The organism is Citrobacter sedlakii (assembly GCF_018128425.1).
Classification (GTDB): Bacteria; Pseudomonadota; Gammaproteobacteria; order Enterobacterales; family Enterobacteriaceae; genus Citrobacter_A; species Citrobacter_A sedlakii.
In genome coordinates, this window is record NZ_CP071070.1 from 1 (window position 1) to 56,818 (window position 56,818).

The following is a 56,818-nucleotide window of genomic DNA, read 5'->3' on the forward strand; positions in this document are numbered from 1 at the left end:
GTGTCACTTTCGCTTTGGCAGCAGTGTCTTGCCCGATTGCAGGATGAGTTACCAGCCACAGAATTCAGTATGTGGATACGCCCGTTGCAGGCGGAACTGAGCGATAACACGCTGGCTTTGTATGCGCCAAACCGTTTTGTGCTCGATTGGGTAAGAGACAAGTATCTCAATAATATCAATGGGCTGCTGAATAATTTTTGCGGCGCTGACGCCCCGCAGCTACGCTTTGAGGTCGGGACGAAGCCGGTCACCCAGACGCTGAAGACGCCGGTCAATAACAATGTTGCCGCGCCCGCTCAGGTGGCTCAGGTACAACCGCAGCGTCAGGAACCCGCGGCGGCGCGTCCCGGCTGGGACAACGTACCGGCGCCCGCTGAGCCTACCTACCGTTCTAACGTTAACGTGAAACACACGTTTGATAACTTCGTCGAAGGTAAATCTAACCAGCTGGCGCGCGCGGCGGCGCGTCAGGTGGCGGACAACCCTGGCGGCGCCTATAACCCGTTATTTCTGTATGGCGGCACCGGTCTGGGGAAAACCCACCTATTGCACGCGGTAGGAAACGGTATTATGGCGCGCAAGCCCAACGCGAAAGTCGTGTATATGCACTCCGAACGCTTTGTGCAGGACATGGTGAAGGCCCTGCAAAACAACGCGATCGAAGAGTTCAAACGCTACTACCGTTCCGTTGACGCGCTGCTGATCGATGACATTCAGTTCTTTGCCAATAAAGAACGATCCCAGGAAGAATTTTTCCACACCTTTAACGCCTTGCTCGAAGGTAATCAGCAGATCATTTTGACGTCGGATCGTTATCCTAAAGAGATCAACGGCGTCGAGGATCGTTTGAAATCCCGCTTTGGTTGGGGGTTGACGGTGGCGATCGAACCACCTGAACTGGAAACCCGCGTGGCGATCCTGATGAAAAAGGCTGATGAAAACGACATTCGTCTGCCTGGCGAAGTGGCGTTCTTTATCGCCAAGCGACTGCGCTCTAACGTGCGTGAGCTGGAAGGGGCGCTGAACCGCGTGATTGCTAACGCCAACTTTACCGGTCGGGCGATCACCATCGACTTCGTTCGCGAAGCGCTGCGCGATCTGCTGGCGTTGCAGGAAAAACTGGTCACTATCGACAATATTCAGAAGACAGTGGCGGAGTATTACAAAATCAAGATTGCGGATCTGCTGTCCAAGCGTCGTTCTCGCTCGGTAGCGCGTCCGCGTCAGATGGCGATGGCGCTGGCCAAAGAGCTTACCAACCACAGTCTGCCGGAAATTGGCGACGCGTTTGGCGGGCGTGACCACACCACCGTACTCCACGCCTGCCGCAAGATTGAGCAGTTGCGTGAAGAAAGCCATGATATTAAAGAAGATTTCTCCAATTTAATCAGAACATTATCTTCGTGACGCTATGAAATTTACCGTTGAACGTGAACATTTATTAAAACCGCTTCAGCAGGTCAGCGGCCCGCTGGGTGGTCGTCCTACGCTGCCGATTCTCGGTAACCTGTTGCTGCAGGTGGCTGACGGTACGCTTTCGCTGACCGGTACCGATCTTGAAATGGAAATGGTGGCGCGCGTTGCGTTGATTCAACCGCATGAGCCTGGCGCGACCACTGTCCCGGCACGCAAATTCTTTGATATTTGCCGTGGCCTGCCGGAAGGCGCTGAAATCGCCGTTCAACTGGAAGGCGATCGCATGCTGGTGCGCTCTGGTCGCAGCCGATTTTCGCTTTCCACCCTGCCTGCCGCCGACTTCCCGAATCTGGACGACTGGCAGAGCGAGGTCGAATTCACGTTGCCGCAGGCGACGATGAAACGTCTGATTGAGGCCACGCAATTCTCCATGGCGCATCAGGATGTGCGTTACTATTTAAACGGTATGCTGTTCGAAACCGAAGGTGAAGAGCTGCGTACGGTGGCGACCGATGGTCACCGTCTGGCGGTCTGCTCCATGCCGATCGGCCAGTCGCTGCCGAGTCATTCAGTGATCGTGCCGCGTAAAGGCGTGATTGAACTGATGCGTATGCTCGACGGCGGCGAAAACCCGCTGCATGTGCAGATCGGCAGCAACAACATCCGCGCTCATGTGGGCGACTTTATCTTTACGTCCAAGCTGGTGGATGGCCGCTTCCCGGACTACCGTCGCGTGTTGCCGAAAAATCCGGATAAACATCTGGAAGCCGGCTGCGATATTCTTAAGCAGGCGTTTGCCCGTGCGGCGATCCTCTCGAACGAAAAGTTCCGCGGCGTACGCCTGTACGTGAGTGAAAACCAGCTCAAAATTACCGCCAATAACCCGGAACAGGAAGAAGCAGAAGAAATTCTGGATGTGACTTATCCGGGAACGGAAATGGAGATCGGCTTTAACGTCAGCTACGTGCTGGATGTGCTGAATGCGCTGAAGTGTGAAACCGTGCGCATTATGCTGACCGACTCCGTCTCCAGCGTACAGATTGAAGATGCCGCATCACAAAGCGCGGCATACGTCGTCATGCCTATGAGACTTTAGTGAAAAATATCGGGCTATCTTGCTTGCCATTATCAACCTGGGCTGTGCTCGCCCCTGTCACGTACTTCGTGTACGCTTCAGGGTTTGCGCGCAGTCCGCGTTGAAACTGGCTGCGCCGATTACGCCCTGGCCCGAAGAAACCCTGATATGTCACTGACGCGCCTTTTAATCAAAGACTTCCGCAATATCGAAAGCGCGGATCTCGCTTTATCCCCCGGCTTTAACTTCCTGGTTGGCGCCAACGGCAGCGGCAAAACCAGCGTGCTCGAAGCCATCTATACGCTCGGCCATGGCCGGGCGTTTCGCAGTTTGCAGCCAGGCCGCGTGATTCGCCATGAACAGGACGCGTTTGTTCTGCATGGACGTTTGCAGGGCGCAGAGCGGGAAACCGCCATCGGCCTGACCAAAGACAAACAGGGCGACAGCAAAGTGCGCATCGATGGCACCGACGGTCACAAGGTCGCGGAGCTGGCGCACCTGATGCCAATGCAACTGATTACCCCCGAGGGGTTTACTTTGCTCAATGGCGGCCCCAAATACAGAAGAGCGTTCCTCGATTGGGGATGCTTTCACAACGAAACCGGATTCTTTACCGCCTGGAGCAACCTGAAGCGGCTGCTGAAACAGCGTAACGCCGCGCTGCGGCAGGTGAGTCGTTACGAACAACTGCGTCCGTGGGATAAAGAACTCATTCCGCTGGCGGAACAAATCAGCACCTGGCGCGCTGCGTACAGCGCCGGTATCGCGCAGGATATGGCGGACACCTGCCAGCAGTTCCTTCCTGAATTCACGCTCTCGTTCTCTTTCCAGCGCGGCTGGGAGAAAGAGACGGAGTATGCCGAGGTGCTGGAGCGCGGTTTCGAACGCGACCGCATGTTGACTTACACCGCGCACGGTCCGCACAAAGCGGATTTTCGCATTCGCGCCGATGGCGCGCCGGTGGAAGATACCTTGTCGCGTGGGCAGCTTAAGCTGCTAATGTGCGCCTTACGTCTGGCGCAAGGCGAATACCTCACCCGCGAGAGCGGGCGGCGGTGTTTGTACCTGATAGATGATTTTGCCTCTGAACTTGATGATGCGCGTCGCGGGCTGCTGGCCAGCCGCTTAAAAGCGACGCAATCGCAGGTCTTCGTCAGCGCAATCAGCGCTGAACACGTTCTGGACATGTCGGATGAAAATTCGAAGATGTTTACCGTGGAAAAGGGTAAAATAACGGATTAACCCAAGTTTAAATGAGCGAGAAACGTTGATGTCGAATTCTTATGACTCCTCCAGTATCAAAGTCCTGAAAGGACTCGATGCGGTGCGTAAGCGCCCGGGTATGTATATCGGCGACACGGATGACGGCACCGGTCTGCACCACATGGTATTTGAGGTGGTAGATAACGCTATCGACGAAGCGCTCGCGGGTCACTGTAAAGACATTATCGTCACGATCCATGCTGACAACTCCGTTTCCGTACAGGATGACGGGCGTGGCATCCCGACCGGTATCCATCCGGAAGAGGGCGTCTCGGCGGCGGAAGTGATCATGACCGTCCTGCACGCAGGCGGTAAATTCGATGATAACTCCTATAAAGTGTCCGGCGGTCTGCACGGCGTTGGTGTTTCCGTGGTAAACGCCCTGTCCCAGAAACTGGAACTGGTTATCCAGCGCGATAACAAAATCCACCGTCAGATTTATGAGCACGGCGTACCGCAGGCTCCGCTGGCGGTGACCGGCGACACCGATAAAACCGGTACGATGGTCCGTTTCTGGCCAAGCCTGGAAACCTTCACCAACGTCACTGAGTTCGAATACGAGATCCTGGCGAAACGTCTGCGTGAGCTGTCCTTCCTCAACTCTGGCGTCTCTATTCGATTGAAAGACAAGCGCGACGGTAAAGAAGACCACTTCCACTATGAAGGCGGCATCAAGGCGTTCGTTGAGTATCTGAACAAAAACAAAACGCCGATTCACCCGAATATCTTCTATTTTTCTACAGAAAAAGACGGTATCGGCGTGGAAGTGGCATTGCAGTGGAACGACGGTTTCCAGGAAAACATTTACTGCTTTACCAATAACATTCCACAGCGTGACGGCGGTACACACCTTGCTGGCTTCCGGGCGGCGATGACCCGTACCCTGAACGCCTACATGGATAAAGAAGGTTACAGCAAAAAAGCCAAAGTCAGCGCCACCGGCGACGACGCCCGTGAAGGCCTGATTGCCGTGGTGTCCGTGAAGGTGCCGGATCCGAAGTTCTCCTCCCAGACCAAAGACAAGCTGGTGTCGTCTGAGGTGAAATCGGCGGTGGAACAGCAGATGAACGAACTGCTGAGCGAATACCTGCTGGAAAATCCGTCTGACGCGAAAATCGTCGTCGGCAAGATTATCGACGCGGCGCGCGCCCGTGAAGCGGCGCGCCGCGCCCGTGAAATGACTCGCCGTAAAGGCGCGCTGGACTTAGCCGGTCTGCCGGGTAAGCTGGCGGACTGTCAGGAACGCGACCCGGCGCTGTCCGAACTGTACCTCGTGGAAGGGGACTCCGCGGGCGGCTCTGCGAAGCAGGGGCGTAACCGCAAGAACCAGGCGATTCTGCCGCTGAAGGGGAAAATTCTTAACGTCGAGAAAGCGCGTTTCGACAAGATGCTCTCTTCGCAGGAAGTGGCCACGCTTATCACCGCGCTGGGCTGCGGCATTGGTCGCGACGAGTACAACCCGGACAAACTGCGCTATCACAGCATCATCATCATGACCGATGCGGACGTCGACGGTTCGCACATCCGTACGCTGCTGTTGACCTTCTTCTACCGTCAGATGCCGGAAATCGTCGAGCGCGGGCACGTCTACATTGCTCAGCCGCCGCTGTACAAAGTGAAGAAAGGCAAGCAGGAACAGTACATTAAAGACGATGAGGCGATGGATCAGTACCAGATCTCCATCGCGCTGGACGGTGCGACGCTGCATGCCAACGCCAGCGCGCCGGCGCTGTCCGGTGAAGCGTTAGAAAAACTGGTGTCTGAGTACAATGCGACGCAAAAAATGATTGGTCGTATGGAGCGTCGTTTCCCGAAAGCACTGCTGAAAGAGCTGGTTTATCAGCCGACGCTGGTGGAAGCCGATCTTTCTGACGAGCAGAAAGTGACTCGTTGGGTGAACGCGCTGATCACCGAGCTGAACGAGAAAGAGCAGCACGGCAGCATGTGGAAGTTCGACATTCAGCACAATGCGGAACAGAACCTCTACGAGCCGATCGTCCGGGTACGTACTCACGGCGTGGATACCGACTATCCGCTGGATCACGAGTTTGTGACCGGTGCGGAATACCGTCGCATCTGCACGCTGGGCGAGAAACTGCGTGGCCTGATCGAAGACGACGCATTTATCGAACGTGGCGAACGTCGTCAGCCGGTCGCCAGCTTCGAGCAGGCGCTGGACTGGTTGGTGAAAGAGTCTCGTCGTGGCCTCGCTATTCAGCGTTATAAAGGTCTGGGCGAGATGAACCCGGAACAGCTGTGGGAAACCACCATGGACCCGGAAAGCCGTCGTATGCTGCGCGTTACCGTGAAAGATGCGATTGCCGCCGACCAGCTGTTTACCACGCTGATGGGCGATGCCGTCGAACCGCGTCGCGCCTTTATCGAAGAAAACGCCCTGAAAGCGGCGAACATCGATATTTAATCGGACCACAAAAGGGGAAATCCGTTTCCCCTTTCAATCCTCCTTTTGATAGCTGTTTTTTGAGCGGAATCGCGTTAGCATGAGTCAGGACTCATTTAATGCGGGGAATTCATGGCTATCAAACTCATTGCTATCGATATGGATGGCACCCTTCTGCTGCCCGATCACACCATTTCGCCTGCGGTAAAAAACGCGATTGCCGCTGCCCGGGAAAAGGGGGTCAACGTAGTGCTAACCACCGGTCGTCCCTATGCTGGTGTGCACAGCTACCTGAAAGAACTCCATATGGAACAGCCTGGCGACTACTGTATCACGTATAACGGCGCGCTGGTGCAGAAAGCAGGCGATGGCAGTACCGTTGCGCAAACAGCGCTAAGCTACGACGATTACCGTTACCTGGAAAAACTCTCCCGCGAAGTGGGTTCACACTTTCACGCCCTGGATCGCAACACGTTATATACCGCCAACCGTGACATAAGTTATTACACCGTGCATGAGTCCTACGTTGCGACCATTCCGCTGGTGTTCTGTGAAGCGGAAAAAATGGACCCGGCAACCCAGTTCCTGAAAGTGATGATGATTGACGAGCCCGCGATCCTCGATAAAGCCATTTCCCGCATTCCGGCAGAGGTGAAAGAGAAGTACACGGTACTGAAAAGTGCGCCGTACTTCCTCGAAATCCTGGATAAACGCGTCAATAAAGGCACCGGCGTGAAGTCGCTGGCCGATGCGCTGGAGATCAAGCCGGAAGAGATTATGGCGATTGGCGATCAGGAAAATGATATCGCCATGATTGAATACGCTGGTATGGGCGTGGCGATGGACAACGCTATACCGTCGGTGAAAGAGATCGCCAACTTTGTCACCAAATCCAATCTGGAAGACGGCGTGGCATACGCAATCGAAAAGTTTGTGCTGAATTAATGCCTGATCGTTAACACGCGAGCCGTTATTCGGCAAACAACCCCACCCGCATTTATTGCGGGTTTTTTTATGTCTTTCGTTTCTCTCTCATAACATTTTTATTACCGATTGTCGTTTTTGTGATCTAAATTGTAGTACAACATAATAGTATTGTACTACAGTGCGCGCATGGCAATGACGAATGACGTCACGTTAGTACTACAAAATTGAGGCGAATTTCAGCGGTAACGGTAAAGTAGAGCGGTACATTCAGAGCAGAAGGACTTTTCATGACTCTCAATAAAACCGATCGCATCGTTATCACGCTGGGCAAACAGATTGTTAGCGGTAAGTACGTACCTGGTTCAGCGCTTCCGGCAGAAGCGGAGCTGTGTGAGGAATTTGAAACCTCACGCAACATCATTCGCGAAGTGTTCCGTTCGCTGATGGCGAAACGCCTTATTGAAATGAAGCGTTATCGCGGGGCGTTTGTTACGCCACGTAATCAGTGGAATTACCTTGATACTGACGTCCTGCAATGGGTACTGGAAAACGACTACGACCCGCGCCTGATTAGCGCAATGAGTGAAGTGCGTAACCTGGTCGAACCGGCTATAGCACGCTGGGCAGCGGAACGCGCGACCTCAAGCGATCTGGCGGAAATCGAGTCGGCGCTCAATGACATGATCGCCAACAACCAGGATCGGGATGCCTTCAATGAAGCGGATATTCGCTACCACGAGGCGGTGTTGCAGTCGGTACATAACCCGGTTTTACAGCAGCTTAGCGTGGCGATTAGCTCGCTACAGCGGGCAGTTTTTGAACGGACCTGGATGGGCGATGAGGCCAATATGCCGAAAACGCTCCAGGAACATAAGGCGCTATTCGATGCAATACGGCATCAGGATAGCGATGCGGCAGAGCAGGCGGCCTTAACCATGATCGCCAGCTCGACACGAAGGCTCAAGGAAATCACATGACAGCACGCTACATCGCAATTGACTGGGGATCGACCAATCTGCGCGCCTGGCTATATCAGGGCGAGCAGTGCCTGGAGAGCAGGCAATCCGAAGCGGGCGTAACGCGTCTGAACGGTAAATCCCCGGAGGCGGTGTTAGCAGAAGTGACCGATGCCTGGCGCGACGGCGCTACGCCGGTAGTGATGGCGGGAATGATCGGCAGTAACGTGGGCTGGAAAATCGCCCCTTATTTACCGGTTCCTGCCTGTTTCTCGGCCATTGGCGAGCATGTAACGTCTGTTGGCGACAATATCTGGATTATTCCCGGGCTTAGCGTTTCGCGCGAGGATAATCATAACGTGATGCGTGGCGAAGAAACCCAACTGCTGGGCGCCCGTACGCTCTCTCCTTCCGCTGTCTATGTCATGCCCGGAACCCACTGCAAATGGGTGCAAACCGATGCTGAGCAAATCCACGATTTTCGCACTGTGATGACAGGAGAACTGCATCACCTGCTGCTGCGTCATTCGCTGGTGGGCGCAGGTTTGCCTGATCAGGTTCCGTCTCCGGAGGCGTTCAGCGCCGGTCTGGAGCGCGGTCTCAACTCGCCTGACGTTCTGCCAAAACTCTTTGAAGTTCGCGCTTCCCACGTGCTGGGAAGCCTGCCGCGAGAGCAGGTCAGCGAATTTTTATCCGGCCTGCTGATTGGCGCGGAAGTCGCCAGTATGGGCGATTTTATCCCAGGCGAGCAGGCCATCACCCTTGTTGCTGGCTCATCGCTGACCGTGCGCTATCAGCAGGCATTTCACGCTGTCGGGCACGAGGTGGCGACGGTAGCCGGCGATACGGCATTTCAGGCAGGCATAAGGAGCATCGCACATGCAGTGGCAAACTGATCTTCCGCTAATCGCAATTCTACGCGGCATTACGCCCGACGAAGCGCTGGCACACGTCGGCGCGGTCATCGACGCCGGTTTCGATGCGGTTGAAATTCCGCTTAATTCTCCGCAATGGGAAAAAAGCATTTCGACAGTCGTCGATGCGTTTGGTAACAGGGCGCTGATCGGGGCCGGAACGGTACTTAAACCCGAACAGGTAGACCAGCTCGCACAGTTGGGATGCAGGCTGATTGTTACGCCAAATATCAATCCAGACGTGATTCGCCGCGCGGTGGGCTACGGCATGACCGTCTGCCCGGGATGCGCTACGGCCACAGAAGCCTTTACCGCTCTCGATGCGGGCGCGCAGTCTCTCAAAATTTTCCCGTCGTCGGCCTTTGGCCCGGATTACATCAAAGCGCTGAAAGCGGTCTTACCTCCCAGCGTGCCGGTCTTTGCCGTGGGCGGCGTAACGCCGGAAAACCTGACGCAGTGGATAAACGCAGGCTGTGTGGGGGCGGGGCTGGGCAGCGATCTCTATCGTGCGGGTCAGTCAGTGGAACGTACCGCGCAGCAGGCGGCAGCATTTGTTAAAGCGTATCGAGAGGCAGTGAAATGAAGATAACGAAAATCACCACGTACCGTTTACCTCCGCGGTGGATGTTCCTGAAAATCGAAACCGATGAAGGCGTAGTTGGCTGGGGCGAACCGGTCATTGAAGGACGTGCGCGCACGGTGGAAGCGGCAGTCCATGAATTTGGCGATTACCTGATTGGTCAGGATCCAGCGCGTATCAACGATTTGTGGCAGGTCATGTACCGGGCCGGGTTTTACCGCGGCGGCCCGATCATGATGAGCGCCATCGCCGGTATTGACCAGGCGTTATGGGATATCAAAGGGAAAGTGCTGAACGCGCCGGTATGGCAACTGATGGGCGGTCTGGTGCGGGATAAAATCAAAGCCTACAGCTGGGTCGGCGGCGACCGTCCTGCAGAGGTGATTGATGGCATCAATAAGCTGCGTGGGATTGGTTTTGACACCTTCAAACTCAATGGCTGCGAAGAGCTGGGCGTTATCGACAATTCTCGGGCGATAGACCGCGCCGTCAATACCGTGGCGCAAATCCGTGAAGCCTTTGGCAGCGAAATTGAGTTTGGCCTGGACTTCCACGGGCGCGTCAGCGCGCCGATGGCAAAAGTGCTAATTAAAGAGCTGGAGCCGTATCGCCCGCTGTTTATTGAGGAGCCGGTACTGGCCGAGCAGGCGGAATACTATCCGAAACTGGCAGAACAGACGCACATTCCGATCGCGGCGGGTGAACGTATGTTCTCGCGCTTTGAGTTCAAACGCGTGCTGGAAGCCGGCGGCATTGCGATATTACAGCCCGATCTCTCCCACGCGGGCGGCATCACTGAATGCTACAAGATTGCCGGGATGGCGGAAGCGTACGATGTGGCCCTGGCGCCGCACTGCCCGCTTGGACCCATCGCACTGGCGGCCTGTCTGCATGTGGATTTTGTCTCCCGCAACGCGGTGTTCCAGGAGCAAAGCATGGGTATTCACTACAACCAGGGCGCGGAGCTGCTCGACTTTGTGAAGAATAAAGAAGACTTCAACATGGAAGGCGGTTTCTTCAGGCCATTAATGAAACCGGGTCTGGGCGTAGAAATTGATGAAGCGAAGGTCATCGAGCTGAGCAAAAATGCGCCGGACTGGCGTAATCCTTTATGGCGTCATGAAGACGGCAGCGTAGCGGAGTGGTAATACGCGCCATACTTCGCGCATTCCGGTTACGTTTTTAATTAAAAAAATTAAACACACCCTCTGTAAATTACAGGGCATGGTGAGCGGCTTCGCTATGCCCAAAATCTGGAGACAGATTGCGATGGATATTCCAGTTACTGCTACCAAAACCGGGCGTCGCCGCTACCTGACGCTAATCATGATCTTTATTACCGTGGTCATTTGCTATGTCGACCGCGCCAACCTTGCCGTGGCATCGGCCCATATTCAGGAAGAGTTTGGCATCACCAAAGCGGAAATGGGCTATGTTTTCTCGGCGTTTGCCTGGCTGTATACGCTGTGCCAAATCCCCGGCGGCTGGTTCCTTGACCGCGTGGGGTCGCGCCTGACTTACTTTATTGCCATTCTCGGCTGGTCGGTGGCGACCCTGTTCCAGGGATTCGCGACCGGATTGCTGTCGCTGATTGGCCTGCGTGCGATTACCGGGATTTTCGAAGCGCCCGCTTTCCCTACCAACAACCGGATGGTGACCAGTTGGTTCCCGGAGCATGAACGCGCTTCCGCTGTGGGTTTTTACACCTCAGGGCAGTTTGTCGGCCTGGCATTCCTCACTCCACTCCTTATCTGGATCCAGGAGCTGCTGAGCTGGCACTGGGTGTTTATCGTCACTGGCGGGATTGGCATTATCTGGTCGCTGATCTGGTTTAAGGTCTACCAGCCGCCGCGCCTGACCAAAAGTATCAGCAAAGCGGAACTGGACTATATTCGTGACGGCGGCGGCCTGGTGGACGGCGACGCGCCGGTGAAGAAAGAGGCGCGCCAGCCGCTGAGCAAAGCCGACTGGAAATTGGTGTTTCACCGCAAGCTGGTGGGCGTCTATCTGGGGCAGTTTGCGGTAACCTCGACGCTGTGGTTCTTTTTGACCTGGTTTCCGAACTACCTGACGCAGGAAAAAGGCATCACTGCCCTGAAAGCCGGTTTTATGACGACGGTGCCTTTCCTCGCCGCGTTCTTCGGTGTCCTGCTTTCCGGCTGGCTGGCAGACAAACTGGTGAAAAAAGGCTTCTCCCTCGGCGTGGCGCGTAAAACGCCGATTATCTGCGGCCTGTTAATCTCAACCTGTATTATGGGGGCGAACTACACCAACGATCCGGTCTGGATTATGACTCTGATGGCGCTGGCCTTCTTTGGCAATGGGTTTGCCTCTATCACCTGGTCGCTGGTTTCATCGCTTGCCCCGATGCGACTGATCGGCCTGACCGGCGGCGTGTTTAACTTTGTCGGTGGGCTCGGCGGGATCACCGTACCGCTGGTTATTGGTTACCTGGCGCAGGATTACGGCTTTGGCCCGGCGCTGGTCTATATTTCAGCCGTTGCCCTGGTGGGCGCCCTTTCTTATATCCTGCTGGTGGGGGATGTAAAACGCGTCGGTTAGGGCGTATTTACCAGCCTACCAGCGTTAACGGTGGGCTGGTCATCCTGCGTTACGGGAATATGCGCCACGCCGCTTTGCATGATCCACCTACGGGTCATCGCCGAGGTTAATACCCGACTCTTCAGGATTTTGCCATACAGCTTAAGGCGTAATTTGCGGGTCGCTTTTCGGTAAGCGCTATTTTTGTCCGCTGTTTTCTGCCCGAAAATACCGTGAAGGATCTCCGCGCTGTCCAGCGCATAGCTGATGCCTTCCAGCGAGCTGGCGCTGATAAATCCTGCCGCTTCGCCAATCAGAAAGGCATTCTCTTTACCGCAGACGAAGTCCGCCCAGCGCGACGGGAACAGAACCGTGCATTTCTCGCTTTTTACCGGTTTGCCGAAGCGGAACTGAAATGCCTCCATCCTGGCTTTTAATGCTTCAAATCGGGCTTGTCCGTCCTTCATCGGATACGCCCCGCCAAAGATAAAATAGCCATCCTTACTGATGCTCCAGGAATAACAGTCCGTGGCGGCGTTATCGAAAATGCAGGAATAAAACGGCACCGGATGGCTTTCCGCAAACCACTGCTGGATAGCGACGTATTTGCGAATCCGATGTTGTGGATAAAGAGCACGGCGTACCAGTGAGTTTGCGCCATCGGCACCGACCAGATAGCGGGCGCTAATCTGCTGCTCCCAGCCGTCGGCGCGAAAAATAACGTGCCATTTGTCCTCTTCCCGCCAGACTTTACGGCACAGGCTGTCGTGGTAAACCTGCACATCGTCAGGGATCAGCGACTTCATCCATAAATCAAAGGCATGGCGATTAATGTTGATGTAACTGCGCGGGTAGTTACGCGTGAGGGCTGCGTCGACGTCTACCGTTTTAACGCTGAATATTTGCGGATTAGCGATCACGTCCACCGGGAGCGTCATTCCGTCGCGAATAAATGAACGTTGTGCATCTGGCGCCAGCAGGCCGCCGCAAGGTTTAGTAAAGCCTTCGTTTCCGCACTGACGCTTTTTATCCAGCGCGATGACCCGCATCTTACCGCTTAACTTACGCGCCAGGGCTGCGCCCGCCGGGCCAAGGCCAATAATCGCAACGTCGAAATGTTCCATCTTTCTGTCCGCCAAAATAAAGATGACGCTACGCTAAAGCCTGAAAGTGAAGTCCTTGTGAAGTATGATGAGCAAAATCGTTTTGCAACGGGCTAACTCATGAAGCAAGTCACCTTTACGCCGCGTCATCATCAGCTGACCAATATCAATACCTGGACGCCGGACAGCAGCTGGCTGGTTTTTGATGTTCGCCCGTCCGGCGCGTCGTTTACGGGAGATACCATTGAGCGGGTCAATATACATACCGCTGAGCGGGAGGTGATTTACCGTGCCGATCGGGGGGCGCACGTTGGCGTCGTGACCGTTCATCCGCAGGTTGAAAAATATGTGTTCATTCACGGACCGGAGCATCCGGATGCGCACTGGCAGTACGATTTTCATCACCGTCGCGGAGTCATCGCTGAAGCGGGAAGCGTGTCGACTCTTGATGCGATGGACATCACCGCGCCCTGGACGCCTGGCGCGTTGCGTGGCGGCAGTCATGTCCATGTGTTTAGCCCGAACGGGAAATTTGTCAGCTTTACCTATAACGATCATGTGCTTCATGAGCGCGACCTGGCGCTGGATTTACGCAACGTTGGCGTCGCGACGCCGTATGGTCCGGTTACTGTTTCCGCAGAGCATCCCCGTGAGTACAGCGGCAGCCACTGGTGTGTGCTGGTCAGTCAGACCACGCCTTCGCCACAGCCGGGTAGCGATGAAATCAACCGCGCCTACGAAGAAGGCTGGGTGGGCAACGCTGCGCTGGCGTTTATTGGCGACACGCTTTCCGTGATGGGCGAAAAGGTGCCGGAACTGTTTCTGGTCGATCTCCCTCAGGATGAGGCGGGCTGGAAAACCCCCGGCGACGCGCCGCTGGAAGGAACGGCGTCAACCTTGCCCGCGCCGCCGCGCGGCGTGAATCAGCGTCGCCTGACGTTCACCCACTCGCGTCGTTTCCCGGGGCTGGTCAACGTGCCGCGCCACTGGGTACGTAGCAATCCACAGGGAAGCGAAATTGCCTTTTTGATGCGCGATGATAAAGGGATTGTGCAGCTCTGGCTTATTCCGGCGCAGGGTGGCGAACCGCGGCAGTTGACGCGCCATGCTACGGGCATACAGTCTGCGTTTAACTGGCATCCGTCGGGAAAATGGCTGGGATTTGTGCTGGATAACCGCATCGCCTGCTGCGATGCGCAAAACGGGGTGACGACGTTTCTGACCCAGCAACACGGGAATCCGCCGTCTGCGGATGCCGTCGTGTTCTCACCGGATGGCAAGTGGGTGGCATGGATGGAAGACGTTGACGGTTTCCGGCAGCTTTGGGTGACAGAAACCAGTCTGTAATTATTGTACGGGCATTCTGGCTGGCGGGATCACGGCATTGGTGGCCTGAGTGCTCTCCTCGCTTTTTTCAACGCGCGACCTGACCGAGCTGTCTTTGCGGAACAAATCCCACGGCAAAAGAATCGTGTCCATTACCGCGGTAAAAGGCATATCCAGAACCGCCAGCGATTTGGTGCCCCAGTTGGTTTCATCGTCGCCAATCATCGCGGCGCTGGCGCGCGTGCCTGGGTAAGTTCCCTCTTTACCGCCAGTATGTGACATTACGCTGGAGCAACCGCTCAGTAAAACCATCCCACTGCACATCATCAGCGTTAACAACACATTTCTTATCATGATTTATTCATCTATTGATTATGGGTGTTTGCCTGATGAGTTATAGCTGTCCCTTGCCAGAAAAACATCCTCATCATGTCGCTCTGTGGCGGTTATCGCACTTTACCATTACGTGCCTTACCCACCCAGTCTATGCAATAGACACCAAACTGCAAAAAAAAGTCCGCCGGACGCGCTTGAAAAGTTCGCAATCAGACCCATTTTGATGTTGTAGACGAATGAAGGACACGCCTGATGGGTGTTCTGACTACCAGACCTGTCCATGATGGAAGGTCATATATTCTCGCTGATTTCAGGAGCTATTGATTATGCGTAACTTTGATTTATCCCCGCTGTACCGTTCTGCAATTGGTTTTGACCGCCTGTTTAACCTGCTAGAGAACAACCAGAGCCAGAGCAATGGCGGCTACCCTCCGTATAACGTTGAGCTGGTAGACGAAAACCACTACCGCATTGCGATTGCCGTTGCCGGTTTCGCAGAAAGCGAACTGGAAATTACCGCGCAGGATAACCTGCTGGTGGTGAAAGGCGCTCACGCGGATGAGCAAAAAGAACGTACTTACCTTTACCAGGGCATTGCGGAACGCAACTTTGAGCGCAAGTTCCAGTTAGCCGAGAACATTCATGTTCGTGGCGCGAATCTGGTAAACGGACTGCTGTATATCGAGCTTGAGCGCGTGATTCCGGAAGCGAACAAACCGCGCCGTATCGAGATCAACTAATTCCGCGGGCCGCGCTGCGCGGCCTGTTAAACAGTGCTTGCCGTCAGGGAGCACAGGCGAATCTGCGGATTCGCAAGCTTAACTCGCTTCTTAGAAGGAGAAACAACGATGCGTAACTACGATTTATCCCCTCTGCTGCGTCAATGGATCGGTTTCGACAAACTGGCCAGCGCGTTGCAAAATGCCGGTGAAAGCCAGAGCTTCCCGCCCTATAACATCGAAAAAAGCGACGATAACCACTACCGCATTACCCTTGCGCTGGCCGGTTTTCGTCAGGAAGATCTGGACATTCAACTGGAAGGCACACGGTTAACGGTAAAAGGCACCCCCGTACAGCCTGAAAAAGAGACCAAATGGTTACATCAGGGGCTGGTCAGCCAGGCGTTCAGCCTGAGCTTCACTCTGGCTGAAAATATGGAAGTCTCCGGCGCCACTTTCGTTAACGGGTTGCTGCATATCGATTTAACCCGCAATGTGCCGGAAACCCTTGCTCCGCAACGTATCGCCATTAGCGAACGTCCCGCGTTAAACAGCTAATAAAATAGCTCCTTGCCATTGCCCCGCCAGAAATGACGGGGCTTTTTTGTGTGAAGCGTACAACACGCCCGTCTTAAGCGCCTTTCCGGGTTTTTGTAACATCATAATGTGCGCCAGTCTGCATATATGCCTGAACGATTCAGTCATAATCCTTATAAATTCAAATGTTATTCACAGGGAAAAAAAATGAGTGATATAGCATTGACGGTCAGCGTTCTGGCGTTGGTGGCAGTTGTCGGATTATGGATCGGCAATATCAAGGTGCGGGGTGTCGGCTTCGGCATTGGGGGCGTGCTGTTCGGCGGGATTATCGTCGGCCACTTTGTCGACCAGGCAGGCGTGACGCTGAGCGGCGATATGCTGCACTTCATCCAGGAGTTTGGCCTGATCCTCTTTGTCTACACCATTGGCATTCAGGTGGGGCCGGGCTTCTTCGCCTCGCTGCGCGTTTCAGGCTTACGCCTCAACCTGTTTGCGATTCTGATAGTCATCATGGGCGGCCTGGTCACCGCAATCCTGCATAAAATCTTCGCTATCCCGCTGCCGGTGGTGCTGGGGATATTTTCTGGCGCGGTGACCAATACCCCGGCGCTGGGGGCAGGGCAGCAAATTCTGCGCGATCTGGGTACGCCCATGGAGGTGGTGGATCAGATGGGGATGAGCTACGCGATGGCTTATCCGTTTGGTATTTGCGGCATTTTGCTGACCATGTGGCTGATGCGGCTGATTTTCCGCGTCAATGTCGATGCGGAAGCGCGACAGCATGAATCGACGCTCACTCATGGACATTCACTGATACAGACCATCAATATCCGCGTTGAAAACCCTAACCTCAACAATATGGCGATCCAGGATGTGCCCATCCTGAACAGTGACAAAATTATCTGCTCGCGTCTGAAGCGTGAGGAGACGCTAATGGTGCCGTCGCCGACCACCGTCATTCAGATTGGCGATCTGTTGCACCTGGTTGGGCAGCCCGGCGATTTGCATAACGCCCAGCTGGTTATCGGTCAGGAAGTGGATACCTCGCTTTCAACGCGGGGCACCGATCTGCGCGTTGAGCGGGTGGTGGTGACTAACGAAAAAGTGCTCGGCAAGCGCATCCGCGATCTGCATTTTAAGGAACGTTACGATGTGGTGATCTCCCGACTCAACCGCGCAGGCGTTGAGCTGGTCGCCAGTAGCGATGCCAGCTTGCAGTTTGGCGACATTCTCAATCTGGTGGGCCGTCCAGCCTCGATCGATGCCGTGGCCAATGTCGTTGGAAACGCCCAGCAGAAGCTGCAGCAGGTACAGATGTTGCCGGTATTTATTGGTATCGGTTTGGGGGTATTGCTGGGCTCCATTCCGCTGTTCATTCCTGGCTTCCCGGTGGCCTTAAAACTGGGGCTGGCGGGTGGGCCGCTGATTATGGCGTTGATCCTCGGTCGTATCGGCAGCGTCGGTAAGCTGTACTGGTTTATGCCTCCGAGCGCCAACCTGGCGTTGCGGGAACTGGGTATTGTGCTTTTCCTGGCGGTTGTCGGCCTGAAATCAGGCGGTGACTTTATCGATACCCTGACCCAGGGCGAAGGCTTAAGCTGGATTGGCTACGGCATATTTATCACCGCGATCCCGTTGATTACCGTTGGTCTGCTGGCGCGAATTTTCGCCAAAATGAACTACCTGACGCTGTGCGGAATGCTGGCCGGTTCAATGACCGATCCGCCCGCGCTGGCGTTTGCGAATAACCTGCATGCCACCAGCGGCGCGGCGGCGCTCTCTTATGCCACGGTGTATCCGCTTGTGATGTTCCTGCGAATTATCACGCCGCAACTGCTGGCGGTGATTTTTTGGGGGTTAGGATAACGTTGGCTGCCGGATAGCGCTGTGAATTGCGCTTATCCGGCATACTCATTTTTACGTTTCAGCACTGCCGATGGCGCATAGCCAAATTTCTGTTTAAACGCCTTGCTGAAGTGAAACGAATCAAAAAAGTTGAGCCTGTCCGCCACCTGCCCGACGGTATTTCCCTCTTGCTTTAACAGCGACAACGCCAGTTCCAGCCGGGCATCCAGTACATATTCCTTCGGCGTCTTGCCGGTATAGCGTAAAAAGAGCCGACGTAGCCAGGCTTCGCTACAGGGAAGCGTTGCCGCCATATCAGCGACGCTCCAGCGCTGTTGCAAACTGGCATGGAGAGTGGCAATAAGTTTTTCAATTTGCAGACGTTGCGGATCTTTTTTACCTTCTGCGTCAATAAGACAAATCCACTGATAAATTATTTTGGTGAGAAACGCGACGGCAAGGTTATTTTTGATCGGCTCTGGCGACGTGATTAATTGTGAGACATATTCCAGTTCATTATTATAATCCTCACCCTGATAAATAACGCTTTGTTGACGAACAGGAATATCCATAACGCTGGTGGGCGTAAACTCCATCCAGTATTGTTCCCACAGCAATCCGTCACAATGATAAGACTGAATATCCGTCGGTTTTAAAAAAATGATGCAATTGCCATTAAGTGTAATTTGTTCGCCGTCTTTTAAGCGTATTTTCCCGCACCCCTGAACGGTATACACAGCGACCCAGGCGTTGGCGATTAGCGGTTTTTTCTTATCGCGTGGCCAAATAACCCGATACTGTTCATCGGCGAAGGTGTGCCACAGCGATATCAATGAAATGCCGCTGGAGATCACATTTTCATTAATCAACAGCGGAATATTGTACGTCGTTTCGTTTTTTACATGCGAACTTTGCAAATTTCCATTCATTTTAATTTCTCGCCGGAGAATTATGCTCACAACCTGAACATAACAGAAAAGGATCCGTTCAGGGATATGACGTATGTACTTTAAGAAATCTGACTGCCTGAACCGGCCTGTTATTGCTCTTCCCTACACCGAGCGCGCCGGGACATAAACACTAAAAGGGCTAAGAGATGAATACGCTACAAATTATGAGCTTTGTCGGCTTTACGCTGTTGGTGGCGGCGATCACCTGGTGGAAAGTACGCAAAACGGATACCGGTTCGCAACAGGGATATTTTCTGGCGGGGCGTTCACTGAAAGCGCCGGTTATCGCCGCGTCGTTAATGCTGACCAACCTGTCCACCGAACAGTTGGTGGGCCTTTCTGGCCAGGCGTACAAGGGCGGGATGTCGGTCATGGGATGGGAAGTGACGTCCGCTGTTACCTTAATTTTCCTCGCGCTGATCTTCCTGCCGCGTTATCTCCAGCGCGGCATCGCGACCATTCCTGATTTTCTTGAAGAGCGCTATGACAAAACGACGCGCATTATTATTGACTTCTGTTTTCTGATTGCGACTGGCGTCTGTTTTCTGCCGATCGTGTTGTATTCCGGCGCGCTGGCGTTAAACAGCCTGTTTCATATCAGCGAATCGCTGCAAATATCCCACGGCGCGGCGATCTGGCTGTTGGTTATTTTACTCGGGCTGGCGGGGATTATTTACGCGGTTATCGGCGGTCTGCGGGCAATGGCGGTGGCCGACTCTATCAACGGTATCGGTCTGGTGATTGGCGGCCTGTTAGTGCCCATATTTGGCTTAATGGCCATGGGGAAAGGCAGTTTTTTACAGGGTATTGAACAGCTCACTACCGTGCATGCGGAAAAATTAAACTCCATTGGCGGGGCGAACGATCCGTTGCCCATTGGCGCGGCGTTTACCGGCCTGATTCTGGTAAACACTTTTTACTGGTGCACAAATCAGGGCATTGTGCAGCGCACGCTGGCGTCGAAAAGCCTGGCGGAAGGGCAAAAAGGGGCGCTATTAACCGCCGTACTGAAAATGCTCGACCCGCTGGTGCTGGTATTGCCGGGATTGATTGCGTTTCACCTGTATCAGGATTTACCTAAAGCGGATATGGCGTACCCGACGCTGGTGAATAATGTGTTGCCGGTTCCGCTGGTGGGCTTTTTTGGCGCGGTATTATTTGGTGCGGTGATCAGCACCTTCAACGGTTTTCTTAATAGCGCCAGCACGTTATTCAGCATGGGCATTTATCGCCGCATCATCAACCCGCAGGCGCAACCAGACCAGCTTGTGCGCGTCGGACGTAAATTCGGCTTCTTCATCGCCATTATTTCCGTTCTGGTGGCGCCGTGGATCGCCAACGCGCCGGAAGGGCTTTACAGCTGGATGAAACAGCTTAACGGCATCTATAACGTACCGCTGGTGACGATTATTATCATGGGCTTTTTCTTCCCGCGGATTCCTGCCCTGGCGGCAAAAGTGGCGATGGCGCTGGGAATTGTCAGTTATATCACCATCAACTATCTGGTGAAGTTTGATTTTCACTTCCTCTATGTCCTGGCCTGTACCTTCTGCATCAATGTTTTCGTCATGCTCATCATCGGCGCGATCAAACCGCGCGCCACGCCGTTCAGGTTTCAGGACGCGTTTGCGGTGGACATGCAGCCGTGGAAAAACGCGAAGATCGCCTCCGTTGGCATCCTGTCCGCCATGATTGGCGTCTATTCCGGCCTCGCGCAGTTTGGTGGTTATTCTACCCGCTGGCTGACCATTCTCAGTTACGGCATAACAGCGCTGGTCATTTTTTATTTGATCTACAGCAGTTGGCAGACCCGCCGTTCTGCCGCTGCGACCTGTGTCCCTGACGCTAAGGAAAACGCATGACCCGGCCTAACTTTCTGTTCATCATGACCGACACTCAGGCAACCAATATGGTTGGGTGTTACAGCGGTAAGCCGCTGAACACGCATCATATTGACCAGCTGGCCGCCGAAGGTATCCGCTTCAATTCCGCCTTTACCTGTTCGCCGGTGTGCACGCCCGCCCGCGCGGGACTGTTTACCGGCATCTACGCCAATCAGTCCGGACCGTGGACGAACAATGTCGCGCCGGGGAAAAATATCTCCACGATGGGGCGTTATTTTAAAGATGCGGGCTACCACACCTGTTATATCGGGAAATGGCACCTTGACGGGCACGACTATTTTGGGACTGGCGAATGCCCGCCGGAATGGGACGCTGACTACTGGTACGACGGGGCGAATTACCTGGCGGAACTGAGTGAGAAAGAGATCGCCTTGTGGCGTAACGGCCTGAACAGCATAGACGATTTACAGGCCAACAACATTGATGAGACGTTTACCTGGGCGTATCGCATCAGCAACCGGGCGGTGGATTTTCTTCACCAGCCCGCCCGCGCTGACGAGCCATTTTTGATGGTTGTCTCCTACGACGAACCGCACCATCCGTTTACCTGCCCGGTAGCGTATTTGCAGAAATATCAGGATTTTTATTACGAACTGGGGGCGAAAGCGCGCGATACGCTGGCAAACAAGCCTGAACATCATCGCTTGTGGTCCCAGGCGATGCCCTCGCCGGTGGGCGAAGACGGGCGCTATCATCATCCGCTCTATTTTGCCTGCAACGACTTTGTTGACGATCAGATCGGACGGGTCATTAATGCTTTAACGCCGGAGCAAAGGGAAAATACCTGGGTGATCTACACGTCCGATCATGGCGAAATGATGGGCGCGCATCGGCTGATCAGTAAAGGGGCGGCGATGTACGATGACATCACGCGCATACCGCTGATCATCCGTTCGCCACAGGGCGAGCGCCGCCAGGTGGATACGCCGGTCAGCCATATCGATCTGCTGCCGACCCTGATGGCGCTGGCGGGTATGGATAAGCCGGATATTCTGCCGGGTGAAAATATTCTGGCCGCGCATTCGCCGCGCGGCGTGATGGTGGAGTTCAACCGCTACGAAATTGAACACGACAGCTTTGGCGGGTTTATTCCGGTGCGCTGCTGGGTGACGGAGGAATACAAGCTGGTGCTTAACCTGTTCACTACTGATGAACTCTATGACCGGAAAAACGATGCGGATGAGTTAAATAACCTGATCGATGACCCCGGGTTCACCGAGGTTCGCAACACGATGCACGATGCGCTACTGGATTATATGGACAAAATCCGCGATCCGTTTCGAACGTACCAGTGGAGTCTGCGCCCGTGGCGCAAAGACGCGCAGCCGCGCTGGATGGGCGCTTTCCGCCCGCGTCCTGAAGACGGTTATTCGCCGGTTGTACGTGATTACGATACCGGTTTGCCCACTCAGGGCGTGAAAGTGGAGGAGAAAAAACAGAAGTTCTGACTACAATGTTTGCTTGCCCGGCCTGCGTTTCCGCATACCCGTAGGCCGAATAAGGCGTCAGCCGCCCCGGCGCCAGGCAATATTGATGAAAAGGAGTCCTGATGAAGATTTCCCGCCTTGGAGAAGCGCCGGACTACCGCTTCTCGCTGGCAAACGAGCGTACATTTCTGGCGTGGATCCGCACCGCGCTGGGTTTTCTGGCGGCAGGCGTCGGTCTCGACCAGCTCGCGCCGGATTTCGCCACGCCGGTGATTCGTGAACTGTTGGCGCTACTGCTGTGCCTGTTTTCGGGCGGTCTGGCGATTTACGGCTATCTTCGCTGGCTACGTAACGAAAAGGCGATGCGCCTGAAAGAAGATCTACCCTACACGCATAGCTTGCTGATTATCAGCCTGATTTTGATGGTTGTGGCGGCGATCGTCATCGCGCTGGTGCTGTATGCCGGATAGCCGGAAAGCGCGGCGGATTGCCGACCCCGGGTTACAGCCTGAACGCACGTCGCTGGCCTGGTTTCGGACACTGCTGGGCTATGGCGCGTTGATGGCGCTGGCGGTCAAACACAACTGGCATCAGGCCGGATTTCTGTTCTGGGTCTCCATCGTGGTGCTGGCGGTAGTCGCGATTATCCTCTGGCGCTACACCCTGAATCGTAACTTGATGGACGTGACGCACCCGGATTTTTCGCAATCCAGAGCATTGCGTGACAAATTTATGATCTCCCTCGCGGTGTTATCCCTCGCAATACTGTTTGCTGTTACGCACATTCGCCAACTTATTGCCTTTATCGGGAATTTCGCATGACAGGATGTCAGGTCATGGCCAAGCCGGCCAGTTCACGTTGTAACCTTGATTGTCGTTACTGTTTTTATATCGATAAACCCACCCAGCCAGTGATGGATGACGCCACGCTCACGGCGTTTATCCAGCAACATATTGCTGCGCAGCCGGGGCCGGAGGTGCTGTTTGCCTGGCAGGGCGGCGAACCGACCCTTTGTGGCCTGGATTTTTTCCACCGCGTCGTTGCCTTACAAAAACAGTACGGCGAGGGGAAACAGATCCGCAACGCCTTCCAGACAAATGGCATAGTACTTAATGACGACTGGTGTCGTTTTCTGCATGACAACGGCTGGCTGGTTGGACTGTCGCTGGATGGTCCGGCGGCGCTGCACGACGCGTATCGCGTGAGCCGAAGCGGGCGCCCAACCCATCATAACGTCATCAACGCACTGGAGAAGCTTGTCGCGCATCGCGTCGCGTTCAACCTGTTGGTGGTGGTCAATCGGCTGAACAGCCAGCAGCCGGAGGAAATGTATCGCTATCTTCGTCAGCTCGGCACGCCGTTTTTGCAGTTTATTCCGTTGATGGAATATGACGAAACCGGCGCGTTGAGCGCAGAGTCCGTCGAGCCGCGGGCGTGGGGGGATTTTTTGAGCCGCGTGTTTGACCTCTGGGTGCGGGAAGATATTGGCCGCGTCTATGTCCAGCTTTTCGATTCGACGCTGGGCGTATGGTGCGGCTACCCGTCACAGATGTGTGCGTTAAGTAAAACCTGCGGTCATGCGTTTGCGCTGGAGGCGAATGGCGATCTGTATCAGTGCGACCATTACGTTTATCCGCAGTATCTGTTAGGTAATATTCATCACACGTTATTGAAAGTCATCAATGAGATGCCGCAGGTGGAGGCATTTGGTCGCAGTAAAAACACCACCCTGACCGCAACCTGTCAGCGCTGCGTCTGGCTAAAATTCTGCCATGGCGACTGCCCTAAACATCGGGATGCCTCAGGAAAAAGCCCGCTGTGCGCGGGCTACAGAGCCTTTTTTTCCCATACTGCGCCATATATGCGGGTGATGCGCGACCTCATTAAAAGGCATCGCTCACCGATGGAACTGATGGCGATGCTGCGCTAAGTGGCGGCAGACCGGTTACGCACTGCGCCATCCGGCCTGTTTCAACAGGAAACTAACGCCCTTTCGCAAGGTATTGCGCCATTTCCGCTTCCGGCACCATGCCGCCGCCGGTTGCCCAGACCACATGCGTCGCGCTGGCGAGCTGAGACGGCGTAAAACGGTGCATTCGCGAGTAGTCCGCCGAGGCGCAAACGCGCTGCGGCCCGGCCATACCCGCCAGTGCTGACGGTTCCAGACGGATATTTTCTTCCTGCGCCAGCCAGCCCAGCATGTCGTACATGGTCTGATCGTCGAGGGTATATAGCCCGTCCAGCAGGCGCTCCATGGCCCGGCCAACAAATCCTGAGGCGCGTCCCACGGCCAGCCCGTCAGCGGCGGTCACGTTATCAATCCCAATGTCCTGCACCGAGAGCGCGTCATGCAGGCCGGTATACACGCCGAGCAGCATACACGGCGAATGGGTTGGTTCGGCGAAAAAGCAGTGAACATGGTCGCCGAAGGCCAGTTTAAGACCAAACGCCACCCCGCCAGGACCGCCGCCCACGCCGCACGGCAGATAGACAAACAGCGGATGCGCGGCGTCCACCACCCGCCCCTGTTTTTCAAACTGCGCCTTCAGACGCTGCCCGGCCACCGCATAGCCTAAAAACAGCGTGCGCGAGTTTTCATCGTCGATAAAGAAGCAGTTCGGGTCGGCCTCCGCCGCCTTGCGCCCCTGCTCCACCGCCACGCCGTAATCCTCTTCATACTCAACCACGGTAACGCCGTGGCTGCGCAGTTTAGCCTTTTTCCACGCGCGGGCGTCAGCGGACATATGCACGGTGACCTTAAAGCCGATGCGGGCGCTCATAATACCGATCGACAGCCCGAGATTGCCTGTTGAACCTACCGCAATACTGTACTGGCTGAAAAAGGCTTTGAACTCCGGACTGAGAAGCGCGCTGTAATCATCTTCGGTGGTCAACAGACCGGCTTCCAGCGCCAGTTTCTCTGCGTGAGTCAGCACTTCATAAATGCCGCCGCGGGCTTTAATGGAGCCGGAGATTGGCAGATGACTGTCTTTTTTGAGCAAGATTTCGCCGCTGATGGCCTGTCCATACTCTTTTTCCAGCCGTTGTTGCATTGCCGGAATTGCCACCACGTCAGATTCAATAATCCCGCCGCTAACAGCGGTTTCCGGAAAGGCTTTAGCGAGATACGGCGCAAAGCGGGCCAGCCGGGCGTGCGCACCTTTAACGTCGGCTTCCGTTAACCCCACGTAAGGTAAACCTTCTGCAAGAGAGGTCGTGGCAGGGTTAAACCAGGTGGTTTCTTTCAGCGCCACCAGATCCTCTACCAGGGGATAACGGGTCATGAGTTGTTGAATGTTTTCCATAGTACGTCTCTTTGCATTCAGATGATAAAGGAAAGCAGGAATGTGCAGGCCAGCGCAATGACCGAGGCGATAAATGTCGCGGTCGTATAGTATTTGAACGTTTCATTCAGCGTTGCGCCACAATACTGCTTCACCAGCCAGAAGAGGGAATCGGTCACGATCGTGCAGCCAATGGCGCCGGAACCGATGGCAATGGCGATGATCTCAGGACTTACGTTGGGATAGAGCGGCAGCATCGGGGCGACAATCGCCGTTGCCCCCATCATCGCGACGGTGGCGGAACCGACCGCGGCATGAAGAATCAACGCCACCAGCCAGGCCAGCAGGATCGGATGCATATCCATGTTCGAGAGGATCACCGCCAGCGTATCCGCCAGTCCGCTACTTTTAAGGATCGCGTTAAACGCGCCGCCAGCACCGATAATCAGCAGGATATTGGCAATCGAACCGAAGCCGTTTTCGGTGTGGGTCAACATCGTGCCCATGCTCATCTGCTGGCGCAGGCCAAGAATGTAATAAGCCACAAAGACGGCGATGAACATGGCGGTAATTGGGTTGCCGATAAACTCCAGCAGCGTATACAACGTGCTGCCTTTGGCCATGTTTAACTCTGCGACGGTTTTCAGCAGCATCAGGCCAATGGGCAGCAACACGGTAAACAGCGTTGCGCCTAAAGACGGCAGCGTACTTTCTTCGCGCACCTTAAGGTCGGAAAACTCGGCCGGTACTGCCTTAAACGGCAGGCGGTTGCCGAGAAACTTCAGGAACAGCGGCCCGCCAACCAGCGACGCCATCAACCCTACCAGCAGGCCGTAAACGATCACCGAACCGATATCCGCGCCCAGTTTATTCGCCACAAACAGGGCAGCCGGGTGCGGCGGCACCACGCAGTGGACGGCCATCAGCGCGGTACAAAGAGGAATGGCGAGCTTAAGCAGCGAGGTATTGGTTTTCTTCGCAATAGAGAACGCCAGCGGAATGAGCAGCACCACGCCCACTTCCACAAACAGGGTGATCCCGCAGATCAGCCCCACCAGCACCATAATGACGTCGGCGGAGAGCCAGCGGCAACGCTGGAGCGTCAACCCGATGCGTTCCGCCGCGCCGGAAACTTCCATCATTTTGCCAAGAATGGTGCCAAGCCCGATAACTGCGGCGAGGAAGCCCAGCGTACCGCCGATCCCGCTTTCAACGGCATTGACCATGTCCAGCGGTCCCATGCCCATCATGGTTCCCACGAAGAAGCTGGCGAGCAACAGCGCCAGAAACGGGTGGAATTTGAATTTCACGATGGTCAATACAATTAACACGATGCTTACCAGCAGCGTGCTCACAACCCAGATTTGAGAGTGCATATCTCACCTTGCCCTGTGATTTACCTGCTTCCATTGGACGAAAAAACAGCACGCGCTGACAAACGATATAAATACGCTTTCACATGAACCAGATTGAACCAAACAGGTGATATATGTCGAAAAAAGAGGCGTAATTGCGATCTGATTCACTGTAGTTCATCTTAGTGCTGAATTTTTGCGCGCGATTTTTTACACTTTGTCAGGGATTGTTTTTACTGAGGCATCGATGGAACCTGTTCGCGACGTACGCAACCAGCTACTGAACGGCTGGCAGCTCTCTAAACTCTACACTTTCGAAGTGGCGGCCCGGCATCAGTCGTTTGCCCTGGCGGCCGACGAACTCTCGCTCACGCCGAGCGCCATCAGCCATCGCATTAACCAACTGGAAGAGGAACTGGGGATTCAGCTGTTCGTGCGGTCGCACCGTAAGGTTGAGCTGACCCATGAAGGCAAGCGGGTATTCTGGGCGCTGAAGTCATCACTGGATACGCTGAACCAGGAAATACTCGATATTAAGAATCAGGAACTGTCCGGGACCCTTACCGTCTATTCGCGACCATCCATTGCGCAATGCTGGCTGGTACCTGCGCTGGGCGACTTTACCCGACGTTATCCCTCCATTTCCCTGACGATCCTGACCGGAAACGACAACGTCAATTTACAGCGGGCCGGGGTTGACCTGGCGATCTACTTCGACGACGCGCCGTCTGCACAGTTGGCGCACCATTTTTTAATGGATGAGGCCATTCTGCCGGTCTGCAGCCCGGACTATGCGCGCCGTTTCGCGTTGGAGGGACGGCTGGCAAATCTGCGTCACTGTACGTTGCTGCACGATCGTCAGGCGTGGAGCAACGATTCGGGAACCGACGAGTGGTACAGCTGGGCGCAGCATTTTGAGGTGAATTTACCGCAATCGTCAGGGATTGGCTTCGATCGTTCGGATTTAGCGGTGATTGCCGCAATGAATCATATTGGCGTGGCGATGGGGCGTAAGCGGCTGGTGCAGAAACGTCTGGAGAGTGGTGAGCTGGTCGCCCCATTCGGTGAAATGGCCTTAACCTGTCATCAACATTATTACATGACAACGCTGCCCGGCAGGCAGTGGCCGAAAATCGAGGCGTTTATCGGCTGGTTACACGAACAGGCCGGACGCTAAGCCCGGCCTGCCAGGGTTAAATGGCCTGTCCCTGATGCGACAGGCGGGACGCCAGCGGCAACCAGCAAAGTAAAATCAGCAGTCCCATCAAAGACATTAACAGACCGAGACTGCCCTGGCCGGTTTGCGGCAGCATCGCCGAAAGCCAGGCCAGCACGCCGGAGCCGATATTTTGCAGGCCGCCGACCAGCGCGCCCGCCGTCCCGGCGAGAAACGGAAACGGCTCCATTGCGCCGCTGGTCGCCAGCGGGAACAGCATTCCTGCGCCAAAGAAAAACAGCGCAGCGGGGATCAACAGCGTCCAGACATTCATCACGCCGAACCAGCCGGGGACCCACATCATCAGTCCCGCCAGCAGACAGCTAATCACTGACTGCCACATCAGTGTGGAAAAGCGCTTATTCGGCCGACCGGCAAACCAAGCGCCGAAAAACGCCGCCGGAATCGGCAGGATAAACAGAATGCTGACCACCATGCTGTTCAGGCCGAGTACGGCGCCCATCAGCACGCCGGAACAGGCTTCAAATACCGCAATCCCGGCCAGACCGCCAATCAGCATCAGCAGATAACAGTTAAATGCGCCGTTGCCGAACAGGGTTTTATAGCTGACGATAAGTCGCGTGCGTGGCGCACCCGCCGGGCGCGTTTCCGGCATCCAGCGCGCCATGCTGAAGGTGACGCCCGCGCAAAGCACCAGCAGGAAAACGTAACAGGCGCGCCAGTTCCACATTGTATCCAGCAGGCCGCCGAGCAGGGGAGCCAGCAGCGGGCTGACCAGAATCCCCATATTCAGCAGACTGTTGGCGTGGCGCAGTTGCGTGCCTTCGTACAGGTCACGCGGCAGGGTACGCGCCATCACGCCGCCGACGCCGGTACCCATCCCCTGTAGCGCGCTGGCGGCAATGAGTACCGTCAGGCTATGGGTGGTAATGGCAACAAGGGTGGCGAGCATAAAAATGGACATCCCGACGAGGATCACCGGGCGACGGCCCACACGGTCAGACAGGGGACCATAGATCAGTTGCGACACACCGTAAGTCAGAAGATAGGCCGCCATTACGCTCTGAACGGCCCCTTCCCGGACGTTCAGATCTCGCGCCATATCGGCGATGGCGGGGATATAAATGGTTTGCGCCATCTGACCTACCGCCACAAGTAGTACCAACATCAACAACAAATTGACGCTTCTCTGCCTTTTCATTTCGCTGATTACTTTTCAAAAAGAGAAAAAATAAGAATAAGGTGCTGTGCATTCCCATAAATGCGAGTGAAATCTACCACACAAAACGCAGAAGGCCAGTGAGCAGGCAGGAATGAAAAACAGCTGAACGGCAGGAAATGTAAACAAATAGCGGCAATAAATGTTGCCGGAATGCATCAGGTTACATCGCTGTCGGATAAGGCGTAAGCGCCGCCACGCGCCTGTCACGCCTCATGACAGGCGCAGTAAAATCGCCCCGGCGGCAATGCCTCCGGCGGCTACCAGTCGCAGTCCGGCGACTCGCTCTTTCAGCAGAAGCCAGGCGATCAGCGCGCCAAACAGAATGGAGGTTTCCCGCAGCGCGGCGACCACCGCCAGCGGCGCCTGGGTCATTGCCCACAGCGCCAGGCCATAGGAACCCATGGTGCCGATACCGCCAAAAATCCCTTTTTTCCAGTGCTGTGCCAGATAGCGCGACGCTTCGCGACGCCGGGCAAGCATTGCCCAGCCGAGCAGACACGAACCGTTGAGGAAAAAGGTCCACAGCGTATAGCCCAGCGCGGTTTCCGACAGCCTGACGCCGGTACCGTCTACCAGCGTGTATCCGGCAATGAAACAGGCGTTAATCAGTGCGAGCACAATGCCCTGCTGCGAGCTGGCGCGACCGTTAAAAGCCATGCCGAGGATTGCCAGGCAGATCACCGCAATACCCGTCCACGCCAGTAACGACAGACTGTCCCCCAGAAACAACACGCTGATAACCGCGACCAGTAACGGCGCAGTGCCGCGCATCAGCGGGTAGGTTTGGCTCATGTCCGAAACCTGATACGTCCGCGCGACCAGCACGGTGTAAATGACCTGCAGGGCGGTTGAAGCGGCTAAAAACGGGATGCTGGCGCTTGAGGGCTGCGGCGCGAAAGGCAGGAAGATTAACGCCATGATGGCGGCCGATCCGCTGACGCTGATAGCGGCATACAGCTTATCGTTTCCGGCTTTCACGATGGCGTTCCAGCTGGCATGCAGCAGTGCGGCGAACAGCAAAATACAGAAAACGGAAAGGGTCATGGCTCAGGCATCGTCAGGGAGTGTCATAAAAACGTAACATAACCAGCGGACGCACGCATCCGGGGAACGCGCCATGTGAAAGGGGAGCGGTTGCCCGCTCCCCTTTGGTGCGACTTGAATCTGAATTACTTGTAATATTTCAGAACGGCATCAAGCAGTTGCATAACTGCAACAATGAGTTTCAGGATAAGAATGGTGATATCCACGAGGCTCATACGCGTCTCCTTATGGTAAAAGGAGCACGGTGCTGACGTGCCTTTCCGCCGCCTGTTGCCAGCACCTTCGTTGACATAACACAGTGTGCTCTCTGGGGGGTTAAGGCGCTGACGGCACCACCCGTTTCAGCCAGGACTTCATTGCGCCGGTTAACGATGCGGCCCCACCTGACACACTGTGTACTGAGTTATTATAGATAAATACTGTATGGATGAACAGTAATTTATGGACAGATTTAATCTTCTGATCCATACTCAAAAACGTCAAAATTCGCGCCGAAATTGCGTGTTCCTCACAGAACGCGTATACTTTTGCTGTTGACATAACACAGTGTGCTTTGCGGTCACCAACCGCATAACGCTGAAAAAACCTCGCTCCGGCGGGGTTTTTTGTTTTTAGCGTTTTTTTCCCTGAAACGTGATCGTTGACGCATTTTCATGCAGATGAAATTTTTTCCATTGTCTCGCTTAAAAAGCTGTGCTTGTATAAATCCAGTTAATGAATAAACAGACAAGGCCCCTAATGACCCCTTTCATGCTGACTGCGACCCTACTAAACACTGCGCCATCTCGCGCAGCGGTCGTCGTGCGTGTGGTGGTGGTCGTCGGCAATGCGCCGTAGGGTCCGGAACAACACACGATTCCAAAACCCCGCCGGCGCAAACCGGGCGGGGTTTTTCGTTTAGAGACCTGCCCGGCGCCCCGGCCAAGAAAAAAGGACTGGAGCATGGCAAGTTCGGGCACAACAGCAACATCCACGCGTAAGCGCTTCACCGGCGCGGAATTTATCGTACATTTTCTGGAGCGACAGGGTATTCAGATTGTCACCGGTATTCCCGGCGGGTCGATACTCCCCGTCTACGACGCCTTAAGCCAGAGTACGCAAATTCGTCATATTCTGGCGCGTCATGAGCAAGGGGCGGGATTTATCGCCCAGGGCATGGCGCGTACCGACGGCAAACCCGCCGTTTGTATGGCCTGTAGCGGGCCTGGCGCAACCAACCTGGTGACCGCTATCGCCGATGCGCGTCTGGACTCTATCCCGCTGGTTTGCATCACCGGCCAGGTTCCGGCGTCGATGATTGGCACCGACGCCTTCCAGGAAGTCGACACCTACGGCATTTCTATCCCCATCACAAAACACAACTATCTGGTCAGACATATCGATGAATTACCGCAGGTGATGAGCGACGCCTTTCGCCTTGCTCAGTCAGGTCGTCCTGGCCCGGTGTGGATAGACATACCTAAGGACGTCCAGACCGCAGTTTTTGAGATCGACGCGATGCCGGCTCCGGCGGAGAAAATGGCGGCGCCAGCCTTTAGCGAGCAGAGCGTGCGCGACGCGGCGGCAATGATTAACGCGGCGAAGCGTCCGGTGCTGTATCTCGGCGGCGGCGTGATTAACGCCCCTGAGCGGGTACGCCAACTGGCGGAAAAAGCGCAGTTGCCGACCACCATGACGCTGATGGCGCTGGGCATGTTGCCGAAGGCGCATCCGTTGTCGCTGGGTATGCTGGGGATGCACGGCGCGCGCAGTACCAACTACATCCTGCAGGAGGCAGATCTGCTGGTGGTGCTGGGCGCGCGTTTTGATGACCGGGCGATTGGCAAAACCGAACAGTTCTGCCCGAACGCCAGAATTATTCACGTGGATATCGACCGCGCCGAGCTGGGCAAAATCAAGCAGCCGCACGTGGCTATTCAGGCGGACGTGGACGAGGTGCTGTCACAGTTAATTCCGCAGATTGAGGCGCAGCCGCGCACGGAGTGGCATCAACTGGTGCGCGATCTGCAGCGCGAGTTCCCGTGTACCATTCCGCAGGAAAGCGATCCGCTCAGCCACTACGGGTTGATTAACGCCGTAGCCGCCTGCGTGGATGACAACGCGATTATTACCACCGATGTGGGGCAGCACCAGATGTGGGCGGCGCAGGCCTATCCGCTGAACCGTCCGCGCCAGTGGCTGACCTCCGGCGGTCTGGGCACCATGGGCTTTGGCCTGCCCGCGGCGATTGGCGCGGCGCTGGCGAACCCGGACAAAAAAGTGCTGTGCTTCTCCGGCGACGGTAGCCTGATGATGAACATTCAGGAGATGGCGACCGCCAGCGAAAACCAACTGGATGTGAAAATCATCCTGATGAATAACGAAGCGCTGGGGCTGGTGCATCAGCAGCAGAGCCTGTTTTACAAGCAGGGTGTGTTTGCCGCCACTTATCCGGGAATGATTAACTTTATGCAGATTGCCGCCGGGTTTGGTCTGGAAACCTGCGATTTAAATAACGAAGCCGACCCGCAGGCGGCGCTGCAGGCGATTATCAGCCGTCCGGGTCCGGCGCTGATCCACGTGCGTATTGATGCAGAAGAAAAAGTGTATCCGATGGTACCGCCGGGCGCGGCCAATACTGAGATGGTGGGGGAATAAGCCATGCAGAAACAATCACATGAAAACGTTATTCTGGAACTCACCGTCCGTAACCATCCCGGCGTTATGACGCACGTCTGTGGGTTGTTCGCCCGTCGCGCGTTTAACGTGGAAGGGATCCTCTGCCTGCCGATTCAGGGCAGCGACCAAAGCCGCATCTGGCTACTGGTGAACGATGATCAACGTCTTGAGCAGATGATCGCCCAGATCGACAAGCTAGAAGATGTGGCGAAAGTGGTGCGCAACCAGTCCGATCCCACCATGTTTAACAAAATTGCGGTATTCTTCGAATAAATCGCTCATTGCTTGAACACCCGCGCGCTTATCGTTAAGGTAAGCGCGTTTTTTTATCCGCCCGCCAGGAACGCGCCATGACCACCATCGCCCTTATCGACGACCATCTTATCGTCCGCTCTGGATTCGCCCAGCTTCTGAACCTTGAGCCTGATTTTCAGGTGGTGGCTGAGTTTGGTTCCGGGCGTGAGGCGCTTGCTGGCCTGCCGGGGCGCGGCGTGCAGGTGTGTATCTGCGACATCTCAATGCCTGACGTTTCCGGGCTGGCGTTGCTGAGTCAACTGCCAAAAGGCATGGCGACCATCATGCTTTCGGTACATGACAGCCCGGCGCTGGTGGAGCAGGCGCTAAACGCCGGCGCACGGGGATTTCTTTCCAAACGTTGCAGCCCGGACGAGCTGATTGCCGCTGTGCATACGGTTGCGACCGGCGGCTGCTATCTGACCCCGGATATCGCCATCAAGCTGGCTGCGGGCAGGCAGGATCCGCTGACAAAACGCGAGCGTCAGGTGGCGGAAAAACTGGCGCAAGGGATGGCGGTCAAAGAGATTGCCGCCGAGCTGGGCCTCTCGCCTAAAACGGTGCACGTGCATCGCGCGAATCTGATGGAAAAACTGGGCGTCAACAATGACGTTGAGCTGGCGCGCAGAATGTTTGACGGCTGGCAATGAACACGCATCTTTCCCGATTTATCACCGTAATCGCCTGCTTTTTTATTTTCTCCGCCGCCTGGTTTTGCCTGTGGAGCATCAGCCTGCATCTGGTGGAGCGCCCTGAGCTGGCGGTGCTGCTGTTCCCCTTCGGCCTGCGCCTGGGGTTGATGTTGCAATGCCCGCGCGGCTACTGGCCGGTGCTGCTTGGCGCGGAGTGGCTGCTGGTTCTCTGGCTGGCGCAGGAAGTGGCGCTGGCGCACCCGATATTATTGATGATCGGCAGTGCGCTAACGCTGATACCGGTGGCGCTGATCTCCCGTTACCGTCACCAGCGCGACTGGCGCACATTGTTGCTACAGGGGGCCGCTCTCACCGCAGCGGCGCTGTTGCAGTCCTTGCCCTGGCTTGGGCAGGGAGAGCAGGCGTGGAACGCCCTGCTGCTGACGCTCACCGGCGGCTTAACGCTGGCCCCCATCTGTCTGGTGTTCTGGCATTATCTCACCAGCGCCATCTGGCTGCCGCTTGGTCCGGCGCTGGTTTCGCAGCCGGTAAACTGGCGCGCCCGGCATCTCATCTGGTATCTGCTGCTGTTTGTGGTCAGCCTGTGGCTACAGCTTGGTCTGCCCGCTGAATTATCGCGCTTCACGCCGTTTTGTCTGGCGCTGCCGATCATCGCGCTGGCCTGGCACTACGGCTGGCAGGGAGCATTGATTGCGACGCTGATGAACGCCATCGCGCTGATCGCCAGCCAGACCTGGCACGATCATCCGGTGGATTTACTGCTTTCACTGCTGGCGCAAAGCCTCACCGGACTGCTGCTTGGCGCAGGGATCCAACGCTTGCGCGAGCTGAACCAGTCGCTGCAAAACGAACTGGCGCGCAATCACCGTCTGGCGGAACGGCTGCTGGAAACTGAAGAGAGCGTACGCCGGGAGGTGGCGCGCGAGCTGCACGATGACATCGGTCAGACCGTTACCGCCATCCGCACCCAGGCCGGTATCGTTCAGCGACTGGCGGGAGATAACGGCGGCGCGAAGCAGAGCGGGCAGTTGATCGAACAGCTGTCGCTCGGCGTGTACGATTCGGTACGTTGTCTGCTGGGGCGCCTGCGCCCGCGTCAGTTGGACGATCTTACGCTTGAACAGGCCATACGTTCTTTGATGCGTGAAATGGAGCTGGAAAGCCGCGGCATCATCAGCCATCTCGACTGGCGGATAGACGAGTCTGCGCTCAGCGAAAGCCAGCGGGTGACGCTGTTCCGCGTCTGTCAGGAAGGGCTGAACAATATTGTCAAACATGCCAGCGCCAGCGCGGTCACGATACAGGGCTGGCAGCATGACGAGCGCCTGATGCTGGTGATTGAAGATGACGGCTGCGGCCTGCCGCCGGGCTCCGGTCAGCAGGGATTTGGCCTGACTGGTATGCGGGAACGCGTGACGGCGCTCGGCGGTTCGCTCTCTATTTCCTGTACTCACGGCACGCGCGTCAGCGTTTCGTTGCCGCAGCGTTATGCCTAAGGAGCGGCGATGTTTCAGTTTTTAAAGGCCCCGGCCAGCGCGCCGTTGATGACCGATAAACAGGAAATTGATGCCCGCTACCGCTACTGGCGACGGCATATCCTGTTAACCATCTGGCTTGGCTATGCGCTGTTTTATTTTACCCGTAAGAGCTTTAATGCCGCCGTGCCGGAGATCCTCGCCAGCGGCGTGCTGACCCGCAGCGATATCGGTCTGCTGGCGACGCTCTTTTATATCACCTACGGTCTGTCGAAGTTTGTGTCGGGTGTCGTCAGCGACCGCTCGAACGCGAGATACTTTATGGGGGCAGGACTTATCGCCACTGGCATGGTGAATATTCTTTTCGGCTTTTCCTCCTCGCTGTGGGCGTTTGCGCTACTGTGGGCGCTGAACGCCTTTTTCCAGGGATGGGGCGCGCCGGTGTGTGCGCGTTTGCTCACCGCCTGGTACTCGCGCAACGAGCGCGGCGGCTGGTGGGCTATCTGGAATACCGCACACAACGTCGGCGGCGCGCTGATCCCCATCGTGATGGCCGCCACCGCGCTGCACTACGGTTGGCGGGCGGGGATGATGATTGCCGGAACGATGGCGATTGCCGTCGGCATTGTGCTGTGCTGGCGGCTGCGCGACCGCCCCCAGGCCGTGGGTCTACCGCCCGTGGGCGACTGGCGGCACGATGCGCTGGAGATTGCCCAGCAGCAGGAGGGCGCAGGCCTTAACCGTAAAGCGATCCTCACCAAATACGTGCTGCTTAACCCGTACATCTGGCTGCTGTCGCTCTGTTATGTACTGGTGTACGTGGTGCGCGCGGCCATCAACGACTGGGGCAACCTGTATATGTCTGAGACGCTGGATGTGGATCTGGTGACCGCCAACTCGGCGGTGACCATGTTCGAGCTGGGCGGATTTATCGGCGCGCTGGTGGCGGGCTGGGGCTCGGACAAACTGTTCAATGGCAACCGTGGCCCGATGAACCTCATTTTTGCCGCCGGGATCCTGCTTTCCGTCGGCTCGCTGTGGCTGATGCCGTTCGCCAGCTACGTCATGCAGGCGGCGTGCTTCTTCACGACGGGCTTTTTCGTTTTTGGCCCACAAATGCTAATCGGCATGGCGGCGGCGGAGTGTTCGCACAAAGAGGCGGCGGGCGCGGCCACCGGCTTTGTCGGGCTGTTTGCCTATCTTGGCGCCTCGCTCTCCGGCTGGCCGCTGGCGCAGGTGCTGGAGATCTGGCACTGGACGGGATTCTTTGTGGTGATTAGCGTGGCATCGGGCATTTCTGCACTCTTGCTGCTGCCATTTTTAAACGCACAGGCGCCGCGCATGGTCAGCGAAGCGTGATGCGCTTCACCTTTTGGTGCCGAGTGGCGCAAAACTAAGACATTTTCCCGGTTTTACCTGGACGCTGTCTCAGGCATCTCTCCCGGCTGATTTTTACAATGCGGTAAAAATCAGCTCAGGAGTAAACCAACCATGCTGGCCTTCCTCAATCAGGTGCGCAAGCCGACCCTGGATCTGCCGCTCGATGTGCGGCGTAAGATGTGGTTCAAACCGTTCATGCAGTCTTATCTGGTGGTCTTTATCGGCTACCTGACCATGTACCTGATCCGCAAAAACTTTAACATCGCCCAGAACGACATGATCTCGACCTACGGGCTGAGCATGACGCAACTGGGGATGATTGGCCTTGGCTTCTCCATCACCTATGGGGTGGGGAAAACGCTGGTTTCTTATTATGCTGACGGTAAGAATACCAAGCAGTTCCTGCCGTTTATGCTGATCCTCTCGGCGCTCTGTATGCTCGGCTTCAGCGCCAGCATGGGCAGTGGCTCTGTCAGCCTGTTCCTGATGATCGCCTTCTACGCCCTGAGCGGTTTCTTCCAGAGTACCGGCGGGTCGTGCAGCTACTCCACCATCACCAAATGGACCCCGCGGCGCAAGCGCGGCACCTTCCTTGGCTTCTGGAACATCTCTCATAACCTCGGCGGCGCGGGCGCGGCTGGCGTGGCGCTGTTCGGCGCGAACGTCCTGTTCGACGGCCACGTGATCGGTATGTTTATCTTTCCGTCGGTTATCGCCCTGATTGTCGGCTTTATCGGCCTGCGCTTCGGCAGCGACTCCCCGGAATCTTACGGTCTCGGCAAAGCCGAAGAGTTGTTCGGCGAGGAGATCAGCGAAGAGGACAAAGAGACCGAAGAGAACGAGATGTCCAAATGGCAGATCTTTGTTGAATACGTGCTGAAAAACAAAGTGATCTGGCTGCTGTGCTTCTCGAATATCTTCCTGTACGTCGTGCGCATCGGTATCGACCAGTGGTCAACCGTGTATGCTTTCCAGGAGCTGAAGCTCTCGAAAGAGGTGGCGATTCAGGGCTTTACCCTGTTCGAAGTGGGCGCGCTGGTCGGCACGCTGCTGTGGGGCTGGCTCTCGGATCTCGCCAACGGCCGTCGCGCGCTGGTGGCGTGTATCGCGCTGGCGCTGATTATCGCCACGCTCGGCGTATACCAGCACGCCAGCAACCAGTATGTCTACCTGGCGTCCCTGTTTGCGCTCGGCTTCCTCGTCTTTGGCCCGCAGCTGCTGATCGGCGTGGCGGCGGTTGGCTTCGTACCGAAAAAAGCGATCGGCGCCGCCGATGGGATCAAAGGCACCTTCGCCTACCTGATCGGCGACAGCTTCGCCAAGCTGGGCCTGGGGATGATCGCCGACGGCACGCCGATTTTCGGCCTCACCGGCTGGGCGGGCACCTTCGCGGCGCTGGATGCGGCAGCGATTGGCTGTATCGTCCTGATGGCGATGGTGGCGGTGCTGGAAGAACGTAAGATCCGCCGTGAAAATCGTGCCCAGAAATTAAAAGTAGCCTGAGTGTGCAGGTAACTTCTTTGCCCGGTGTGTGATGCCGGGCTTTTTTGTTCTGAACTCCACTCTTTACCCCGCTTTACACACCCGCTCCGTCTGATGCTCTACAGTGTTATTTTGCTGCCGCCTTTCGCGCAGCCTTTGACCTTTATTTCCTGGAGAGCTTGCATGATGTCCCGACGATTATCCTGTCTGGCGCTGTTGATGGCGCTGGCAACCCCCGCAATGGCTGCGGATGCCCCCACATACGGCGAGAAGCTGGAAGGTTTCGACTACGGCTGGCCGGTTCAGCACTTTATCTTTACCTCGCAGCAACAATCTCTGGATATGGCTTATCTGGACGTGAAGCCGGAAAAACCCAATGGCCGCACCGTGGTGCTGATGCACGGCAAAAACTTCTGTGCCGGAACGTGGGATGGCACGATCCGCGCGCTCTCAGCCAGCGGGTATCGCGTGGTGGCACCTGACCAGGTTGGCTTCTGTAAATCCACCAAGCCGGAGCGGTATCAGTACACCTTCCAGCAGCTGGCGGATAACACCCATGCGCTACTGGAGAAGCTGGGCGTTGAACGGGCGACGGTGATCGGACATTCCACCGGCGGCATGCTGGCGACCCGTTACGCGCTGATGTGGCCGCAGCAGGTGGAGCAGCTGGTGATGGTCAACCCGATAGGCCTGGAGGACTGGAAAGCGCGCGGCGTGCCGCACATTACGGTCGACCAGTGGTACCAGCGCGAGCTGAAGGTCAGCGCCGACGGCATTCGTCAGTACGAGAAAAATACCTACTACGCCGGAGAGTGGAAGCCGGAGTACGAGCGTTGGGTCACCATGCTCGCCGGGCTGAACAACGGGCCGGGAAAAGAACGTGTGGCCTGGAACTCGGCGCTGCTCTACGACATGATCTACACCCAGCCGGTGATCTACGAATTTAGCGAACTCAACATGCCGGTATTATTGATGATCGGCACCAGGGACAACACCGCCATCGGGAAAGATCTCGCCCCGCCGGAGATCCGCAAAATGCTCGGCAACTATGCGGTGCTCGGGAAGGAGACGGCGAAGCGCATCCCGCACGCGACGCTGGTGGAATTTAACGACATGGGCCATGCGCCGCAGATGCAGGACCCCGCGCGCTTCCACGAGGCGCTGCTTAAGGGGCTTCAGGCTCGCTGACTGGTTTGCAGTAACAGCCCGCGCAGCCACGCCTGCGCGGGATTGCGGTGCGTTCTGCCGTGCCAGGCCATGCTTTTGGTAAAGCCAGGCACGGGAACTGGCGTCTCGCAGACGAACATCCCCGCCTGATTTTCCGCGATGCGTGACGGCACGACGGCAATCATATCGCTGAAGGTCAGCACGTCCGGCAGGACCAAAAAGTGGCTCACCGAGAGCCCCACGTGCCGCGTCCGGCCAATTTTCTCCAGCGCGCTATCGGTTACCCCGCGAAAGCCGTCTCCCTCGTAAGAGACCAGCACATGCTCAAGGGCGCAAAATCGGTCTACCGTCATTGGCTCTCCGGCGTTTGGATGATCGGCGCGCATCATGCATACGTACCGTTCATCATAAAGCGCACGGCTGTGAAGCTCATCGGGCGTGGTGGGGGGGGTGATAAGCGCTACGTCAATAGCGCCCTGCTCAAGCTGGCTGACAAGGCTGCCGGGGGTAACGGGCACCACGCGCACGCGGATGCCAGGCGCCTGTGCCTTAAGGGCGGCGATAAACGGCACAACGACTGCGCGCAGGGCGTAATCCGTAGCGGCAAGAGTGAAGGTGAGGCGAGCGGTATTAGGGTCAAAGGCAACGGGCTGAAGCAGTACGTCGATATCCGCGAGAATGCGCTTCACCGGAGCGGCCAGCGCTTCCGCGCGCGTGGTTGGCACCATGCCGTGCGGGGCGCGGATAAAGAGCGGATCGTCGAAGTAGTCCCGCAGGCGGTTGAGCATGCCGCTGACAGCAGGTTGGGTCAGAGCAAGACGCGCCGCCGCGCGGGTGACGCTGCGTTCATCCAGCAGAGCGTCGAGCGCTTTCAGCAGGTTAAGATCCAGCGTGCGCAGATCCGCTTTCATGACGATTTTCCACCTCTTTTCCGTTCACTATTATGGCGCTGCCCGCTGTCGACGCATTGCGTTTCCCGCTATGATGAGCGGCTAGTCTAAGGAGAACGCATGGTCTGGATAATGCTGGCAACGCTTGCCGTGGTGTTTGTGGTTGGGTTTCGCGTCCTGACTTCCGATTCCCGCCGCGCCATCAAACGTTTAAGCGAGCGTCTGGGAGTCACCCCGATGCCGGTCGAGTCGATGATTGACCAGTTCGGCAAAACGCCGGGCAATGAGTTTATCCGCTACCTCGAGCGCCCCGACGAGGCGCACCTGCAAAATGCCGCCCAGGTGCTGCTGATCTGGCAGGTCTGCGTTGTCGACGGTAGCGAAGAGAATCTGCATTCCTGGCACCGCATGCTGCGTAAAGCCCGTCTGGCCGCGCCGATCACCGATGCGCAAATCCGCCTCGCGCTCGGCTTCATGCGCGAGATAGAACCCGATCCGCAGGAGCTTAACGCCTTCCAGCTGCGCTATAACCAGCTTTTCCTCCCGGAAGAGGGCGTGTTTTATCTTCACTGATATCACGAAACGTGATGAAGAGTATAAAGCATCGTCATTAGATTTATATCTGCCACAGGCGCACCATCACTTCATCCACTCGCTGATGAGGTGAACCATGAAACAATCCGCTATTATCTGGCCGAACGACTACCTGCCAGGCACCACCGATAACTTTGCATCCAACGAAATCATCGTCGCCGGGCTGAGCGCAAAAGAGATTTGGGCGCAGCTTAACGACACAACCCTGTGGCCGAACTACTACAGCAACGCCGAAGATATCCGTTTTCACGACGGCAGCGGTCCGGAACTGAGCGCCAACGCTCGCTTTCGCTTCACGACCTTTGGCTTCCCGGTAGAGGCGCAGGTCACGGAGTATGTTCCACCCGTGGACGGTGAAGCCGCACGGATCGCATGGCACGGCTGGGTGGAAGGGGATGAGATGGCGCGTCTGGATGTGATCCACGCCTGGCTGTTTGAAGACTTGCCCGGAAACCGCGTCCGTATTCTGACTCAGGAGTCACAGAAAGGCGTTCCTGCCCAGGAACTTGCTCGCACCGTGCCGAATCCGATGATTAACGGGCACCAGGAATGGATCGTCGGGCTGGCGAATGCGGCGATGCAAGAAAAGTTGTCGAAACGTTAAATCCGTCACACTTTTGATGATAAACTGCGCGACTTTTCCGCACGTTTTTATCTCAGGTGATGCCATGACAGAACATATCCAGCCCACAATTCCACCGCAGGCCAAAGCGGTTTCGCGCCCAAACTGGTCGGCGGTCTTTGCCGTGGCGTTTTGTGTAGCCTGCCTGATTACCGTTGAGTTTCTGCCGGTTAGCCTGCTGACGCCGATGGCGCAGGATCTGGGCATCACCGAAGGCGTAGCCGGGCAGTCGGTGACGGTGACGGCGTTTGTCGCGATGTTCGCCAGCCTGTTTATCACCCAGATCATTCAGGCCACCGATCGCCGTTACGTGGTGATCCTGTTTTCCGTGCTGTTGACGCTCTCCTGCCTGCTGGTCTCTTTTGCGCATTCCTTTACGCTGCTGCTGGTGGGGCGTGCCTGCCTTGGGCTGGCGCTCGGTGGATTCTGGGCGATGTCGGCGTCGTTGACGATGCGACTGGTGCCGCCGAGAACGGTGCCGAAGGCACTGTCGGTAATTTTTGGCGCGGTCTCCATCGCGCTGGTGATCGCCGCTCCGTTGGGCAGCTTTTTGGGTGGGATTATCGGTTGGCGCAACGTCTTTAACGCCGCGGCGGTGATGGGCCTGCTGTGCATCGTCTGGATTGTAAAATCGCTGCCGTCGCTGCCCGGCGAGCCGTCACATCAGAAGCAGAACATGTTCAGCTTGCTCAATCGCCCAGGAGTGATGGCCGGGATGATCGCCATTTTTATGTCCTTTGCCGGACAGTTCGCGTTCTTCACCTATATTCGCCCGGTGTATATGAATCTGGCGGGATTTGATGTCGATGGCCTGACGCTGGTCTTGCTGAGCTTCGGGATTGCCAGCTTTGTCGGCACTTCGCTCTCGTCCGTTATCCTTAAACGCTCGGTGAAACTGGCGCTGGCCGGTGCGCCGCTGGTACTGGCGGTGAGCGCGCTGGTGCTGACCCTGTGGGGGGACGATAAGACGGTGGCGGCAGTCATTGCGGTTATCTGGGGACTGGCGTTTGCGCTGGTGCCGGTGGGCTGGTCGACATGGATCACCCGTTCGCTTGCCGATCAGGCAGAAAAGGCTGGATCCGTTCAGGTCGCCGTGATCCAGCTTGCCAATACCTGCGGGGCTGCGGTGGGAGGCTATGCACTCGATAACCTCGGCCTGCTGTCGCCCCTGATGCTTTCCGGCAGCCTGATGCTGCTGACGGCGCTTCTGGTGGCAGCGAAAGTGCGCATAAAGGATATGCAATGATCGCCTGAGCCAAGATCTGGCCTACCTGCAGGTAGGCCAGCTACATCCACATACTGCCGTCAGAACCACGCTTCCCACATCGCGCCAATGTTGAAATCATCCAGGGTTTCGTCATCCGTACCGTTCACTCGCGCGGTGCGGTCGTTTTCCACCTTGCCGCCCGTCACATAGAAGCGCAGCATCGGACGGAACTCCGGCCCCATCGCGATCGACATGTTCTGTGACAGAGTCAGCTTCCAGCCTGAGTTATCGCCGCCGGTGTCATAATCGACACGCTGATAACCCGCCTCCAGCCAGGTAGAGTGGACGTCGTTCCAGAAATACATTGGACGCACGATCGCGCCATAGTTCTTACGGTTTTCACTCTGATCGGAACTGTTGTCGTAGTCATGGAACGCCAGCAGATACTCCACCTGCGCCTGCTGCGTGAATTTGTGGCTACCTTCGAAGCTGGCGTAAACGGTGGTCAGATCGTCGGTTTTGTTGTAAACGCTGTTATCTGAGTTGTCGGAATAGCGGGCGATCACTTTGTTCACGCCGCTGTCGTTAGTATGGCTGACCACAAACGCGCCTTGCCAGGCTTTCAGGCGCTCTTCGCTGTCGACGGCTTTCGAGTCAAAGCCGTAGTTGGCGTAGATTTCCAGATCCAGCGGGCCGAGCTTCATGCCGTGAATTTTCGAGGTCACTGCATAATTGCCCTTATCGCCAGTGCCGGAGCCGCCGGTACAGGTAATGCGCGACGGGTTCGCTTCGTCTTCCATGACTTCCGGGCTGCACGACTCCACCGCGGCCACGGTCGCCACGTCAAACTGGACGCCGCCAATGTCGACGTTTTTCACCCCGGCGCCCTGACCGTCGTGGTTCATCCAGAAATAGTCGTTGATACCCTGTTGTGGACGCTGGTGGAAGTCGCGGCCCGCCCAAATGTAAGCGTTCGGGTTAGAGGCCAGCACGTTCGTCACGCCCGCGTAGGCTTTTTTGAGGTTTACCTCATCGCCCCAGTGGTCGATCATTACGTTAATATCCCAGATGGCGCCGTTATCGCTTTTGAAGGCTTTCGACAGTTGGAATTCCCCGCCGTTGCTTTCATTACCCAGACGACCAATCGCCGACGCGCCGTTATAGGAACCGTCGACGCCGACATATTTCTGATCGCCGCTCTGGAAGTGCGCCCCGTAGCGCGCGTAGCCGCTAAATTTCACGCCAAAGGGGATGGCCATATCCGGAGACTGGGCGGCGCTTTGCGGTTCGTTAATGACATCGGCTTTCTGCGCTATCGCGGCGTCCATTTTCGCCTGCCGCTCCGCCAGCGCTTTATCCACGGCTTTAGCGACGATAGCGTCGATCTGTTCCTGAGTAAATTCCTGTGCGAGCGCAGACATGGGACACAGCGCGGCCATGACCGCCAGCGTTACTGGAAGTTTTTTTATCATGTTCATGGTTATCTCATCGGCACTTTATCCTTCAGGCTGCTTTCGCATTCTGAACAGATGTGACCATTAATTTATTTTAAGATAATAACCATCCCGTCTCGGTTTAATTGCTATCACCAAAACAAGTTGATCTGTTTTTTATATAAAGGGTACAGAAAACGTTTATTTAATCGTGGTGTCGTCTCCGTGTATTATTTAAATGAATTTAGCGTTGATAGAGATGAATAATTTCCTCTGATAGCTCGCGGGCTAGCAGCGACGTCATTAAATGATCCTGCGCATGCACCATAATTAATGTCATCGGTTGCCGGGCTTCCCCGGCATCCTGTTCGATCAATTTGGTTTGCATGTGGTGAGCCTGACGCGCATAGCCATCAGCCTCACGAAGCAGGCTTTTCGCTTCGTCAATGTTGCCAGCGCGCGCGGCGTGCAGCGCCTCAAAGCAGAGGCTGCGTGACTGTCCGGCATTGACGATGATTTCCATTACCGCTTCTTCTAATGCAATCATGATATTCTCGTATTAATCGAATCCATTACTGGCGGCAGTTTTCGCAAACCACTCGCCGCTCTTTTTCACCGTACGTTGTTGCGTGTCTAAATCTAACTGCACAAAGCCGTAGCGGTTTTTATAACCATTGAGCCATGACCAGTTATCAATAAAGGTCCACATATGGTAGCCAAGGCAATTGCAGCCTTCGCTTATTCCTTTATGCAGCCATTTAAGATGTTCTGTGACAAACTCAATACGGTAGCTGTCGTTAATTTTCCCGTCCTGAATAAAGCGCTGTTCTTTTTCCACACCCATGCCGTTTTCGGAAATAAAACAGCGCGGATTGCCGTAATTATCCCGCAGGTTGGTAATAATATCGTAAATACCCGGCTCATAAATTTCCCAGCCGCGATACGGATTCATTTTACGCCCCGGCATTTCGTAATAATCAAATAACCACTCCGGCATAAACGGCGCGTCCGGATTGACGGCGCTGTCCCGGCACTTCACCCGGCGAGGCTGGTAGTAGTTGATCCCCAGCAGATCGATTTTGCCGTCGGCGATCAGCTGCGCGTCGCCGGGCTGGCAGGCCGGAAGTTGGTCGTACTCTTTCAGCAGCGTCACCAGGTCCGCCGGATATTCCCCTTTCAGCACCGGGTCGAGGAAGCTACGGTTAAACAGCAGGTCCGCATGGTGCGCGGCCTTCACATCCGCCGGGTTTTGCGAGCGTGGATAGGAGGGCGTCAGGTTGAGGACGACGCCGATCTCACCGTCATAATTTCCGGCGCGATACGCTCGCACCGCCGTAGAATGTGCCAGCACGGTGTGGTACGCCACGGTAGCTGCGCGTCTGAAATCCACCACGTTCGGGTAATGGAAGTCATACAGATAGCCGCCTTCAACCGGAACAATCGGCTCGTTGAAGGTGAACCAGTGCTTCACCCGGTTGCCGAACAGGTCGAAACACGTTTGCGCGTAGCGGCCAAACGCGTCCACCACATCGCGGTTTTCCCAGCCGCCTTTTTCCTGCATCACCATCGGCATATCGAAGTGGAACAGGGTGATAAACGGCGTGATGCCCTGCGCCAGCAGCGCGTCGATAACATTGTTATAGAAGGCCACCGCCTCGGGATTCACCTCGCCGGTGCCGTCCGGGATAAGACGTGTCCAGCTGATCGAAGTGCGAAAGCTGTTATGGTTTAACTGCTTAAGCAGTGCGATATCCTCTTTCCAGCGCTGATAAAAGGTCGAGGTGTTCGTCGGGCCAACCCCCTGATGGAAACGGCCAGGCTGGCGATCGAACCACGCATCCCATGTGGTCTGGCTTTTGCCGCCGTTCAGGCTATCCCCTTCGGTTTGCAGCGCTGAGCAGGCGCTGCCCCACCAGAAGTTTTCAGGAAAACGGTATCTCATTGTTCTGACTCCTTGATTCATTATGAGTTGCTACGAGCTGCATTCGCCACGGAGACGGCATCCTGCGCTTTTTGTTCTTCTGTTTTCATCAGCGAACGTTCGTAGGCGCGCAGGAACGGCAGGTATATCAGCGCCGACATCACCATACAGATGAGACACATTACCACCGGGCTAAAGGCCCAGTTCGCCGCCCAGGAGGCGCCGATCGGCGCGGGCGTGGTCCACGGCGTCAAAGAAACCACCTGTTCCAGCCAGCCCAGACGGGTCGCGGTGTAAGCCAGTACGGCGTTGATCATCGGCACAAAAACAAACGGAATAAACAGCATCGGGTTCATGATGATCGGCGCGCCGAACAGAATAGGCTCATTGATGTTGAAGAAACTAGGCACAATTCCCATTTTGCCGATAGTTCGCAGGTGCGTGACGCGGCTGCGCAGTAGCAGGAAGGCCAGCGGTAAGGTAGACCCTACGCCGCCAATCAGCAGGTAATGGTCCCAGAACCCTTGCAAATAAACGTGCGGCAGCGCGGCGCCAGCCGCCAATGCGGCCTGATTGGCAGAGAGGTTAGCCATCCAGAACGGGTTCATGATGCCAGTGACAATCAGCGCGCCGTGGATCCCGGCGAACCAGAAAATCTGACACAGCAGGACAGAAAGTAAAATCGCGGGCAGCGAATCCGATGCCGACACCAGCGGCTCCAGCAAATGCATAATCGCCTGCGGAATAATCATCCCGGTCTGCGCTTCAATAAACAGATTCAGCGGATGCAGGGTGGCGATCACTACCAGAACCGGAATCAGGATTTCAAACGAACGGGCGACACCGGTCGGCACTTCTTTTGGCAGGCGGATCGTCACGTTGTGCTGCTTTAGCCAGGCGTAGACGCGGGTGGAATAAATGGCGGTGATTAACGCGGTGAAGATCCCCTGACCGGAAAGGTACTGAGTGGAAATGTTACCGTCGGCATACGGGGCGGCGACCAGCAAAAACGCCATAAACGCCAGCAGGCCGGACATGATCGGATCGAGGTTAAACTGACGGCCCAGGCTTGCGCCGATGCCGACGGAGATAAAGAACGTCATAACGCCCATGCTGAGGTTAAACGGCAGCATCAACTGTTCACGATACGTGGCGGAGAAATCAAGCCAGCCACGGGCAAAGCTGTTGGTGGTTTCGGCAGAAAACGGCGGGAAGATAAACACCAGCATAAACGAGCCGATGATCATAAACGGCAGCGCCGCGGTAAAACCGTCACGAATCGCAATCACATACTTTTGCTGGCCCAGTTTCCCGGCAAGAGGAGTGATGGATTGTTCTATGACAGCAACCATTGACTGATATAACGAACTCATAATGACACCTTCTAGTGTGTCGCTTCAATCAGCGACAGAGCATAGTCCAGCACCTTGTCACCGCGTTGCATTCCGTAATCCAGCATATCGATTGCTTGTACGGGTATACCCTGGGTGGCAGCCTTCTCAGAGAGCGTGTTAAGCATGTACTTTACCTGGGGGCCAAGCAGCACCACCTGGTAATTTGGAAACTGAATGTCAAATTCGGAAACGCCGTAGGCGTCAATTTGTACCGGTAGTTTCCGTTCTTCCGCTGCTTCGACCATTTTACGAACCAGCAGACTGGTAGACATCCCTGCGGAACAACACAACATAATCCTGAACATTGTTAACCATCCTTAAAATGTAAAAACTTATTGCGAGTCTGATTTGATATCATACGGAAACCGGTTTCCATTTGAAGCAAACAGAACTGTGACACTCATCAAGAACTTATTCTTATAAGGCTAATTATTTGGATTCAGCTCACGATTTTGGCTGCAAAAATGTCTTTTTGAGTGAAAATGGAAAATCGGTTTCCATGAAAAACGGAAACAGCTATACTGCCTTTGGCGATAAAATGAGCCAATGTTAACTTCAGGATTTGAGGAGCCAGGCGGGCTCTGTCAGGGGAGAATGATGTCTACTATCAACGATGTATCGCGTTTGGCTGGCGTGTCGAAAGCCACGGTGTCGCGCGTGTTGAGCGGATCGCGTGGGGTAAAGGAAGCCAGCCGTCTTGCCGTACTGAAAGCGGTGGATGAGCTAAATTACCGCCCGAATGTGATTGCCCAGTCGCTGCTAAGCCAGACCACGGGCTGTATCGGCGTGATATGCGCCCAGGACAACATCAACCAGACGACGGGCTATCTTTATGCGCTGGAAAAGCATCTGAGCCAGCACCAGAAACATCTGCTGCTTCGTTTTGCCAATACCAAAGCGGAAGTGCTGAGCGCACTCGACGAGCTGAGCTGCGGTTTGTGTGACGATGTGCTGATCATTGGCGCGCGTTTTCCACTGAACATTAACCAGGAGAACGTCATTCTGGTGGACTGTCTGGAAGTGGGGGACGACGTTAACAGCATCCAGTTCGATCACGCTTTCGCGACCGAAACCGCCTGTAACTATCTCATCAGCCAGAATCGCCGACAGATTGCGTTGATTCATCCTCACGGGATGGGTTTTTCCGATCAGGTTTTACTGGGCTATAAACTTGCACTGGAGAAAAACTTCCTGCCGTTTAACCGTAACCTGGTCTTTATGGACGCGACGTCGTCTTCCGTGGCCCTGCAGGAGCTGCTGAATAACGCCTCGACGCTCAACTTTAACGCGCTGTTGGTGGCGGACGAACAGCAGGCGCAGCGAGTTATTCCGCAACTGCAGGCGTTCAATAAGTCCGTTCCGGAAGACATTATGGTTTTCAGCCTGGCGGGATCGCTGCATCTGCCGGGTATTCCCACCATTCCGGCAATTGAATATTCTATGGACGCCATGGCGGCGCGTATTGTCGGTTGGCTCAATGAAAAAACGCAGAATATGCTGGGATCGTATACCCTGCGCGGCGACCTCATTATTCCGGACGTGCGTCAGCGATAATTATGATGACCGGGCGTGGGGCTGCGGCTTCACGCTTACATATCCGGGCATTCAACCTTACCTAACGCTTCCCAATAGTTGTTCTGGTTATTTCTCTCCATCGCCACAATCGCTTCGCGAATATGCAACTGATTCCCTTCTGTAGACATAATGGTTTTTTCCCATGCGTCGTCAGAAGGCGATCCCTTCGGCGAGCAGAGCTTACGTAGATCCTTCAGAATGGTATTTTTCTCGTGTACTGACTGGAGCGCGCCATAAGGCGAGTCGGCCCGGGCGAATCCCGATAGGGTAAAAAGTACGGCAACCATCGTCATAACGGCGAGTTTCATGATAATAATCCTTTTGTCGATGCACATCTCATTAAGAATAAGTGTAGACGGTAGGCGGCTCACTCGGCATTCCGTGTGAATGCTGAAAATAAAGTAAGCCAGAAGCGGTATGTTTCAGGAGGATAATATGCAGATACAGGTTACAGAGACGGTTACCGAAGACGATCAGAACGCACTGCTCACCGGGTTACGCGCTTATAATCTTCAGTTCCTGAAAACGACCCATTTTGGCAATCTGGCGGTGTACTGGCGCAATGATCGCGAGATTATCAAAGGGGGGCTGATTGGCGAAATCAAAGGCGAGTGGCTGTGTATAAAATACCTGTGGATGGATGAATCGTTGCGCAGGGGCGGCTACGGCAGACAGCTGATGCAGGCAGCGGAAAAGGCAGCGCAGGAGCGAGGCTGCCGTCACGCGCTGGTGGATACCATGAGTTTTCAGGCGCTGCCGTTTTATCAGAAGAACGGATATCAGCTAAAAATGACTCTCGATAATTTCCCGGAAGAAGGCGCGTCGAGACATTATTTAACGAAGACATTTTGATGACCGGTGAGTGAGCCTCTGGAACGTCTTTCACTTTCTTACGCAGCAGAATCGTGTATGTTCTGAACAATCAGTTAATGCTTAAGCGGTAGAGAGATGAGAAGGATTGAGATCGTTCTGGGTGAGCTTGAAAGGTTGACGCGTGGGCTGGAAACGGCGGATTTGGCACAGGAAACGGCGTTTACCGCAGAAGCGATCGGCTTTAACCTCGGGCTGGCGCGCAATTCGGTCAGTAAAGATCTCAATCAATTGTGGAACGATGGCCTGGTCATCAAAAGTCGGGGAAGACCGGTATTTTTCCTGCATTGCCAGGCGCTGGAAACGCTTTTAGGTCGTAAGCTGACGGATGCCGAGCGTGAAGTACGCTCGGTTGCCGAACTGCTGCCGCAGCAGGAAATGGCATCCGTCGACGATCCGTTTACCGGCCTGATTGGCTACGATCGCAGCCTGCGCGATGCGGTGGAAAAGGGTCGCGCCGCAGTGCTTTATCCCCATGGTCTGCACGTACTGCTGACCGGTCCTTCTGGCGTCGGTAAGACGTTCTTTGCCGAGCTGATGCATCGCTTTGCCTGTGAACATACCGCAGGTTCCCCGCCGCCCCTGGTCTATTTTAACTGTGCGGAGTATGCCCATAACCCGGAGCTGCTTTCGTCGCATCTTTTTGGTCATCGGCAGGGAGCGTTTACCGGTGCGAACGAAAACAAGCCCGGCCTGGTCGAGCAGGCTGACGGCGGCTATTTGCTGCTCGACGAGGTCCATCGTCTGCCCTACGAAGGGCAGGAAAAATTATTTTCCCTTCTCGATAAAGGCGAATATCGCCCGTTAGGTTCCAGCGCCGCGGCAAGGCCGATTTCGGTACGGCTGATTTGCGCCACCACGGAAGCGGTCAACTCTTCACTGCTGCGGACTTTCCAGCGACGTATCCAGGTGACAATTGACCTGCCCGGTATTCGCCAACGTTCTGTTGAGGAACAGGTGGGGCTGATAGTCGGGTTCTTGCAGCGCGAAAGCCGTAAAATCGAGCGTACGGTGAGCATCGATAAATCGCTGCTGCTGTGGCTGCTGAACAAGCCGCTGGAAGGAAATATCGGCCAGCTTAAAAGCGATATTCAGTTTCTCTGCGCGCAGGCGTGGGCGGCAGGCATGACGGAGCACAACGAGACGCTACAGCTCGACAAACGGCTGGCGGAGATGCCGTTTCAGGCTTCGGTGGAGCAACGTTTGCTGGTCGATGCGTTGTTCAACGGTCAGGAGCGCCTGAGCATTGATGCCCGCACGCTGCCAGCGCTGAAAACTTCGCTTGCTACGGGGGCGGAGATTGAAGAGAGCGATCTGTTTTACAGCTTTTTGACTCGCGAATACGTCAATTTGCGCAACAGTAACGTGCCGCCAGCGGAAACGCTGGCGATACTGAAAAATAAACTCAGTTCTATTTTTGAGTACGGCCTTTACAGCCGCGACAGTATTGCGCCCCCCCCGCGCTATGGTAGCCAGATTGAAGAACGCGTCACGCTGCTGATTGCTTGCGTGGAGCAGGTACTGGGCTTTTCCCTGCCGCAAAATCTGGTAAATCCTCTGCGAAAACACTTTCTGGCGCTGATTGGCTATGTGCAACGGGGCCTGATTCCACAGCTTTACTCCTCCAGCCTGATCCTCGATCGCTGTAAAGATGAATATGACAACGCCACGCTGTTATGCCGAAAAATCAACGAATTGTTGCATATTCAGTGCCCGGCGACGGAAGTGGTCTGGCTGTGCCTGTTTCTGAAAGAGTGTCGTCACTACCGCCAGCGCATAGACGCCAGTCCGGAGTGCGGGGTGATTCTGGTCGCCCACGGCGCGACGACGGCGACCAGCCAGGCGCAGTATGTGAATCGCGTGCTGGAGCGGGAATTGTTCTGCGCTATCGATATGCCGTTTGAACAGTCGGTACATGACACGCTGGAAACCCTTATCCAGATGATTCAGGCGCATCGCTGGCAACGGCTGATCCTGATGGTGGATATTGGTTCACTGGTCCATTTTGGCAGCACCATCAGTAAGTTATTTCAGATCGACGTGTTGTTGGTACCCAATATTACCCTCACCAGTCTGCTGGAAGTGGGGCTGGATTTAAGTTATGAAACCAGCGACTTGCCGCAGCTGGCGGCGTTAATACAGAGCAAAAGCATACCCTGCCAGCTCTGTACGCCTCAGCAGGAAAACAGCGGGAAAGTCTTGGTTATCTCCTGCATTACCGGCATGGGCACGGCAGAAAAAATTAAAAAGGTGCTGGAGGAGAGTTTTGGCGAACTGATGTCGCAGGATACGCGAATGGTCATCCTGGATTACAACGAAGTGCGCAGCCTTGAGCGCGTCCAGCAGGCGCTAAACGCCAGCGAACGCCTGGCGGGGATTGTCGGTACCTTCCAGCCGGGGCTGCCGGATATTCCGTTTATCTCGCTGGAAGAACTGTTTTCTGAACAGGGTCCGGAACTGGTACTGAGCCTGCTGACGCCAGATCTATCCAGTGCGGAACGCCGCCTGGAAATGGAGCGCAGTGCGATGCGTTTTATCAGCGCCCTGACGATGGAAAGCATTATTAATCATATTTCAGTGCTTAACCCGCAGCGCATTTTGAAAGAGATGGAAGGCGTGCTCAACCATCTAACCAGCGCGCTTTCGCTGAAGCCAAGCCGCCAGGTGACACTACGCTTTCTGATCCACTGCTGCTGCATGGTTGAGCGTATCGTGATTAACCGCAAACCGTTACAGATGGCGCTGGAAAACAAGCCGGAACTCGATGCCCGCGCGTTTAGTGTCATCAAATCCGCTTTTTTGCCCATCGAAGAAGCCTATGCGATTCGGTTGTCGGACGCGGAATATTTTTATATTTACGAACTTCTCTATAGCTGATCCCTTAGCTGGCGCGGCCCGTCGCTTCGCCAGTTCACCTGTCTTCCCTGCGTGACACAAACTCTGGCACAGCTCTTGCTCTTATTACTGACGTAAACGTAATGAAGCCAGGAGGCCATTTTGACTACCACTCAACCGTTGCCCCACATCTTGCTGCTGACCCATGGCGGCTGGGGACAACAGCTTTGCAACAGCCTGCGCATGGTGATGGGCGAAATTAACGGCGTAACGGAAATTGCGCTGATGCCTGTCGATACGCTGGGTGAGTTTTATCAGCGCGTCGAAGCCGTTGTCCAAACCCTGCCGGAAGGCTCGCTCATCCTGACCGACTTTATTGGCGGCACGACGTCCAACGTGGCGGCGCGGTTGAGCGCTGACTATCCGGTGGCGGTGATTTCCGGCTTAAACGCATCGCTGCTGCTGGAGGCGCTGGACCGTCGTGAACATGGCGCGCTCACCGCCTGCGTGACCGATCTGGTTGAAGCCGGGCGCAGCAGTTGCCTGGACGTTGTCGCTCACGTTCGTCAATTACAACACGCAAAAGAGGGATAAAACGATGGCAAAGGTCGTGTTATGTCGTATCGACAGTCGTCTGATTCACGGGCAGGTCGTCACCAAGTGGGTCGGACAATCGCAGGCTAACCGTATCGTCGTCGTCAGCGACGAACTGGACGCCGATCCGTTTATGAAAAATATCTACCTGATGGCCGCGCCGCCGAACATCAAAGTGGACTGCTACGGCAACCAGAGCTTTGCCGCCGCGTGGAAGGAGAATCAGCTTGGCGACGGCAGCGTACTGGTGCTGTTTCCGTCCCTTGCCGCCGTGCAGGACGCCGTTCAACTGGGCTTTGGCGTCAGCACCCTTCAGGTGGGCGGTTTAGGCGGTGGGCCCAACCGTAAGGCGGTTTTTCAGAACATCACACTGGATGAAAAAGACGTTGGCATTCTTAACGACCTGAAAAATCGCGGTATTCAGGTGTACTTCCAGACTATCCCGGAAGATAAGCCACAGTCTCTGGACGATATCCTGAAAAAATTCTAACCCTCTGATAATGGGATAACACTATGGATACCTTACTTTTTGCAAGCCTGATGGGGTTGTATTACTGGTTTGCCCGTTTACGCCTTGGCTACACCTTCTCGGCCATGCTGTTACAGCCTGTGGTCATCGCGGTCTTTGTCGGTCTGCTGCTCGGCAATATGCAGACGGCGATGATCATTGGCGCCGGTATGCAGTTGGTTTATCTCGGCGTGACCTCTACCCCTGGCGGCAATGTGCCGTCCGATCCGGCGCTGGCGGCCTGTATTTCCATTCCGATTGCGGTTAAGGCCGGGATGGACCCGAATCTGGCCATCGCGCTGGCGATACCGTTTGGCGTTATCGGCGTGTTCCTCGACCAGTTGCGCCGTACGCTGAATGCCGCCTGGGTACATATGGCTGACAAACACGCGGAAACGGCGAACATGGCCGGCATAATGCGCTGCGCCTTCCTCTACCCGGCGTTACTCGGGCTGGTACTGCGTTTTCCGGTGGTATTCGCCGCCAACTACTTTGGCCAGAACGTGGTGGAAAGTTTCCTCAAGCTGATGCCGCACTGGTTGACCCACTCCTTTGAAATCATGGGCGGGATCCTGCCGGCGCTGGGCTTCGCCATCACCATTATGGTGATCGGTAAAAAGAGCCTGCTGCCGTGGTTTATCGGAGGATTCTTCGCGGTGCTGTATCTCAAGGTCGACATCATGGCAATGGCCATCTTCGGCACCTGTGTGGCCTTCCTGATTAAAGGCCTGGCGAAAAATGAAGGAGCAGCATGATGAGCAGCGACGTAATGCAACATGAACTGGTTGAGCGTGCGCGGGAAAGCGGGGCGCTGACCAAAGCGGATATCACCAAAGCGTGGTTTATCTACTGGCTGGGCGCGGAAGTGTCTAACTCGTATGAACGTTTACAAAGCCTGATTTTCTGCGCCTCCATGACGCCGATCATCAAAAAACTCTACCCGCAAAAAGAGGAGCAGGTGGAAGCGCTCAAGCGTCACCTGAACTTTTTTAACTCGGAGCAGACGTTTGGCGCGGTTATCCAGGGGATCGCTATCGCCATGGAGGAACAGAAAACGCGCGGCGAACCGATCAGCGACGCATCAATTACTGGCATCAAAACCGGTCTGATGGGGCCGCTGGCCGGGATGGGGGACTCTATCGTCTGGGCGGCGGTGATGCCGCTGTTGATTGCGATTTTTATCCCATTCGCGGCAAATGGCAGCGCATTCGGCGGTATTGCCCCGCTGATCCTCTATCCGGCGATCACCCTGGCGATAAGCTATGGACTGATCCACAAGGGTTACACGCTCGGTCGCGACTCCATCGTAGGGCTGTTACAAGGGGGGCGAATCAAGGAACTGATCTACGGCGCCAACGTGCTGGGGCTGATCATGATGGGGGCGCTGTCGGCGAGCTACGTCAAAATTACCACGCCGTTGAAGATCAGTGCGCTGAAAGGGTCTGAAGTGGTGGTTCAGCAGATCCTTGACTCCATTGCGCCGGGCCTGCTGCCGCTGGCGGCGGTATTTGCCATCTATATCTTCCTGGTGAAAAAAGGGCCGCGTTACACCACCATTTTGCTGTCCATTGTCGCGCTTAGCGTGGTGTGTTCGCTTCTGGGAGTGTTGTAAGCCATGACGCAAAATATCTATCAACAGCTCGGGCTTAAGCAGGTGATTAACGCCTGCGGCAAGATGACCATTCTTGGCGTCTCCAGCGTCGCGCCGGAGGTGATGCAGGCCACGGCACGGGCGGCCTCATCTTTTGTAGAGATTGACCGGCTGGTGGAGAGAACCGGCGAGCGGGTTTCGCGCTATACCGGCGCGGAAGACAGTTACATCACTTCCTGCGCGTCGGCAGGGATTGCGATTGCCGTCGCTGCCGCCATTACGCGCGGCGACCCGCATCGCGTGGCGTTGATGCCAGACAGTACGGGAATGGCGAATGAAGTGGTGATGTTGCGCGGGCACAACGTTGATTATGGCGCGCCAATCGGTACTGCGATCCGTCTGGGCGGCGGACGCGTGGTGGAAGTGGGAGCGAGTAATCTCGCCGCCCGCTGGCAGTTGGAGAGCGCGATTACCGACGCCACAGCGGCGCTGCTGTGCGTGAAGTCTCACCATTGCGTACAGAAGGGCATGCTGGAGATAGAAGATTTCGTGCAGGTGGCAAGCATTCATAACCTGCCGCTGATTGTGGATGCCGCGGCCGAAGAAGATCTCCACTCCTGGGTGGCGAGTGGCGCAGATATGGTGATCTACAGCGGCGCGAAAGCGTTCAATGCGCCAACGTCAGGGTTTATTACCGGCAAACAGCGGTGGATTAGCGCCTGTAAGGCGCAGCATCACGGGATCGCGCGGGCGATGAAGATTGGCAAGGAGAACATGGTCGGCCTGGTAACCGCTCTGGCGCATTATCACCAGGGGCAAGCCGTGGTTAGCGCAGAACAGCTGCAACCGGTGGCAGAGGCGATTTCAGCGATCCGCGGATTTCATGCCGATATCGAACAGGACGAGGCTGGACGTGCGATCTGGCGCATTCGCGTCAGGGTCAATGCCGGGGAACTGGGGTTGAGCGCCCGTGAAGTTGAGGCGCAACTGCGCGGCGGCGAGATAGCTATTTATGCCCGCCGCTACAACCTCCATCAGGGCGTTTTTAGCCTCGACCCACGTACGGTCGCCGAGGGGGAGATGGCGCTGATTGTCGCGCGGCTTAAGGAGATTGCAGAACATGCAGCAGATTAATTTTTATCGTCAGCGTGTGGCGATTAACGTGCTGGCGAAAGACATCGCCAATGCCCGGGAAATCTATGACGCCGCAGAGGGACACGCGGTGATTGGCATTCTCTCCGCGCAGTTTTCGTCGGTAGACGAAGGCGTACAGGAGGTGAAACGCTGGATGGACGAAGTACCGTCCATCTCGGTTGGGTTGGGGGCGGGCGATCCGGCGCAGTATTACAAGGCGGCGATGATTGCCGCC

Annotated in this window: 55 protein-coding genes and 1 other annotated feature (1 of these 56 cut by a window edge); of the genes, 40 read left to right on the plus strand and 15 right to left on the minus strand. The window is 55.7% G+C overall.

The genetic code is table 11. From position 1 onward, the window contains the following. From dnaA to JY391_RS00050, 10 genes are all read left to right on the plus strand, one after another. The gene (dnaA, locus tag JY391_RS00005) at window positions 1-1,407 is read left to right on the plus strand and encodes a chromosomal replication initiator protein DnaA (protein WP_060569962.1); all 1,407 of its coding nucleotides are present in this window, start codon (window positions 1-3) and stop codon (window positions 1,405-1,407) included. Between the two features lie 4 nt (window positions 1,408-1,411). Then, window positions 1,412-2,512, plus strand: a complete 1,101-nt coding sequence (gene dnaN, locus JY391_RS00010) for a DNA polymerase III subunit beta (RefSeq protein ID WP_042287249.1) — start codon at window positions 1,412-1,414, stop codon at window positions 2,510-2,512. 147 nt (window positions 2,513-2,659) lie between these two features. Further along, entirely contained in the window at window positions 2,660-3,733 is a 1,074-nt protein-coding gene (gene recF / locus JY391_RS00015; protein WP_060569963.1) for a DNA replication/repair protein RecF, read from the plus strand. 28 nt (window positions 3,734-3,761) lie between these two features. Then, window positions 3,762-6,176 carry a DNA topoisomerase (ATP-hydrolyzing) subunit B gene (gyrB, locus tag JY391_RS00020; RefSeq protein WP_042287244.1) on the plus strand — a complete coding sequence of 805 codons (2,415 nt, stop codon included), beginning with the start codon at window positions 3,762-3,764 and terminating at the stop codon, window positions 6,174-6,176. 111 nt (window positions 6,177-6,287) lie between these two features. After that, complete coding sequence (gene yidA, locus JY391_RS00025) at window positions 6,288-7,100, plus strand: sugar-phosphatase (RefSeq protein ID WP_060569964.1); 813 nt, start codon at window positions 6,288-6,290, stop codon at window positions 7,098-7,100. 269 nt (window positions 7,101-7,369) lie between these two features. Continuing rightward, entirely contained in the window at window positions 7,370-8,059 is a 690-nt protein-coding gene (dgoR, locus tag JY391_RS00030) for a D-galactonate utilization transcriptional regulator DgoR (protein WP_042287238.1), read from the plus strand. Further along, on the plus strand, window positions 8,056-8,934 hold the full coding sequence (locus tag JY391_RS00035) for a 2-dehydro-3-deoxygalactonokinase (RefSeq protein ID WP_211935044.1): 879 nt from the start codon (window positions 8,056-8,058) through the stop codon (window positions 8,932-8,934). The genes dgoR and JY391_RS00035 overlap by 4 nt, the downstream gene beginning before the upstream one ends. Then, window positions 8,918-9,535 (plus strand): 2-dehydro-3-deoxy-6-phosphogalactonate aldolase, encoded by a 618-nt coding sequence (locus JY391_RS00040; protein WP_205613141.1) that lies wholly within the window; start codon window positions 8,918-8,920, stop codon window positions 9,533-9,535. Before JY391_RS00035 ends, JY391_RS00040 begins: the two co-directional genes overlap by 17 nt. Further along, the gene (gene dgoD, locus JY391_RS00045; RefSeq protein ID WP_042287229.1) at window positions 9,532-10,680 is read left to right on the plus strand and encodes a galactonate dehydratase; all 1,149 of its coding nucleotides are present in this window, start codon (window positions 9,532-9,534) and stop codon (window positions 10,678-10,680) included. Before JY391_RS00040 ends, dgoD begins: the two co-directional genes overlap by 4 nt. A gap of 76 nt (window positions 10,681-10,756) precedes the next feature. Then, the gene (locus JY391_RS00050; protein WP_211935045.1) at window positions 10,757-12,094 is read left to right on the plus strand and encodes an MFS transporter; all 1,338 of its coding nucleotides are present in this window, start codon (window positions 10,757-10,759) and stop codon (window positions 12,092-12,094) included. Here the strand turns inward: JY391_RS00050 and cbrA are convergent. Further along, on the minus strand, window positions 12,091-13,197 hold the full coding sequence (cbrA, locus tag JY391_RS00055; protein ID WP_211935046.1) for a colicin M resistance lipid reductase CbrA: 1,107 nt from the start codon (window positions 13,195-13,197) through the stop codon (window positions 12,091-12,093). The two genes, JY391_RS00050 and cbrA, sit on opposite strands and share 4 nt — an antisense overlap. Window positions 13,198-13,296: 99 nt before the next feature. On the opposite strand from cbrA, the gene JY391_RS00060 reads away from it, so the two are divergent. Continuing rightward, window positions 13,297-14,523 carry a YidR family protein gene (locus JY391_RS00060; RefSeq protein ID WP_211935047.1) on the plus strand — a complete coding sequence of 409 codons (1,227 nt, stop codon included), beginning with the start codon at window positions 13,297-13,299 and terminating at the stop codon, window positions 14,521-14,523. Here the strand turns inward: JY391_RS00060 and JY391_RS00065 are convergent, their stop codons facing one another. Then, entirely contained in the window at window positions 14,524-14,856 is a 333-nt protein-coding gene (locus tag JY391_RS00065; RefSeq protein WP_060569970.1) for a YceK/YidQ family lipoprotein, read from the minus strand. Between the two features lie 242 nt (window positions 14,857-15,098). Next, window positions 15,099-15,171 (plus strand) — a sequence feature (ROSE (Repression Of Heat Shock gene Expression) occurs in the 5'-region of heat shock genes and acts as an RNA thermometer to modulate expression.). Between JY391_RS00065 and ibpA the strand changes: the two genes are divergently transcribed. From ibpA to JY391_RS00080, 3 genes are all read left to right on the plus strand, one after another. Then, on the plus strand, window positions 15,165-15,578 hold the full coding sequence (gene ibpA, locus JY391_RS00070) for a small heat shock chaperone IbpA (protein WP_001532742.1): 414 nt from the start codon (window positions 15,165-15,167) through the stop codon (window positions 15,576-15,578). Its footprint overlaps the feature before it by 7 nt. Window positions 15,579-15,686: 108 nt before the next feature. Continuing rightward, window positions 15,687-16,115, plus strand: coding sequence for a small heat shock chaperone IbpB (gene ibpB / locus JY391_RS00075; protein ID WP_042287214.1), 429 nt, complete (start codon window positions 15,687-15,689; stop codon window positions 16,113-16,115). Between the two features lie 186 nt (window positions 16,116-16,301). After that, a complete protein-coding gene (locus tag JY391_RS00080; RefSeq protein WP_042287210.1) occupies window positions 16,302-17,963 on the plus strand; it encodes a putative transporter in 1,662 nt (553 codons plus the stop codon). Between the two features lie 32 nt (window positions 17,964-17,995). Here JY391_RS00080 and JY391_RS00085 read toward each other — a convergent pair whose 3' ends face one another. Next, window positions 17,996-18,871, minus strand: a complete 876-nt coding sequence (locus tag JY391_RS00085) for a helix-turn-helix transcriptional regulator (protein WP_060569971.1) — start codon at window positions 18,869-18,871, stop codon at window positions 17,996-17,998. Between the two features lie 167 nt (window positions 18,872-19,038). On the opposite strand from JY391_RS00085, the gene JY391_RS00090 reads away from it, so the two are divergent. From JY391_RS00090 to JY391_RS00110, 5 genes are all read left to right on the plus strand, one after another. Continuing rightward, window positions 19,039-20,754, plus strand: a complete 1,716-nt coding sequence (locus tag JY391_RS00090) for a solute:sodium symporter family transporter (RefSeq protein WP_211935048.1) — start codon at window positions 19,039-19,041, stop codon at window positions 20,752-20,754. Continuing rightward, the gene (locus JY391_RS00095) at window positions 20,751-22,244 is read left to right on the plus strand and encodes a sulfatase-like hydrolase/transferase (protein ID WP_211935049.1); all 1,494 of its coding nucleotides are present in this window, start codon (window positions 20,751-20,753) and stop codon (window positions 22,242-22,244) included. Before JY391_RS00090 ends, JY391_RS00095 begins: the two co-directional genes overlap by 4 nt. A 101-nt stretch (window positions 22,245-22,345) precedes the next feature. Further along, window positions 22,346-22,693 carry a YidH family protein gene (locus JY391_RS00100; protein WP_042287198.1) on the plus strand — a complete coding sequence of 116 codons (348 nt, stop codon included), beginning with the start codon at window positions 22,346-22,348 and terminating at the stop codon, window positions 22,691-22,693. Next, complete coding sequence (locus JY391_RS00105) at window positions 22,683-23,045, plus strand: DUF202 domain-containing protein (protein WP_211935050.1); 363 nt, start codon at window positions 22,683-22,685, stop codon at window positions 23,043-23,045. Before JY391_RS00100 ends, JY391_RS00105 begins: the two co-directional genes overlap by 11 nt. Further along, window positions 23,042-24,154: an anaerobic sulfatase maturase gene (locus tag JY391_RS00110; RefSeq protein ID WP_211935051.1), complete on the plus strand. Its 1,113-nt coding sequence runs from the start codon at window positions 23,042-23,044 to the stop codon at window positions 24,152-24,154. The genes JY391_RS00105 and JY391_RS00110 overlap by 4 nt, the downstream gene beginning before the upstream one ends. A gap of 52 nt (window positions 24,155-24,206) precedes the next feature. Here JY391_RS00110 and dsdA read toward each other — a convergent pair whose 3' ends face one another. Together dsdA and dsdX are read right to left on the minus strand one after the other, a co-directional pair. Then, window positions 24,207-25,529, minus strand: coding sequence for a D-serine ammonia-lyase (dsdA, locus tag JY391_RS00115; protein WP_200035972.1), 1,323 nt, complete (start codon window positions 25,527-25,529; stop codon window positions 24,207-24,209). 17 nt (window positions 25,530-25,546) lie between these two features. Beyond that, on the minus strand, window positions 25,547-26,884 hold the full coding sequence (gene dsdX, locus JY391_RS00120; RefSeq protein WP_042287186.1) for a D-serine transporter DsdX: 1,338 nt from the start codon (window positions 26,882-26,884) through the stop codon (window positions 25,547-25,549). Between the two features lie 226 nt (window positions 26,885-27,110). Between dsdX and dsdC the strand changes: the two genes are divergently transcribed. Continuing rightward, on the plus strand, window positions 27,111-28,040 hold the full coding sequence (gene dsdC / locus JY391_RS00125; RefSeq protein ID WP_042287184.1) for a DNA-binding transcriptional regulator DsdC: 930 nt from the start codon (window positions 27,111-27,113) through the stop codon (window positions 28,038-28,040). Between the two features lie 16 nt (window positions 28,041-28,056). Here the strand turns inward: dsdC and emrD are convergent, their stop codons facing one another. The 3 genes from emrD to tisB form a co-directional block, all read right to left on the minus strand. After that, entirely contained in the window at window positions 28,057-29,241 is a 1,185-nt protein-coding gene (emrD, locus tag JY391_RS00130; RefSeq protein ID WP_042287181.1) for a multidrug efflux MFS transporter EmrD, read from the minus strand. Window positions 29,242-29,472: 231 nt separating this feature from the next. Further along, a complete protein-coding gene (locus tag JY391_RS00135) occupies window positions 29,473-30,306 on the minus strand; it encodes an EamA family transporter (RefSeq protein WP_211935052.1) in 834 nt (277 codons plus the stop codon). Window positions 30,307-30,431: 125 nt separating this feature from the next. Then, window positions 30,432-30,521 (minus strand): type I toxin-antitoxin system toxin TisB, encoded by a 90-nt coding sequence (tisB, locus tag JY391_RS00140; protein ID WP_042287176.1) that lies wholly within the window; start codon window positions 30,519-30,521, stop codon window positions 30,432-30,434. 523 nt (window positions 30,522-31,044) lie between these two features. Between tisB and ivbL the strand changes: the two genes are divergently transcribed. The 8 genes from ivbL (at window position 31,045) to JY391_RS00180 (ending at window position 39,436) form a co-directional block, all read left to right on the plus strand. Beyond that, complete coding sequence (ivbL, locus tag JY391_RS00145) at window positions 31,045-31,143, plus strand: ilvB operon leader peptide IvbL (protein WP_042287173.1); 99 nt, start codon at window positions 31,045-31,047, stop codon at window positions 31,141-31,143. 105 nt (window positions 31,144-31,248) lie between these two features. Then, window positions 31,249-32,943, plus strand: a complete 1,695-nt coding sequence (gene ilvB, locus JY391_RS00150) for an acetolactate synthase large subunit (protein WP_211935053.1) — start codon at window positions 31,249-31,251, stop codon at window positions 32,941-32,943. A 3-nt stretch (window positions 32,944-32,946) separates the two neighbouring features. Next, window positions 32,947-33,237 (plus strand): acetolactate synthase small subunit, encoded by a 291-nt coding sequence (gene ilvN, locus JY391_RS00155; protein WP_012908032.1) that lies wholly within the window; start codon window positions 32,947-32,949, stop codon window positions 33,235-33,237. A gap of 77 nt (window positions 33,238-33,314) precedes the next feature. Next, entirely contained in the window at window positions 33,315-33,908 is a 594-nt protein-coding gene (uhpA, locus tag JY391_RS00160; protein ID WP_042287167.1) for a response regulator transcription factor UhpA, read from the plus strand. After that, window positions 33,905-35,407, plus strand: a complete 1,503-nt coding sequence (gene uhpB, locus JY391_RS00165; protein WP_211935054.1) for a signal transduction histidine-protein kinase/phosphatase UhpB — start codon at window positions 33,905-33,907, stop codon at window positions 35,405-35,407. The genes uhpA and uhpB overlap by 4 nt, the downstream gene beginning before the upstream one ends. A gap of 9 nt (window positions 35,408-35,416) precedes the next feature. Beyond that, window positions 35,417-36,745 carry an MFS transporter gene (locus JY391_RS00170; protein WP_211935055.1) on the plus strand — a complete coding sequence of 443 codons (1,329 nt, stop codon included), beginning with the start codon at window positions 35,417-35,419 and terminating at the stop codon, window positions 36,743-36,745. Between the two features lie 132 nt (window positions 36,746-36,877). Next, window positions 36,878-38,269 (plus strand): hexose-6-phosphate:phosphate antiporter UhpT, encoded by a 1,392-nt coding sequence (gene uhpT / locus JY391_RS00175; RefSeq protein WP_211935056.1) that lies wholly within the window; start codon window positions 36,878-36,880, stop codon window positions 38,267-38,269. Between the two features lie 162 nt (window positions 38,270-38,431). Next, window positions 38,432-39,436, plus strand: coding sequence for an alpha/beta fold hydrolase (locus JY391_RS00180; RefSeq protein WP_211935057.1), 1,005 nt, complete (start codon window positions 38,432-38,434; stop codon window positions 39,434-39,436). On the opposite strand, the gene JY391_RS00185 is transcribed toward JY391_RS00180, so the two are convergent. Then, window positions 39,424-40,326, minus strand: coding sequence for a LysR family transcriptional regulator (locus JY391_RS00185; protein ID WP_211935058.1), 903 nt, complete (start codon window positions 40,324-40,326; stop codon window positions 39,424-39,426). The genes JY391_RS00180 and JY391_RS00185 overlap by 13 nt on opposite strands. Window positions 40,327-40,425: 99 nt before the next feature. On the opposite strand from JY391_RS00185, the gene JY391_RS00190 reads away from it, so the two are divergent. The 3 genes from JY391_RS00190 to nepI all read left to right on the plus strand — a co-directional run bounded on the left by JY391_RS00190 (window position 40,426) and on the right by nepI (window position 42,767). Further along, window positions 40,426-40,878, plus strand: a complete 453-nt coding sequence (locus JY391_RS00190; protein WP_205612640.1) for a DUF1198 domain-containing protein — start codon at window positions 40,426-40,428, stop codon at window positions 40,876-40,878. A gap of 97 nt (window positions 40,879-40,975) precedes the next feature. Then, window positions 40,976-41,503 carry an SRPBCC domain-containing protein gene (locus JY391_RS00195; protein ID WP_181822306.1) on the plus strand — a complete coding sequence of 176 codons (528 nt, stop codon included), beginning with the start codon at window positions 40,976-40,978 and terminating at the stop codon, window positions 41,501-41,503. A gap of 64 nt (window positions 41,504-41,567) precedes the next feature. Then, window positions 41,568-42,767 carry a purine ribonucleoside efflux pump NepI gene (nepI, locus tag JY391_RS00200; RefSeq protein ID WP_042287396.1) on the plus strand — a complete coding sequence of 400 codons (1,200 nt, stop codon included), beginning with the start codon at window positions 41,568-41,570 and terminating at the stop codon, window positions 42,765-42,767. Between the two features lie 59 nt (window positions 42,768-42,826). Here the strand turns inward: nepI and JY391_RS00205 are convergent, their stop codons facing one another. From JY391_RS00205 to JY391_RS00225, 5 genes are all read right to left on the minus strand, one after another. Further along, window positions 42,827-44,206: a carbohydrate porin gene (locus JY391_RS00205; RefSeq protein WP_205612638.1), complete on the minus strand. Its 1,380-nt coding sequence runs from the start codon at window positions 44,204-44,206 to the stop codon at window positions 42,827-42,829. Window positions 44,207-44,405: 199 nt separating this feature from the next. Further along, the gene (locus JY391_RS00210) at window positions 44,406-44,708 is read right to left on the minus strand and encodes a PTS lactose/cellobiose transporter subunit IIA (protein ID WP_008786514.1); all 303 of its coding nucleotides are present in this window, start codon (window positions 44,706-44,708) and stop codon (window positions 44,406-44,408) included. A gap of 12 nt (window positions 44,709-44,720) precedes the next feature. Next, window positions 44,721-46,103, minus strand: coding sequence for a 6-phospho-beta-glucosidase GmuD (gmuD, locus tag JY391_RS00215; protein WP_211935059.1), 1,383 nt, complete (start codon window positions 46,101-46,103; stop codon window positions 44,721-44,723). A 20-nt stretch (window positions 46,104-46,123) separates the two neighbouring features. Next, entirely contained in the window at window positions 46,124-47,455 is a 1,332-nt protein-coding gene (locus JY391_RS00220; protein WP_060569989.1) for a PTS sugar transporter subunit IIC, read from the minus strand. A gap of 11 nt (window positions 47,456-47,466) precedes the next feature. Further along, complete coding sequence (locus JY391_RS00225; RefSeq protein ID WP_042287136.1) at window positions 47,467-47,781, minus strand: PTS sugar transporter subunit IIB; 315 nt, start codon at window positions 47,779-47,781, stop codon at window positions 47,467-47,469. A 292-nt stretch (window positions 47,782-48,073) separates the two neighbouring features. Between JY391_RS00225 and JY391_RS00230 the strand changes: the two genes are divergently transcribed. After that, window positions 48,074-49,030: a LacI family DNA-binding transcriptional regulator gene (locus tag JY391_RS00230; RefSeq protein ID WP_042287133.1), complete on the plus strand. Its 957-nt coding sequence runs from the start codon at window positions 48,074-48,076 to the stop codon at window positions 49,028-49,030. 35 nt (window positions 49,031-49,065) lie between these two features. Here JY391_RS00230 and JY391_RS00235 read toward each other — a convergent pair whose 3' ends face one another. Further along, window positions 49,066-49,359 (minus strand): YicS family protein, encoded by a 294-nt coding sequence (locus tag JY391_RS00235; protein ID WP_042287129.1) that lies wholly within the window; start codon window positions 49,357-49,359, stop codon window positions 49,066-49,068. Window positions 49,360-49,486: 127 nt separating this feature from the next. Between JY391_RS00235 and JY391_RS00240 the strand changes: the two genes are divergently transcribed. The 8 genes from JY391_RS00240 to dagF all read left to right on the plus strand — a co-directional run. Beyond that, complete coding sequence (locus tag JY391_RS00240) at window positions 49,487-49,903, plus strand: GNAT family N-acetyltransferase (RefSeq protein ID WP_211935060.1); 417 nt, start codon at window positions 49,487-49,489, stop codon at window positions 49,901-49,903. A gap of 96 nt (window positions 49,904-49,999) precedes the next feature. Further along, window positions 50,000-52,798, plus strand: a complete 2,799-nt coding sequence (gene dagR, locus JY391_RS00245) for a transcriptional regulator DagR (RefSeq protein WP_211935061.1) — start codon at window positions 50,000-50,002, stop codon at window positions 52,796-52,798. A gap of 120 nt (window positions 52,799-52,918) precedes the next feature. Beyond that, complete coding sequence (locus JY391_RS00250; RefSeq protein WP_042287124.1) at window positions 52,919-53,350, plus strand: PTS sugar transporter subunit IIA; 432 nt, start codon at window positions 52,919-52,921, stop codon at window positions 53,348-53,350. Between the two features lie 4 nt (window positions 53,351-53,354). Further along, complete coding sequence (locus JY391_RS00255; RefSeq protein ID WP_211935062.1) at window positions 53,355-53,840, plus strand: PTS sugar transporter subunit IIB; 486 nt, start codon at window positions 53,355-53,357, stop codon at window positions 53,838-53,840. A 23-nt stretch (window positions 53,841-53,863) separates the two neighbouring features. Continuing rightward, a complete protein-coding gene (locus tag JY391_RS00260) occupies window positions 53,864-54,613 on the plus strand; it encodes a PTS mannose/fructose/sorbose/N-acetylgalactosamine transporter subunit IIC (protein WP_042287117.1) in 750 nt (249 codons plus the stop codon). Beyond that, the gene (locus JY391_RS00265; RefSeq protein WP_211935063.1) at window positions 54,610-55,470 is read left to right on the plus strand and encodes a PTS system mannose/fructose/sorbose family transporter subunit IID; all 861 of its coding nucleotides are present in this window, start codon (window positions 54,610-54,612) and stop codon (window positions 55,468-55,470) included. The genes JY391_RS00260 and JY391_RS00265 overlap by 4 nt, the downstream gene beginning before the upstream one ends. 3 nt (window positions 55,471-55,473) lie before the next feature. Beyond that, a complete protein-coding gene (dgaE, locus tag JY391_RS00270; protein WP_211935064.1) occupies window positions 55,474-56,583 on the plus strand; it encodes a D-glucosaminate-6-phosphate ammonia lyase in 1,110 nt (369 codons plus the stop codon). Continuing rightward, on the plus strand, window positions 56,570-56,818 hold the start of the coding sequence (gene dagF / locus JY391_RS00275) for a 2-dehydro-3-deoxy-phosphogluconate aldolase (RefSeq protein WP_042287106.1). It continues 495 nt past the right edge of the window; only the first 249 of its 744 coding nucleotides appear in the window; it begins with the start codon at window positions 56,570-56,572; its stop codon lies beyond the right edge, outside the window. The genes dgaE and dagF overlap by 14 nt, the downstream gene beginning before the upstream one ends.

Bases quoted from the DNA above. Each gene is read 5' to 3' on its own strand.
- dagR (WP_211935061.1), top strand. From the start codon at position 50,000: ATGAGAAGGATTGAGATCGTTCTGGGTGAGCTTGAAAGGTTGACGCGT.
- uhpA (WP_042287167.1), top strand. From the start codon at position 33,315: ATGACCACCATCGCCCTTATCGACGACCATCTTATCGTCCGCTCTGGA.
- JY391_RS00080 (WP_042287210.1), top strand. From the start codon at position 16,302: ATGAGTGATATAGCATTGACGGTCAGCGTTCTGGCGTTGGTGGCAGTT.
- JY391_RS00235 (WP_042287129.1), bottom strand. From the start codon at position 49,359: ATGAAACTCGCCGTTATGACGATGGTTGCCGTACTTTTTACCCTATCG.
- ibpB (WP_042287214.1), top strand. From the start codon at position 15,687: ATGCGTAACTACGATTTATCCCCTCTGCTGCGTCAATGGATCGGTTTC.
- JY391_RS00105 (WP_211935050.1), top strand. From the start codon at position 22,683: ATGCCGGATAGCCGGAAAGCGCGGCGGATTGCCGACCCCGGGTTACAG.
- uhpB (WP_211935054.1), top strand. From the start codon at position 33,905: ATGAACACGCATCTTTCCCGATTTATCACCGTAATCGCCTGCTTTTTT.
- JY391_RS00180 (WP_211935057.1), top strand. From the start codon at position 38,432: ATGATGTCCCGACGATTATCCTGTCTGGCGCTGTTGATGGCGCTGGCA.
- JY391_RS00205 (WP_205612638.1), bottom strand. From the start codon at position 44,206: ATGAACATGATAAAAAAACTTCCAGTAACGCTGGCGGTCATGGCCGCG.
- gyrB (WP_042287244.1), top strand. From the start codon at position 3,762: ATGTCGAATTCTTATGACTCCTCCAGTATCAAAGTCCTGAAAGGACTC.
- uhpT (WP_211935056.1), top strand. From the start codon at position 36,878: ATGCTGGCCTTCCTCAATCAGGTGCGCAAGCCGACCCTGGATCTGCCG.
- dgoR (WP_042287238.1), top strand. From the start codon at position 7,370: ATGACTCTCAATAAAACCGATCGCATCGTTATCACGCTGGGCAAACAG.
- JY391_RS00170 (WP_211935055.1), top strand. From the start codon at position 35,417: ATGTTTCAGTTTTTAAAGGCCCCGGCCAGCGCGCCGTTGATGACCGAT.
- JY391_RS00220 (WP_060569989.1), bottom strand. From the start codon at position 47,455: ATGAGTTCGTTATATCAGTCAATGGTTGCTGTCATAGAACAATCCATC.
- dgaE (WP_211935064.1), top strand. From the start codon at position 55,474: ATGACGCAAAATATCTATCAACAGCTCGGGCTTAAGCAGGTGATTAAC.
- emrD (WP_042287181.1), bottom strand. From the start codon at position 29,241: ATGAAAAGGCAGAGAAGCGTCAATTTGTTGTTGATGTTGGTACTACTT.
- ibpA (WP_001532742.1), top strand. From the start codon at position 15,165: ATGCGTAACTTTGATTTATCCCCGCTGTACCGTTCTGCAATTGGTTTT.
- JY391_RS00135 (WP_211935052.1), bottom strand. From the start codon at position 30,306: ATGACCCTTTCCGTTTTCTGTATTTTGCTGTTCGCCGCACTGCTGCAT.
- dsdC (WP_042287184.1), top strand. From the start codon at position 27,111: ATGGAACCTGTTCGCGACGTACGCAACCAGCTACTGAACGGCTGGCAG.
- recF (WP_060569963.1), top strand. From the start codon at position 2,660: ATGTCACTGACGCGCCTTTTAATCAAAGACTTCCGCAATATCGAAAGC.
- JY391_RS00100 (WP_042287198.1), top strand. From the start codon at position 22,346: ATGAAGATTTCCCGCCTTGGAGAAGCGCCGGACTACCGCTTCTCGCTG.
- ilvN (WP_012908032.1), top strand. From the start codon at position 32,947: ATGCAGAAACAATCACATGAAAACGTTATTCTGGAACTCACCGTCCGT.
- JY391_RS00195 (WP_181822306.1), top strand. From the start codon at position 40,976: ATGAAACAATCCGCTATTATCTGGCCGAACGACTACCTGCCAGGCACC.
- JY391_RS00240 (WP_211935060.1), top strand. From the start codon at position 49,487: ATGCAGATACAGGTTACAGAGACGGTTACCGAAGACGATCAGAACGCA.
- ivbL (WP_042287173.1), top strand. From the start codon at position 31,045: ATGACCCCTTTCATGCTGACTGCGACCCTACTAAACACTGCGCCATCT.
- JY391_RS00050 (WP_211935045.1), top strand. From the start codon at position 10,757: ATGGTGAGCGGCTTCGCTATGCCCAAAATCTGGAGACAGATTGCGATG.
- dgoD (WP_042287229.1), top strand. From the start codon at position 9,532: ATGAAGATAACGAAAATCACCACGTACCGTTTACCTCCGCGGTGGATG.
- dsdA (WP_200035972.1), bottom strand. From the start codon at position 25,529: ATGGAAAACATTCAACAACTCATGACCCGTTATCCCCTGGTAGAGGAT.
- JY391_RS00190 (WP_205612640.1), top strand. From the start codon at position 40,426: ATGGTCTGGATAATGCTGGCAACGCTTGCCGTGGTGTTTGTGGTTGGG.
- JY391_RS00095 (WP_211935049.1), top strand. From the start codon at position 20,751: ATGACCCGGCCTAACTTTCTGTTCATCATGACCGACACTCAGGCAACC.
- JY391_RS00090 (WP_211935048.1), top strand. From the start codon at position 19,039: ATGAATACGCTACAAATTATGAGCTTTGTCGGCTTTACGCTGTTGGTG.
- JY391_RS00210 (WP_008786514.1), bottom strand. From the start codon at position 44,708: ATGATTGCATTAGAAGAAGCGGTAATGGAAATCATCGTCAATGCCGGA.
- dnaN (WP_042287249.1), top strand. From the start codon at position 1,412: ATGAAATTTACCGTTGAACGTGAACATTTATTAAAACCGCTTCAGCAG.
- yidA (WP_060569964.1), top strand. From the start codon at position 6,288: ATGGCTATCAAACTCATTGCTATCGATATGGATGGCACCCTTCTGCTG.
- JY391_RS00230 (WP_042287133.1), top strand. From the start codon at position 48,074: ATGTCTACTATCAACGATGTATCGCGTTTGGCTGGCGTGTCGAAAGCC.
- JY391_RS00255 (WP_211935062.1), top strand. From the start codon at position 53,355: ATGGCAAAGGTCGTGTTATGTCGTATCGACAGTCGTCTGATTCACGGG.
- JY391_RS00040 (WP_205613141.1), top strand. From the start codon at position 8,918: ATGCAGTGGCAAACTGATCTTCCGCTAATCGCAATTCTACGCGGCATT.
- cbrA (WP_211935046.1), bottom strand. From the start codon at position 13,197: ATGGAACATTTCGACGTTGCGATTATTGGCCTTGGCCCGGCGGGCGCA.
- dsdX (WP_042287186.1), bottom strand. From the start codon at position 26,884: ATGCACTCTCAAATCTGGGTTGTGAGCACGCTGCTGGTAAGCATCGTG.
- JY391_RS00060 (WP_211935047.1), top strand. From the start codon at position 13,297: ATGAAGCAAGTCACCTTTACGCCGCGTCATCATCAGCTGACCAATATC.
- JY391_RS00260 (WP_042287117.1), top strand. From the start codon at position 53,864: ATGGATACCTTACTTTTTGCAAGCCTGATGGGGTTGTATTACTGGTTT.
- JY391_RS00065 (WP_060569970.1), bottom strand. From the start codon at position 14,856: ATGATAAGAAATGTGTTGTTAACGCTGATGATGTGCAGTGGGATGGTT.
- ilvB (WP_211935053.1), top strand. From the start codon at position 31,249: ATGGCAAGTTCGGGCACAACAGCAACATCCACGCGTAAGCGCTTCACC.
- JY391_RS00085 (WP_060569971.1), bottom strand. From the start codon at position 18,871: ATGAATGGAAATTTGCAAAGTTCGCATGTAAAAAACGAAACGACGTAC.
- nepI (WP_042287396.1), top strand. From the start codon at position 41,568: ATGACAGAACATATCCAGCCCACAATTCCACCGCAGGCCAAAGCGGTT.
- JY391_RS00110 (WP_211935051.1), top strand. From the start codon at position 23,042: ATGACAGGATGTCAGGTCATGGCCAAGCCGGCCAGTTCACGTTGTAAC.
- gmuD (WP_211935059.1), bottom strand. From the start codon at position 46,103: ATGAGATACCGTTTTCCTGAAAACTTCTGGTGGGGCAGCGCCTGCTCA.
- JY391_RS00185 (WP_211935058.1), bottom strand. From the start codon at position 40,326: ATGAAAGCGGATCTGCGCACGCTGGATCTTAACCTGCTGAAAGCGCTC.
- tisB (WP_042287176.1), bottom strand. From the start codon at position 30,521: ATGAGCCTCGTGGATATCACCATTCTTATCCTGAAACTCATTGTTGCA.
- JY391_RS00225 (WP_042287136.1), bottom strand. From the start codon at position 47,781: ATGTTCAGGATTATGTTGTGTTGTTCCGCAGGGATGTCTACCAGTCTG.
- JY391_RS00265 (WP_211935063.1), top strand. From the start codon at position 54,610: ATGATGAGCAGCGACGTAATGCAACATGAACTGGTTGAGCGTGCGCGG.
- JY391_RS00035 (WP_211935044.1), top strand. From the start codon at position 8,056: ATGACAGCACGCTACATCGCAATTGACTGGGGATCGACCAATCTGCGC.